General features: G+C 41.4%; 43 protein-coding genes and 5 pseudogenes (1 of these 48 running past the window's edge). 15 read left to right on the plus strand and 33 right to left on the minus strand.

What is annotated here, in order from left to right; genetic code table 11:
• The 3 genes from AC6ER9_RS01790 to AC6ER9_RS01800 form a co-directional block, all read left to right on the plus strand.
• Positions 1-491: the 3' portion of a M23 family metallopeptidase gene (locus AC6ER9_RS01790; RefSeq protein ID WP_497074737.1), read on the plus strand. The gene continues 1495 nt to the left of window position 1, outside the view; 491 of the gene's 1986 nt are visible here — the last part of the coding sequence; its start codon lies off the left edge, out of view; it ends in the stop codon at positions 489-491.
• 589 nt (positions 492-1080) lie between these two features.
• Positions 1081-2277: a metallophosphoesterase gene (locus AC6ER9_RS01795; protein ID WP_497074738.1), complete on the plus strand. Its 1197-nt coding sequence runs from the start codon at positions 1081-1083 to the stop codon at positions 2275-2277.
• Between the two features lie 797 nt (positions 2278-3074).
• Positions 3075-4592, plus strand: a complete 1518-nt coding sequence (locus AC6ER9_RS01800) for a metallophosphoesterase (RefSeq protein WP_497074739.1) — start codon at positions 3075-3077, stop codon at positions 4590-4592.
• A 253-nt stretch (positions 4593-4845) separates the two neighbouring features.
• Here AC6ER9_RS01800 and AC6ER9_RS01805 read toward each other — a convergent pair.
• The 4 genes and pseudogenes from AC6ER9_RS01805 to AC6ER9_RS01820 all read right to left on the minus strand — a co-directional run.
• A pseudogene (locus AC6ER9_RS01805) lies at positions 4846-5356 on the minus strand (sensor histidine kinase); the annotation flags it as partial.
• An 84-nt stretch (positions 5357-5440) separates the two neighbouring features.
• Entirely contained in the window at positions 5441-6865 is a 1425-nt protein-coding gene (locus AC6ER9_RS01810; RefSeq protein ID WP_497074740.1) for a sensor histidine kinase, read from the minus strand.
• A gap of 225 nt (positions 6866-7090) precedes the next feature.
• The gene (locus tag AC6ER9_RS01815) at positions 7091-7645 is read right to left on the minus strand and encodes an RNA polymerase sigma factor (protein WP_497074741.1); all 555 of its coding nucleotides are present in this window, start codon (positions 7643-7645) and stop codon (positions 7091-7093) included.
• Between the two features lie 7 nt (positions 7646-7652).
• Positions 7653-7856, minus strand: coding sequence for a NepR family anti-sigma factor (locus tag AC6ER9_RS01820; protein WP_497074742.1), 204 nt, complete (start codon positions 7854-7856; stop codon positions 7653-7655).
• A 169-nt stretch (positions 7857-8025) separates the two neighbouring features.
• Here AC6ER9_RS01820 and AC6ER9_RS01825 point away from each other — a divergent pair, with 169 nt between their 5' ends.
• From AC6ER9_RS01825 to AC6ER9_RS01845, 5 genes are all read left to right on the plus strand, one after another.
• Positions 8026-8820: a response regulator gene (locus AC6ER9_RS01825; protein WP_497074743.1), complete on the plus strand. Its 795-nt coding sequence runs from the start codon at positions 8026-8028 to the stop codon at positions 8818-8820.
• A 23-nt stretch (positions 8821-8843) separates the two neighbouring features.
• The gene (locus tag AC6ER9_RS01830; protein ID WP_497074744.1) at positions 8844-9857 is read left to right on the plus strand and encodes a sensor histidine kinase; all 1014 of its coding nucleotides are present in this window, start codon (positions 8844-8846) and stop codon (positions 9855-9857) included.
• A gap of 1321 nt (positions 9858-11178) precedes the next feature.
• Positions 11179-11934, plus strand: coding sequence for a hypothetical protein (locus AC6ER9_RS01835; RefSeq protein WP_497074745.1), 756 nt, complete (start codon positions 11179-11181; stop codon positions 11932-11934).
• 62 nt (positions 11935-11996) lie between these two features.
• Complete coding sequence (locus AC6ER9_RS01840) at positions 11997-12362, plus strand: hypothetical protein (RefSeq protein ID WP_497074746.1); 366 nt, start codon at positions 11997-11999, stop codon at positions 12360-12362.
• 44 nt (positions 12363-12406) lie between these two features.
• Entirely contained in the window at positions 12407-12853 is a 447-nt protein-coding gene (locus AC6ER9_RS01845; RefSeq protein ID WP_497074747.1) for a hypothetical protein, read from the plus strand.
• Between the two features lie 2419 nt (positions 12854-15272).
• Here AC6ER9_RS01845 and AC6ER9_RS01850 read toward each other — a convergent pair.
• From AC6ER9_RS01850 to AC6ER9_RS01860, 3 genes are all read right to left on the minus strand, one after another.
• Positions 15273-16028 carry a DUF4167 domain-containing protein gene (locus tag AC6ER9_RS01850; RefSeq protein ID WP_497074748.1) on the minus strand — a complete coding sequence of 252 codons (756 nt, stop codon included), beginning with the start codon at positions 16026-16028 and terminating at the stop codon, positions 15273-15275.
• Positions 16029-18849: 2821 nt separating this feature from the next.
• A complete protein-coding gene (locus AC6ER9_RS01855; protein ID WP_497074749.1) occupies positions 18850-19293 on the minus strand; it encodes a hypothetical protein in 444 nt (147 codons plus the stop codon).
• A 3107-nt stretch (positions 19294-22400) separates the two neighbouring features.
• Entirely contained in the window at positions 22401-22901 is a 501-nt protein-coding gene (locus AC6ER9_RS01860) for a hypothetical protein (protein WP_497074750.1), read from the minus strand.
• On the opposite strand from AC6ER9_RS01860, the gene AC6ER9_RS01865 reads away from it, so the two are divergent.
• A complete protein-coding gene (locus tag AC6ER9_RS01865) occupies positions 22815-23423 on the plus strand; it encodes a pentapeptide repeat-containing protein (protein ID WP_497075254.1) in 609 nt (202 codons plus the stop codon). The genes AC6ER9_RS01860 and AC6ER9_RS01865 overlap by 87 nt on opposite strands.
• A 1357-nt stretch (positions 23424-24780) precedes the next feature.
• Here the strand turns inward: AC6ER9_RS01865 and bgtC are convergent.
• The 11 genes from bgtC to AC6ER9_RS01920 all read right to left on the minus strand — a co-directional run bounded on the left by bgtC (position 24781) and on the right by AC6ER9_RS01920 (position 37825).
• Positions 24781-25785, minus strand: a complete 1005-nt coding sequence (bgtC, locus tag AC6ER9_RS01870) for a gene transfer agent tail collar protein BgtC (RefSeq protein WP_497074751.1) — start codon at positions 25783-25785, stop codon at positions 24781-24783.
• Positions 25782-26921 (minus strand): BaGTA-type gene transfer agent maturation protease BgtD, encoded by a 1140-nt coding sequence (gene bgtD / locus AC6ER9_RS01875; protein ID WP_497074752.1) that lies wholly within the window; start codon positions 26919-26921, stop codon positions 25782-25784. Before bgtD ends, bgtC begins: the two co-directional genes overlap by 4 nt.
• Positions 26918-27388 (minus strand): hypothetical protein, encoded by a 471-nt coding sequence (locus tag AC6ER9_RS01880; protein WP_497074753.1) that lies wholly within the window; start codon positions 27386-27388, stop codon positions 26918-26920. The genes bgtD and AC6ER9_RS01880 overlap by 4 nt, the downstream gene beginning before the upstream one ends.
• 330 nt (positions 27389-27718) lie before the next feature.
• Entirely contained in the window at positions 27719-29182 is a 1464-nt protein-coding gene (bgtE, locus tag AC6ER9_RS01885) for a gene transfer agent protein BgtE (protein WP_497074754.1), read from the minus strand.
• Positions 29183-29672: 490 nt separating this feature from the next.
• Complete coding sequence (locus tag AC6ER9_RS01890) at positions 29673-30368, minus strand: phage adaptor protein (protein WP_497074755.1); 696 nt, start codon at positions 30366-30368, stop codon at positions 29673-29675.
• A gap of 84 nt (positions 30369-30452) precedes the next feature.
• Entirely contained in the window at positions 30453-31571 is a 1119-nt protein-coding gene (gene bgtG, locus AC6ER9_RS01895; protein WP_497074756.1) for a BaGTA-type gene transfer agent major capsid protein, read from the minus strand.
• 493 nt (positions 31572-32064) lie between these two features.
• Positions 32065-32838: a hypothetical protein gene (locus tag AC6ER9_RS01900; RefSeq protein ID WP_497074757.1), complete on the minus strand. Its 774-nt coding sequence runs from the start codon at positions 32836-32838 to the stop codon at positions 32065-32067.
• Between the two features lie 1025 nt (positions 32839-33863).
• Positions 33864-35774 carry a BaGTA-type gene transfer agent portal protein BgtI gene (gene bgtI / locus AC6ER9_RS01905; RefSeq protein ID WP_497074758.1) on the minus strand — a complete coding sequence of 637 codons (1911 nt, stop codon included), beginning with the start codon at positions 35772-35774 and terminating at the stop codon, positions 33864-33866.
• Complete coding sequence (locus tag AC6ER9_RS01910) at positions 35759-37117, minus strand: PBSX family phage terminase large subunit (protein WP_497074759.1); 1359 nt, start codon at positions 37115-37117, stop codon at positions 35759-35761. The genes bgtI and AC6ER9_RS01910 overlap by 16 nt, the downstream gene beginning before the upstream one ends.
• A 106-nt stretch (positions 37118-37223) precedes the next feature.
• A complete protein-coding gene (locus AC6ER9_RS01915) occupies positions 37224-37415 on the minus strand; it encodes a hypothetical protein (protein WP_497074760.1) in 192 nt (63 codons plus the stop codon).
• Positions 37416-37681: 266 nt separating this feature from the next.
• Positions 37682-37825, minus strand: a complete 144-nt coding sequence (locus AC6ER9_RS01920) for a hypothetical protein (RefSeq protein WP_497074761.1) — start codon at positions 37823-37825, stop codon at positions 37682-37684.
• Positions 37826-38062: 237 nt separating this feature from the next.
• Here AC6ER9_RS01920 and AC6ER9_RS01925 point away from each other — a divergent pair, with 237 nt between their 5' ends.
• Entirely contained in the window at positions 38063-38293 is a 231-nt protein-coding gene (locus AC6ER9_RS01925) for a hypothetical protein (protein ID WP_497074762.1), read from the plus strand.
• A 1283-nt stretch (positions 38294-39576) separates the two neighbouring features.
• Here the strand turns inward: AC6ER9_RS01925 and AC6ER9_RS01930 are convergent.
• Complete coding sequence (locus AC6ER9_RS01930) at positions 39577-39891, minus strand: hypothetical protein (RefSeq protein ID WP_497074763.1); 315 nt, start codon at positions 39889-39891, stop codon at positions 39577-39579.
• A gap of 773 nt (positions 39892-40664) precedes the next feature.
• Between AC6ER9_RS01930 and AC6ER9_RS01935 the strand changes: the two genes are divergently transcribed.
• Positions 40665-41057 carry a helix-turn-helix domain-containing protein gene (locus AC6ER9_RS01935; RefSeq protein WP_497074764.1) on the plus strand — a complete coding sequence of 131 codons (393 nt, stop codon included), beginning with the start codon at positions 40665-40667 and terminating at the stop codon, positions 41055-41057.
• Positions 41058-41411: 354 nt separating this feature from the next.
• Here the strand turns inward: AC6ER9_RS01935 and AC6ER9_RS01940 are convergent, their stop codons facing one another.
• Together AC6ER9_RS01940 and AC6ER9_RS01945 are read right to left on the minus strand one after the other, a co-directional pair.
• Entirely contained in the window at positions 41412-41849 is a 438-nt protein-coding gene (locus AC6ER9_RS01940) for a hypothetical protein (protein ID WP_497074765.1), read from the minus strand.
• 91 nt (positions 41850-41940) lie between these two features.
• The gene (locus AC6ER9_RS01945; protein WP_497074766.1) at positions 41941-42246 is read right to left on the minus strand and encodes a hypothetical protein; all 306 of its coding nucleotides are present in this window, start codon (positions 42244-42246) and stop codon (positions 41941-41943) included.
• Between the two features lie 803 nt (positions 42247-43049).
• On the opposite strand from AC6ER9_RS01945, the gene AC6ER9_RS01950 reads away from it, so the two are divergent.
• Positions 43050-43439: a helix-turn-helix domain-containing protein gene (locus tag AC6ER9_RS01950; RefSeq protein ID WP_497074767.1), complete on the plus strand. Its 390-nt coding sequence runs from the start codon at positions 43050-43052 to the stop codon at positions 43437-43439.
• A gap of 1797 nt (positions 43440-45236) precedes the next feature.
• Here AC6ER9_RS01950 and AC6ER9_RS01955 read toward each other — a convergent pair.
• The 3 genes and pseudogenes from AC6ER9_RS01955 to AC6ER9_RS01965 all read right to left on the minus strand — a co-directional run.
• Positions 45237-45380, minus strand: coding sequence for a hypothetical protein (locus AC6ER9_RS01955; RefSeq protein WP_497074768.1), 144 nt, complete (start codon positions 45378-45380; stop codon positions 45237-45239).
• A gap of 608 nt (positions 45381-45988) precedes the next feature.
• Positions 45989-46153, minus strand: a complete 165-nt coding sequence (locus AC6ER9_RS01960; RefSeq protein WP_497074769.1) for a hypothetical protein — start codon at positions 46151-46153, stop codon at positions 45989-45991.
• 423 nt (positions 46154-46576) lie between these two features.
• Positions 46577-46729, minus strand: a pseudogene (locus tag AC6ER9_RS01965) (ClpB D2-like domain containing protein); the annotation flags it as partial.
• A gap of 474 nt (positions 46730-47203) precedes the next feature.
• On the opposite strand from AC6ER9_RS01965, the gene AC6ER9_RS01970 reads away from it, so the two are divergent.
• The gene (locus AC6ER9_RS01970; protein WP_497074770.1) at positions 47204-47572 is read left to right on the plus strand and encodes a helix-turn-helix domain-containing protein; all 369 of its coding nucleotides are present in this window, start codon (positions 47204-47206) and stop codon (positions 47570-47572) included.
• A gap of 93 nt (positions 47573-47665) precedes the next feature.
• On the opposite strand, the gene AC6ER9_RS01975 is transcribed toward AC6ER9_RS01970, so the two are convergent.
• The 8 genes and pseudogenes from AC6ER9_RS01975 to AC6ER9_RS02010 all read right to left on the minus strand — a co-directional run bounded on the left by AC6ER9_RS01975 (position 47666) and on the right by AC6ER9_RS02010 (position 53890).
• Positions 47666-47812, minus strand: a complete 147-nt coding sequence (locus tag AC6ER9_RS01975; RefSeq protein ID WP_497074771.1) for a hypothetical protein — start codon at positions 47810-47812, stop codon at positions 47666-47668.
• Between the two features lie 131 nt (positions 47813-47943).
• Positions 47944-48168: a hypothetical protein gene (locus AC6ER9_RS01980; protein WP_497074772.1), complete on the minus strand. Its 225-nt coding sequence runs from the start codon at positions 48166-48168 to the stop codon at positions 47944-47946.
• Positions 48169-48493: 325 nt separating this feature from the next.
• On the minus strand, positions 48494-48646 hold the full coding sequence (locus tag AC6ER9_RS01985; RefSeq protein ID WP_497074773.1) for a hypothetical protein: 153 nt from the start codon (positions 48644-48646) through the stop codon (positions 48494-48496).
• Positions 48647-48855: 209 nt separating this feature from the next.
• Positions 48856-49080 carry a hypothetical protein gene (locus AC6ER9_RS01990; protein ID WP_497074774.1) on the minus strand — a complete coding sequence of 75 codons (225 nt, stop codon included), beginning with the start codon at positions 49078-49080 and terminating at the stop codon, positions 48856-48858.
• 599 nt (positions 49081-49679) lie between these two features.
• Positions 49680-49906 (minus strand): annotated as a pseudogene (locus AC6ER9_RS01995) (ClpB D2-like domain containing protein); the annotation flags it as partial.
• A gap of 161 nt (positions 49907-50067) precedes the next feature.
• Positions 50068-50294: pseudogene (locus AC6ER9_RS02000) on the minus strand (ClpB D2-like domain containing protein); the annotation flags it as partial.
• A 161-nt stretch (positions 50295-50455) separates the two neighbouring features.
• Positions 50456-53035, minus strand: coding sequence for an ATP-dependent chaperone ClpB (gene clpB / locus AC6ER9_RS02005; protein WP_497074775.1), 2580 nt, complete (start codon positions 53033-53035; stop codon positions 50456-50458).
• A gap of 648 nt (positions 53036-53683) precedes the next feature.
• Positions 53684-53890 carry a hypothetical protein gene (locus AC6ER9_RS02010; RefSeq protein WP_497074776.1) on the minus strand — a complete coding sequence of 69 codons (207 nt, stop codon included), beginning with the start codon at positions 53888-53890 and terminating at the stop codon, positions 53684-53686.
• A 1021-nt stretch (positions 53891-54911) separates the two neighbouring features.
• Here AC6ER9_RS02010 and AC6ER9_RS02015 point away from each other — a divergent pair.
• Positions 54912-55156 (plus strand): annotated as a pseudogene (locus AC6ER9_RS02015) (helix-turn-helix domain-containing protein); the annotation flags it as partial.
• A gap of 321 nt (positions 55157-55477) precedes the next feature.
• Positions 55478-55885, plus strand: coding sequence for a helix-turn-helix domain-containing protein (locus tag AC6ER9_RS02020; protein ID WP_497074777.1), 408 nt, complete (start codon positions 55478-55480; stop codon positions 55883-55885).
• A 371-nt stretch (positions 55886-56256) separates the two neighbouring features.
• Here the strand turns inward: AC6ER9_RS02020 and AC6ER9_RS02025 are convergent, their stop codons facing one another.
• Positions 56257-56646 carry a conjugal transfer lipoprotein TrbH gene (locus AC6ER9_RS02025; protein WP_497074778.1) on the minus strand — a complete coding sequence of 130 codons (390 nt, stop codon included), beginning with the start codon at positions 56644-56646 and terminating at the stop codon, positions 56257-56259.
• Positions 56647-57671 lie beyond the last annotated feature (1025 nt).

Below are 57671 nucleotides of genomic sequence, written 5' to 3' on the forward strand. Positions count from 1 at the left end.
TGCGCAAACCCACGCCAAATGGCATTTTTGGTTCCCCATTTGGACCACGCAAACATCCTATTTTAGGCTATGTGCGTATGCATACAGGCGTTGATTGGGTTGCACCAAAAGGATCCCCTATTATTGCTGTAGGAGATGGTATTGTCACAAGAGTCGGTATAACAGGCGGTTATGGAAATCATACAGAAATTCAACATGCCAATGGATATGTGAGCAGTTATTCCCACCAAAGTCGTTATGCACCAGATATCAAACCAGGCGTGAAGGTACGACAAGGACAAATCATTGGGTATGTTGGAACAACAGGGATGGCAACCGGCCCCCATTGTCACTTTGAAATCATTGTCAATGGTGTCAAAGTTGATCCCATGCGCATTCGTATACCTGATAGCAAAGCCTTAACCAATCAAGATCTGCAAACATTCCTACAAGAAAAAAATAATATTGATTCCTTAATCAACAGCCCGATAACACCATCTGAAGAGACTTAAAAAGTCCTTTCCGCTACACCTTCTAAAGTCATGCCCCTCTTCAAGTGTCTAAAAATATACTGTAGAGCGTGCTTTTCTCGAAGGTTTCTAATATTTAAATATAAAAACGATGCGACAATATAAAGCAGCATAACAATGATGAGAATAGTCCCCTCCCCTTTTAAAGGCCGTGCACAATATACAACTTGATAACACTTGAAAAAGCCAAGAGCGTTAGACACGAAGAAAGAGTTTCTGTCACCTTGAGATGTATGATCAAACCTTATAAATCCTACCACAACTTACGCAATTTTACCTCTTAATTCATGACATTGCTTACTTTTTCCGCTTACTTTTTCCAATCTTATCAACAATGACAAATCGTAAACTTGTGTCTTAACTTCTCGACAAACCAACAGCAAAACTAAAACACTCAATAAAGAAAATTAAAAACATATTGGATTATAAAAATTATAATATAATTTTTATTTACTGGAGAAATGTTTTATAAAAATAACAAATTGTTTATAATGTTGTATTTTAAAATATTTTATAATATACTTATAAATGTTAAACAGTATAAATAAATTAAACTTATTGAGGGGTTAGCATGATAAAATACAAGTATAAAACAATAAGTATTATTTTTTTAGCAGCATCAATTTATACAAACTGTGTTACTGGAGGGGAAAAATCTCCAAATGTACCCCATGATAGAATAAAATCAAACAACCAATTTAGAAGTTTAAAACATCAATCAACAAAGGGCGTTGACTCTGGTCATAACACCAAAATATCTTCAAATAGCCCAAAGAAAATTTCTACTAAAAACTATACTGCTATCATTATGTCTGATCCACAAGCATGGAAATTGGATTATGGTGATCCTCATGGGGAAAAAAACAAGTTCCTGTGGCTCAAGAGAAATGAGAAAGTTGCACAAGCAATAAAATCACAAAAAGTAGATTTTTATATTGTCAATGGTGATTTAACAGAATACGGTCGTAGAGAAACCTACGAAGATTATACAAATATATACAAAAAACTTGGTGCGCCGGTGTATGAAGGACTTGGCAATCATGATTATGCGAATAATGTCGGGGATTGTACGATTCCTGAAGAAAATAATTCTTCAGGCGATGCATGTGCCATAGACGCTATCTCGAGAATGATCAAAGAAATCAAAAAATACAGTGAGGAACTGCCGCATTTCAATCAAGATATTAAGGAGTTTAGTGACGCTTCTAACAAGTCTGTTCACTTTATAGAAGGGAGTTTTGCTTACTCATGGGATTATGGCGATATTCACTACGTACAACTTCACAACTATCCAACTTATACGGTTAATCTAAAACAACGTGATAAGGTTATCCAAGTTAAGAGCTCTTTGGATTGGCTGAAAAAAGACTTAGCTGCAGCTGATGCAAGAGGGAAAATTACAATTATAAACTTCCACAATGCAATGGCATTTTTTCCTAACAGTTCTTCACATTTTATTAATCCGCAAAATGTTGAAAATCTGTCGGTCTTTAAATCAATCATTACCTCTCATAATGTCAAAGCAATCTTTGCCGGTCATACACATTATCAAAGCACTTGTCGCGCACAAGATGATAAAGTCTTTGGCAATATCCCAGTCTATACATCAGGGGCACTTTTTAGAGGAGACTATTACCTTATCGAAGTAGAGGGAAAAAATATTCATGTTAAAGCCTATAATGGCATAACAGGAAAGCCCACTTTGATCGAGGATTTGGGTGAGATAGGCACAAACACAGAATTCTTTGAGAATTGTAGTAATTTATAAAGGCTTTTTCTTTTCCAAGCTTAACAAACAAAAAGGGACATTACAGTCACTTTGGCAAGGTAAGCTCTGTTTCTTTTGCTCTCTTCATAGGAAGTTAGAGCAAAAGAAACAAAAATCTTTATGCCTCTTAAAACCACAGATTCAAAAAGAGTTTCAGCAAACTGTAGCCGTTTCATGATCAAACGTTCAAGAGTTGGACTTTTGTTCTAAAGTTTGGCTTTTCAAGAGCGATATCATCGTCTTTTACAATGAAGATTAATTGTCCATCTCATTTAAGAGTTGCCCTTTTGTGAGGAGCCACCCTTTTGTAAAGAATAGCCCCCTTGTTAAGAGTCAAATGACAAATTCTTCAGAAATATTTTATATTAAGAGAGCAAAACATTCTAAAAAGAGCTGATTATTTGCTCAAAGCGCAGAGTAAAACTGCTCCATATTACGCTCCATATTAAAGCTTATAAGTCTCTCCCAAACTGCACATAAATCGCATAATTGATCATGAGATCAACCATGGATTGAATGCTCTTTTAAAATACACCATAGAAAAGTCGTAAAACTTTGTTCTTTATCATAATTTGCATGAGAAGAGGAAAGGTATCGATTTGAAAAAAATGCGTAAATTGGTGCAACACTTCATCCATAAATTGATCTTATTGTTCTCAAGTTCAACTTATTTTTAGACAGACCACATTGTCTCAATAAAGGGAACGTGATTCATGAAAAATGGATTCAAGCGCTTTTTATGATATCGCCCTTGCCAAAAAAATTCTGAAGTCGTTTTGTTTTTTGGGTGAAATTTTATGAAATACAAACAGGGTATCATTACAGCACTTTCCTTGATCATTGTTGTTTGGTTGAAGCCTTATCCATCTCATGCGCAAGATCTTTCTGTGACTCACAAAACAAGGCAAAAATTTATCGAAAAATTACCTAAACCTGAGCGAATGGCCTTTGATGATCGTTCAACGGATGTATACATTGTTAATGATCTGACCGATCCACCAACTTCTATGATCTTAATTGACAAAGAGATAGAACGCGGAGAATGGAAAAGAGGTGGATCTTGGTGGAATATGGGGCCTTCGAATATAATTCCACCTGGCACAGCGGGAAAAGCGGCAACAACATCGAATGCTTGGCTTTTTGGCGCTGGGGGATGGGTTAAATATAAAGTAGCAGATGACGGAACGATATTAAAATTCCGATGGTATAACCCCTATAGTGGTGCCAATGAATATTCCGCTACCTCAAGCAACAAAGATTATTTTTTTGAACAGATGGAAGGAGTGGGTGATAATGCAAGAACAATTTGGTACGTAAAAAGAAAGACACCTAAAAATTATAACATTGTCATAGCCGCAGATCCACAACCATGGCGTTTGAATTCTGGGGACCCTAACGCATACAGCAACAGAGAACCGTGGCTCAAGACAAATAGAAAAGTTGCAGAAGCACTAAAATCGCACATTGTGGCGTTTTATATCGTAAACGGGGATTTAACGGAGTTTGGTCGCCCTCAAACCTATCAAGATTATGCAGATGTCTATAAAAACATGTTTTATCCAGTCTATGAAGGACTAGGCAATCACGATTATGCCAACAATGTTGGTGATTGTATGATCCCTATATCAAATCTTTCAAAGGATGCCTGTGCGGTGAGTGCGGTGAAAAGAATGCTCAAAGAAATGAATAAATATAGCAGTTCTTTGCCCAAATTCAATCAACATGTGCTTTCTCGTCCGCTCCTATCCATGGAAACGGCTCATTACTTCATCGCTGGGAGTTTAAGCTACTCATGGGATTATGGAGATATTCACTATGTACAGCTGCAAAATCATCCAATTTATACAGCGAATTTATCTGATGGTCACACGCAAGTAAGAATAACAAGTGCGCTAAATTGGCTAAAAAAAGATTTAGCGGCGGCTGACAAAAGAGGAAAAGTGACCATTCTCAACTTTCATGATGCCCGCTCCTATTTTTGGGATAATAATTCACATTTTCTTCAACCCAAAAATATGAGAAGTCTCATGGACTTTAAATCAATTATTACCTCTCACAATGTCAAAGCAATCTTTGTAGGGCACACACATCAGCAATATTATTGCCGTGTACACAATGATAAGGTCTTCGGAAATATTCCTATCTACACGGCAGGAGCACTCTTTAATGGGGACTACTATCTTGTTGATGTAGAGGGAAAAAACTTTCACGTCAAAGCATATAATGGCAAAACAGGCACACCAATTTTGACCAAAGATTTAGGAAAAAATGGAAACAAAATATTCTCTTCGAACACTTGCAGCCAATTATTATAAGAGCATTTTTGCTTTTAAGCTTAACAAACAAAAGAGAACGCCCCAATAGATGGACAAACAAGAAAGATTAGGGCGTTCTTTGTTGCTTATGTGACCTAAGAGGCAAAATGGTTCTGAACAAGAAATGGAGAGCAAGGGCACAACATCCAATGGCTATAAGAGTAGAAAATGATTGAAACAGATAAGACCTTAAAATATTTTTCATTCCCACACCATCATCTTCTACCACGAGTATCAATTGTCCATTGGCTTAAGGCCCAAAGGAAATATAAATATGGCCCGACCGTTGATCAGGAAAGACGTGTTTTAAGGAATTGGTCAGCAATTCACCCAGAATAATTCCAAGGGTTGTGGCATCTCTTGAAGAGAGACGACACTCTTTAAAGTCTGTGTGAATAGTAATATTTTCCCGCAATTCAAAAGGAACAGCCAATTCCACATCATGCACCACAGAACTAAGTAAACTCTGCCAAGAGCGTCGTTTCCATGTCATCACTCAAACGCAAACGACGATGGGCTGTAGAAATGGTCTGAATACAATCCCGTGCGGCCCCAAGCACAGAACGGACTTCTTCATTTTTGCTCCGATTTAACTGAAGTCTCAGCAAAGAAGACACCGTCCCAAGAGAATTGCCAATACGATGACTTGCATCCTACAACAATATTTCAACCCGTTGACGTTCTTTCTCAGCGTGATTGCGTGCACTTTCTAGTTCTTGTGTTCGTTCTTTCACACGGGCTTCCAAAGCGATATTTTCACTATGAAAACGCTCTCGTTTATTTTCTTTCTTTTAAAACACACACGTTTTTTTTCAAAAAGCCATAAGACAAAAAATGCTCTTTTAAAATCAGTCAGAGATTTTTTTGAACGCTTCATGGCTCAGTTTTGGTAGAGGAATAACAATTTTTGTCCCTCCTAAAGCAGAAGTCTCAAACAGAGGTTTTTCACCAAATTGCATACAAAGCTGTTCTACCACCACACGACCAAGTCCTGTCTTTTGTTCTAACGTTTGGTTTTTCATTCCCACACCATCATCTTCTACCACGAGTATCAATTGTCCATTGGGCTGAGGCCCAAAGGAAATATAAATATGGCCCGACCGTTGATCAGGAAAAGCATGTTTTAAGGAATTGGTCAGCAATTCACCCAGAATAATTCCAAGGGTTGTGGCATCTCTTGAAGAGAGACGACACTCTTTAAAGTCTGTGTGAATAGTAATGTTTTCCCGCAATTCAAAAGGCACTGCCAATTCGACATCATGCACCACAGAACTGAGAAACTCTGCCAAAAGCGTCGTTTCCATGTCATCACTCAAACGCAAACGACGATGGGCTGTAGAAATGGTCTGAATACGATCCCGTGCAGCCCCAAGCACAGAACGGACTTCTTCATTTTTACTCCGATTTAACTGGAGTCCCAGCAAAGAAGACACCGTCCCAAGAGAATTGCCAATACGATGACTTGCATCCTGCAATAATATTTCAACCCGTTGACGTTCTTTTTCAGCGTGATTGCGTGCTCTTTCTAATTCTTGTGTTCGTTCTTTCACACGGGCTTCCAAAGCAATATTTTCGCTATGAAGCAGCAATTGATACAATTTTAAAGAACGCACATCGCGATGAAAACGATTAATAACAAAATAGGCAGAAATAAAAGTACTCACAACAGAAACAATCGCCGCTAATGTTAAAGCAGCGCGCATTAATGCGATGCCCTCACGCTGTTTTTGCCGCACCACATCATCGCCATTAATAAAACTTGTCATCAATTGCGCTAAACGGGCCACAGGAATCCTCGAGACGTCCGGAGAAGCAGAAGGATGTAAAGATTGATCCGGCAGTTTATCAAGAGCCTGCATATGGGCATTCATAAATGCTTTTCGTGCTTCAACCTCGCCTTTAAAAGCTGTAAACCATTCATCCCATTGCGGATGCGCATAAACAATCAGTGCAATATAATTGAGAATATCTTCCAATTCCCGCTCTGCATTTTCAAAGCGGACCTTATCTTCCGCCTTGTGTGTTCTTGCATAGCTTCGATCAGCAACCGCCATATCAATCAAGCTGATCAGAACCAAATCAGCCTGTTCGCGCAATTCTGAACTTGTATTTAACTGAGCAACTTCTCGATCAACGGCATTGGAAAGCAATATAATAAAAATCGATGCTAAAAGAGCCATAACAAGAGAAACAACAATCGCCACCCACCGCCAGCGTGATATCGTTGCATCAGAAGAAGGCATTTGAGGCAGCAAATTTGTCTTTGTTGTCATAAAATTTCCATTGGCGAACTTGAAAGTCGTCATTTTTCAGTACAAAGGAAGGCAACCTTATGGAACATACACCAAAAGCCTATAAGAGCGTTTCATAAAGGCTTTTCTTATGTTTCTAAGGAGAAAACGCCACCCTTTCTGAATTTCCTCAGATACTGAATTTACTGTAATAGCTATGACGGGAATAAAAAAAACAAGGCTATCCATCATAATTATTATGCTTTTTTAGCCGTTAAATGAACACAATGTACTTCCAGCTGAATAAGAATCGGGACCATAATCGGATTCACCATCGACATGAAGAAGTTCCTGTAACCGTTGACGCGCCCTGCTCACACGGCTTTTAATGGTGCCAACAGCACAGCCACAAATAACCGCCGCATCTTCATAAGAAAATCCCGATGCCCCAATAAGAATAATGGCTTCTCTTTGATCTGCGGAAAGCTGATTTAAGGCTTTTTTAAAATCTTGCAAATCAAGTGATCCATATTGGGCAGGATGAACCGCAACATTTTGGGTAAATGCGCCGTCAGTATCTTGAACTTCCCTTCCCTTTTTGCGCATTTGACTATAAAATTCATTGCGCAAAATCGTAAAAAGCCACGCTTTAAGATTGGTTCCCATCTCAAAGGAGTCTTGCTTAGCCCATGCTTTCATCACCGTATCTTGAACCAAATCTTCAGCTTTATCTTGCTTCCCGCTTAAAGAAACAGCAAAAGCACGTAAAGCCGGCAACACCAAAAGAAGTTCTTGTTTAAAATTTTTCGCGCACTTTGACATAAAGGACTCAAATCTTTTCCACACTGTTTAAGCCCAATTGCTCTGCACGCTCTAACTTCTCTAAAAGATCGAGCAAACGCCGTGGCAGCGCTTCTTCTTGAATTTCCATGTAAAATTGGCGTAATTTCCGTGCTATCTCGCTGTTGGCCCCAAGAAGATCATCTCCTACTTTAAAAGGTGTAGTGAGATTTTTTTCATCACGGTCGTTCATTTTTCGTCCCCCTAATCCATATAATATCAGTAGCACCGCGAAGAATTTTTTCGCCTTATGGTTGTAAATATGGCTATCGATAAAAAGTTCCATACAAATCAAGGAACTTTTTTATTTGTTGCGAATTTCAACCAACAAAATGCTTGAAAGGTCAAAGGAGTTATAAATTATGTCATTATCAACGCGCATTGCCCCGCATCTTCCCTATCTTCGGCGTTTTGCCCGCTCTGTCACTGGAAGCCAATCCTCTGGTGATGCCTATGTATCAGCGATGTTGGAAGCCCTCATTGCCGACATTACCATTTTTCCCAAAGCATCCAGTGACCGAATTGGGACCTATTGGCTTTTTTGCCATCTTTTTGACCAAACCACCCCGAATATTCCGGAACCCTTGCCACAATTGGGACTTGAACAAAAAACCAGTGCCAAATTATCCTATCTCACCCCCCGTGCACGCCAAGCATTTTTGCTCATTGCCGTTGAAGGATTTAATGAACAAGAAGCCAGTGAGATTATGAATCTGGATACGAAGGCATTTCGCAAGCTTCTCAACCAAGCCTCTATTGATATTTCTCAACAAATTGCCACTGACGTGATGATTATTGAAGATGAGCCTCTCATTGCGCTTGATATTGAGCAAATGGTCGAAAGCCTAGGACATCATGTTGTCGGCATAGCGCGCACACGTGATGAAGCTGTTATTATGTATCATAAGCAAAAGCCACGGTTGATTTTAGCGGATATTCAATTAGCCGATAACAGTTCAGGCATTGATGCGGTTAATGAGATTTTGCAAAATGACCGTATACCGGTGATTTTCATCACAGCTTTTCCCGAAAGGCTTCTGACCGGCGAACGCCCCGAACCGACTTTTTTAGTCACCAAACCTTTTAACCCCGATATGGTGAAAGCCCTTATTTCACAGGCTTTATTTTTTCAAGAGAATGCTTCTAAAGCGGCTTAGAACTAGAGTAAACATCTTCCATTATGATCGTTACGCCTCTTTCAAAGCCTCCTATGGACAGATCTCATATGAACGCGCTCATGCAAGCGATTCGTGGCGCTGATATTTGTGTTCTCTATCAGGCAACAAATTTGGTTTATTTATGGGCTGAAAACTTACCCCACCATTTGCACCATAAATGGCGGGTTGGCTGTCGTGACAGCGACTTTTTCTCGCTTGATCTTGCCGACAATATGGAAACCATCAAACTGCAGGTTTTAGCCAGTGGTAAAATGCAAACCGTTGAAGCCCGTTTTGAAGATAAAAGCAAACAAGAGATTTGGTACAAATTTTCTATTGATTGCCACCGTAACGATAACGGAGACATTATCGGTATTATCACCACCGGTGTTAATATTTCCGGCTTACGCCGCCGTGAACAAGTGCTTAAAATTCTGCTTAGAGAAGTCAGCCACCGTTCTAAAAATCTTCTCGCAATCATTCAAAGTATTGCCAGCCAAACAGCCCGCTATACTGAATCCCTTCAGGTTTTCTTACGCAAATTTCAAGGTCGTCTTCATTCGCTTTCTCATTCTCAAGATCTAATCACCGATTCCGATTGGCGTGGTGCCCAATTTCGTGAATTGGTTCAAACGCAGGCTTTAGGCTATTTAATGAAAAAAACAGAACGTTTTTCACTTGAAGGCGTCGATCCTTATCTTTTTCCCAATGCCGCGTTACATATTGGTTTGGCTTTTCATGAACTGATTATCAATTCTCTTTCTTTTGGCGCCCTTTCCCAAGAAAAGGGCAGCGTCTGTATATGCTGTGAAATCGAAACAAACCTGAATGGCAAAACACAACTCCTCATTACTTGGAATGAACATTTTGAATCTAGTGCCCCTCTTACAAATAATAAAAAAGCCTGTTTTGGCAGTGCTGTTCTCGAAAAAATTGTTCCCATTTCTGTCAATGGCTCGGCTTCCTTCAAATGGACAAAAGAAGGGATTGTTTATCGCCTTTCTGTTCCGGATACTTACTTTGATATTTTTTCTTAAAAGAGCCTTTTCAAAAAAAGAACCTTTCAAACCATAAGTTTCTCTCTTCAGCAAAATCTCTAATTTATTCAGCACTCTTTTATTAAGCATAAAGATTATTTTCCAACTGCGCAAAAAACCTTAACCCTCTCAAGAAACCACACTTCTCAAAAAATCTTAACAATGAAAACTTTGCCACAGTCAAAGTCCCTTTCCCACTATCCACCAACCTTCCCCCTCCGATAACCACCTATTTTCAACAATATATTCATTTACTATGATAATTTAACATTTTTCAACTTAAACGAGAATCCCCAATATCATCAGATTCTCTCATTTAAAATTCCTCTCATGTTGCATCAACGAAAACCATTTTTTGCACGTCACAAGTGCAAAGAGCCTGTGTGGATAAAAAAACGATGAAGAAAGGACTAAAAATACTTTTTCACGAGAATCGTCGAGAAAAGCAAAGAGTTGATCCACAAACATTCTAGAATTGGAACAAGAGTGTGATAGTTTCTGCTTCACAAGCATAAAAATGAGAATGCCCAATAGCTTTTATATTATTAATGGCTTTTTTATATTATTACATAGAAGCTTTATCGTTATACCATTCACAAGCATCGCCGTGATGCGAGGGGAGAGGTGCTGTCTCCTTTAAGAGAGAAATTAAAACGATGAAGAACAAGCGGTTTTATTGTTAACATGCCCGATAAAAGCGAACCTATCCCCTCTCTCTCTTTTTGCGTTATTTTCGCAATACGCATACCGTTTTATTTAGCAAGAAGGTAAAATTTAAAGCATTAAGCCAATGTCTATCATTACTCTTGAGCTTGACGCACTTAAAGCATCCACGACAATGAACGCTCAGAAATTACTAACGCATAAAAATTACACGATTTTTTGCGTTTATTTTATTAATCCCGTGTCTAAGTCATCTTCTTCACGCAAAAAAGAATATCAGATACTTTTCTCTTCTCACATTTTTTTAATGATTTCTCATTGCCTGCAAACCATTCCCAAATGCCTGTAAATGCTTAAATGCCGGCACGTGCCTTTCAAAACAGCGCTTGTAAATAGGGTTTCCCCCGTAGAGTGGAACCATTATGTGCGCCCCTCTTTACCTTCAAAAAACTATCGCCTTTTTTACGCCACAAAAGCATTGAGCATCATTATGCCCCCACCCCCCCTTTATACTGCCCTGTACCCCCCCCGTTCACCCTCCTCATACAACACTCCTTCGTACAACAAAATTTTGACATTAGAGAGCATTCACAAGAGCATTTGTATTTTCTTCAAATATTTCACTCCCCCATAAGTTTTCCTCACCAGCTTAGCTTTTATGATGTGCGAAGCAATGATTTGGAACGACTTGGAACGACTTGGAACGACTTGGAACGACTTGGAACGACTTGGAACGACTTGGAACGACTTGGAACGACTTGGAACGACTTGGAACGACTTGGAACGACTTGGAACGACTTGGAACGACTTGGAACGACTTGGAACGACTTGGAACGACTTGGAACGACTTGGAACGACTTGGAACGACTTGGAACGACTTGGAACGACTTGGAACGACTTGGAACGACTTGGAACGACTTGGAACGACTTGGAACGACTTGGAACGACTTGGAACGACTTGGAACGACTTGGAACGACTTGGAACGACTTGGAACGACTTGGAACGACTTGGAACGACTTGGAACGACTTGGAACGACTTGGAACGACTTGGAACGACTTGGAACGACTTGGAACGACTTGGAACGACTTGGAACGACTTGGAACGACTTGGAACGACTTGGAACGACTTGGAACGACTTGGAACGACTTGGAACGACTTGGAACGACTTGGAACGACTTGGAACGACTTGGAACGACTTGGAACGACTTGGAACGACTTGGAACGACTTGGAACGACTTGGAACGACTTGGAACGACTTGGAACGACTTGGAACGACTTGGAACGACTTGGAACGACTTGGAACGACTTGGAACGACTTGGAACGACTTGGAACGACTTGGAACGACTTGGAACGACTTGGAACGACTTGGAACGACTTGGAACGAAAAAACTTTAAAAACGTTCAACAGTGAAGAAGCCTTAAGGCTGACAAATTGGAGACCATAATGTCAACGACTTATTTGGAAAATATTTTATGAATCCTCTTGTCTTTATTCTCTTATTGGTTTCATGTACCGATGATTTTAGCAGTTGCTATTCCAACAATACAATGGCTAAAATCTACCCAACGGCTCAAACATGTGAACAAGCCATGGTGCCATCTACAAAAAAATCTAAATTTTATGGACAACAAATTTTTGCGCAATGCATAAACGTGCATCCTTATTTACATCAAAAAAAAGTAAAGTTGATCTGGTCTGTAACAAATCATGGAAATTTTCTGCTTAAAAGCGAAAATGTTCATAACAAAACGTCTACAGTTTACAAAGAAGATATTTTACCAACATCATTGCCTCTGCTGCATTCTTCTTCCACAAATCTCTTGCACAAAAAACTTTAAAAGCATAAACCCATCAGATCTTAAAAAAATAATCAATAAAAAGCATGACGGATAGGAAACCAATGATCCCCTCACAAGCCCCTCATACAGAGCAAAACACTCTGCCCCAAGATCTCCCCTTAGATCCTGCCGTAGAACGGGTGAGAAAAAAACTAATGGGTTTAATGATGATCTCCGTTTTAATAACGCTCTTTCTCATTCTGATCGTGCTGTTTTTAATCGTTTATAAAGTGACAACGGGATCAACACTAAAACAAACAGAAGGCTTTTCCTCTCATAGCACAAATCCACCCATTATCCACCACACGCTCTCTCTACCAGAAGGAGCACAGATTTTGTCACAAAGCCTCTCAGAGGAAAATATTGTCCTGCAAGTTTTAATGCCTGATGGACACACAAAATTGATGATTTATAATTATCATACCGGTGCACTGATTGCCGTTCTTGCGATTAAAACAACTGAAAAAATATCAACGACAATACCGCATTAAACAAGCCAACAGCACCAGCAAACACAGGTATTCTTGAGATTTAAGCCTCTGCTTATCATGAAGATGATACTCTTTGGAGGAAGAGGCATTTTTTCTCCGTCTCCCCTCTCCAAATACACACAAAGAGTCAACCTTTCTATCATCCCCATTCCCATTTTTAAGAAAACGAAGGTTACCCCATGAAAACTCAAATGAAAGCACAAAAAATTTCTTGAATACGAAAATTCAGCATCTTGATCGATTATGATCATTTATTCTTGCTTTCCGTCAACAAACTGATTGGTCAATATCATTGAGCATTATTTAACCTAGAATGAGAGGTCCTGATAGGTTTTTAAGTACTACTTTCTGTTGTTCAATTGACTTATCTCGCCCTGCAATTGAATAAAAGACCCCGAAGATTGTAAGATTCTCTCGCTTTAAATTCTTTCTCATATTGAATCAAACAAAACCATTTTTTTTGCACGTCAAAAACGTCAGGAAGCCCTGTAGACTGAGACGGTACAAGAAAGAAGTAAAAATGCCTTTTCATGAATCATCGAGAAGAGCTAAAAGTTAATCTGCAATACTCGAAGGCGGGCCCAAGTGTATGAGGGCTGACACAAGTCATGTGAGAGTGCCTGCTTGCTCCTTCACAAGCGTAAAGCTAGTGGTGCTCAATAAATTTTATATTAGGGAGACTTTATATTATTATATTATTCTGTGGGGGGTTTTACGCGTTTATAGCCTTCATGAGGCGCCGTTGCGAAACGGATGTGACAAGTGCTCTGAAAGATGTGTCTTTAAAACAAGCTTGTGAATATGCCACATACCTATATTCTGTTTGAAGCGTTCTATTTTACATAAAGGTCGTGATCCCATTAAAAGACACGCAATAAACAAAAGGCAATATGTCATCTTTATTCTTTAAAAGGTATCGCCTTGGATCTTTTTGAAAGCATGTAACGCTGAAAGGTTGATGGTAAAGATAAGCACTAATTTATCCCTTCTTCATATTCTTCCCAAATGAGGAGGCTTTCCCATTTCAAAGGTCATACAAACGAAAGAAATACAATAGGCTTCTCCTAATTTGGCATACACCAATTAAAGAAGCGTGTTTTGCTCTAAACCGTCTTAATAAGTGTCTTCAACATGGCAGCTGCCTTGCTATTGAATATTGATTACTAAGCAATAGAAAAAACAAAGGCTTTCTTAAGAAAACAACGCCATAAAACCATTAATAGACCCGCAAGGGATTAGAAAGATGTGCGGGCTTAAGACCAGCAAACACCCATAACACATTGAGCTTTGCGTTCCCTTACTGTATTCGTACACACCCTTTGCGTCATATCCATAAAAATCAAATTGAAGAGGATCGCTATTCTTGGCTCGAGAATATGAAAAGCACGTGTGATGCTACAACAGAATTTCGCATGCCCTTATCATCAAAGGCATGAGAAATTTTAAAACACGCATTTGCTCTCTCGTAATGCTTTCTTTTTTCTGCAACCGATCACGATCCTATTCGTAAAAAATATAGATTATATATACAACAAACTATACTTACAGCCTGTCCGTATGACTTTCACTTTCATTTATATGGAATTGACTCGCTCAAAAAAAACAATGCCCCTTACGAGATGCTGTCCCCCTCCTAAGACATATAGAGACACGTAGAGCGTGCTTATCATCGTATTGATTATTTAGAACGACATCCCCCTATCTACAGCACCCGTATCTATAGGGATAGTATTCCCTTAAGAAAAATGGGCTGAGCTCCATTAAAAGATTTTTAACCTAGCTGCAAAGAAACAAAGCAAGCTGTTTTTTTATAAAAGAACGACCTCTTAAAAAACATGAATAAATATACGAACGCGATTTTTTCTCTATATCCTCACACCTATTCCAAGCCAAGAGATAATATTTTTTCTCACTCCCCTACATGCAAGAACCCATAAAAACACAAAAAATGAAAATTAAAAGAAAGCGCGAGCAGCTCCCCTTGAGCCCCTATAACGCATCACTCTCCCCCACGGACATGACAAGCGTTTAAACAACATTCTTGCGGCTTAAACATTTTCCTCTGTTTCAATATTGGCCACTTGGGCGACGACGTGTTTTCCTCTGTATCACCTCACTTAATTTAGGCAAAAAATGAAAATTAAAAGAAAGTGCAAGCAGCTCCCCTTGAGCCCCTATAACGCATCACTCTCCCCCACGGACATGACAAGCGTTTAAACAACATTCTTGCGGCTTAAACATTTTCCTCTGTTTCAATATTGACCACTTGGGCGACAACGTGTTTTCCTCTGTATCCCTTCAGTTAATTTAGGCAAAAAATGAAAATTAAAAGTAAAGCGCGAGCAGCTCCCCTTGAGCCCCTATAAATCATCACTCTCCCCCACGGACATGACAAGCGTTTAAACAACATTCTTGCGGCTTAAACATTTTCCTCTGTTTCAAGATTGGCCACACGACGACGACGTGTTTTCCTCTGTATCCCTTCAGTTAATTTAGGCAAAGAAGCAACCTCTTCTATGGATGCGGTTGCATCCCCATTTTTAGAGCTTTCTTCTACTGTAAGTGAAAGTTCAGGAGGTGCTTGATCTTGAGTCCGCACAGTCCGTCGACGGGGAGAACGGCGCGTTTTCTTGACCGGTTCAACAGTTTCCTCACCAAGAGCGTGCTCTTGATCTGTTTTTTCATTCGATAGAGCTTCTAAAGCATTTTCACGCGCATCACCATTTGGCACCTTGGCAGATTGGTCATGACCATTTTTTTGCGACGGAATCTGTAATGCCTCTGTATCATCCTCGATAATATCCTTTTTTTCACCTTCAAGATTTATATCACCGCATTCCTGCTCATTATTTTCATTACGATTATCATCACCGCGACTTTCATCACGTCGAGCAGATTGAGACATTTGCCCAGCTGTCGCTAAAATAATACGCAAATAATGCTCGGCATGTTGTAAATAATTCTCTGACATCACCCGATCACCAGCACCTTGTGCATCACGCGCAAGACTGATGTATTTATCGGCAATTTGCTGAGCATTCCCGCGAATTTTAACATCCGGACCGCTACTTTCATAATTACGAGACAACGGATTAGGACCGCGACGATTATTATTGTTGTTATTATTATTGTTATTATTGCGACCGCGTACTCGTCTATTTTGTTGTGGCCTCATCTTTATCCCTTTTTGGAGTGTGTGTATTAATTGACTCTTCATTGCATTAACTTTTTGATAATGCTGATCATGTTTAACATACGCTTATCAAGCTATCCGCGTTTTATTTCACTCAAACGAACCCTACTGATATTGATAAAAGCATATATTTTCTTGAAAATCACAAAAACGGCAGGGAAACCATAAATCACAAATTCCCTATTTCCCTGTCAACCAGCAGAAACCTAGTGATATTCATATTAAATGCCAAGTGTTTTTTTTAAAATAAACTGTTTTTTTTAAATAAACCATATTTCACTAAAAAATAACTACCTTGTGGAAAACAAAAAGGAAAACATACATAAAATATACCTGACACAAGGAAAAACCTCCGCCAGAGAACATTCAAAGCTTCTCTTTTTTGCTCTAAAACCACCGCTCCTAAAAACGCTGATATCCTCTACCCCTAGTGCCTTAAAAACATAAGCACTTTTATCCCAACGAGTCACTGCGCGAACCTCTATTCTACGAATATAGCCTCTCTTCACCGCTAAAGCAACCCCACTGCACGTAATTAGCTGTAATCACTTCACAAAGCCCCTTAGCTCTTATAGATAGATTAATATAAAGTATTATTCAAGCCCTATAATCACGAAAGAGGTCTCTCTTCTCATCCTAAATAGATTAACAACATAATCAGTTTCTAATAATCAGTTTCTATTTTACCTCCATGAATTTTTAAGTTAATCACATCTTTTAGTTTACAACAAAATAAACTTAAAATAAAAATATTTAAACACAGAAGAGTATTAAATGATGAATTATAAAAAAACAACCAATAGATTATGCTTGCTTAAAAAACAGCTTTTTCTCAAGAAAAAATGCCTTCTTCCAAAATCTATCCATAAGAACGGTATGGTGCATCTCTTTTCCTATTCTTTCAAATAAAGAAAATGAGGAGGGAAAAAACAAACCCATGCGCAAAACCAGAGCAACGCTTTATGCATGGGGCATGCCTTAATAAGTCTATGACCTTTCAAATAGAAAATATTTTTTTTACGCATTTGTGCTATGCCTATTGACTTATTTGTCATATCTATTGACTGATCGCTCTTACAAGAACGAGAATTTTTAAATCCATGCTATTCTATCAACAATCCCAATATTTATATCGTATAATAAATTGATTTATACAAAGAGTATTTATTTTTTGTGTTAAGTTAAAAAATTTCATACCGTAGGATTTTTTTCATTCTAAATTGATTCTCTGTTCAATTAAAATCATAATTGTCCCGTTACACGCAAGAAGAGCCGACCTGAAGTAAAAACAGAGAGAAAAACTAAAAATTGCCTCTTGTGGATCATTTAAAGAATCAAGAGCTTTTGTCATATGAGAGAGCAAAATATATAAAATACTAGCGTACCCTTTATATGAATCATGAAAGAGAAAGAGGCTCGATAAATTTTACCCCTTCATAGAGACATTCCCCATTCACGAAGCAGCAATGAACTTGAAGGCAATCTATCTCTTTAAAAAAAGGCTCGTGAATTTGTTCCCCTCAAAGGCCCCCGCAAGTGCTCCATAAAGCCCCCCAAATGAATTTAGCCCAAGTATAATATGATTTGTGTTATTCTGTTTTACGAGAGCAACGTGACCTTTAAAAGTCACGGGATCAATAAAGGCGGTCCGTAACCTAGGACGGTCTTCACGGGTCCAGCATTCCCTTTTATGAAACATTGAAAAAGAAAGAGGCTTGATAAATTTTACCCCATTCACGAAGCGCTGTCGCAAAATGAGCTTCCTACGCCTGTATTTTCTCTTAAATGAAAAACCGCAACAAATTCTTCAGAATCTTCATCACCCCCCCCTTAAATATTTCAAAAAAAACATCCATGCCCGTATATTACGACAGTTTAAATGATAGAGATTGAGGGAGTCGCTTGAGATAAAAATTGAAACAGATAAGAACTCTACGCGCTGTTTTCAGCTTTTGTATGCCAGATGGCAACGTGGGTATTGCATCTCTTGAGTAATCTAATCTCTAAAACCGGCAGACAGCCTAATTTTAGAAAAATATGACGTTTTAAAGGGGTAAATCAGTTCTCATCTTTATCGTCAATCTTTCAGCTTTACGTGCTTTCAAAAGCATTCAAGGCAATATCTTTTAAAGAATCAAGATTACCGATTGCCTTTTATTTATGACGTGTCTAAATGAAATCATGGCCTTCATGTAAAATAGAATGCCCAAAATGGGAATATAGGTATGTTGCATACTCACAAGCTTGTTTTAAAAAAGACGTCTCTCAAAGCGCACGTCCCCCCCATTTCATAGCGCCGCTCATGAAGGCTATAACGCGTAAAGCCCCATGAAATAATATAAAATCCCCCCACGGAAAAATATACAATTCCCCCCACAGCATAAGATACAATTCATGAGTCCCACCATATTTATGTTTATGAAGGAGCAAAACCGGATCCCCTCACACGACTTGTGCTAGCCTTTGAGTGTTGCGAACCATCCTTTGGCACTTTTCGACGATTCATAAAACGGCCTTTATTATTGTACCGTTTTTACCCACAAGCCTACCCCGCTTTTGACGTGCGAGAGATACGTTTTTGTTTGTTTTAACAAAAAAACAGATTTTTAAAATGAGAGAATCTTACGATATTCGGGATTTTTCTGACGCCGTATAAGGTAGTGAGTGATCATTATAAATCAATAACTTTTACAAGTTAAATAGCGTCTATTGGTATAGAGGCAGAAAACAATGAAGCGCTTTTTATCTTTTCACCAAACCTCATATCTTTTGACTTTTTACGTACATCCTTATATGTATATCCTTAAAAGTAATGACGCCTTTTACCTTTTTCGTTATCTTTTTCATTGAGAAAACAATCTCGTAAGAGAAAGTAATTCCCATCTCCGGGTCGTACCATTGTCAAACATTGTTTTCTTGCAGTCTCCGAAAGCTTATCCCACATTTCACGAATAGCAAAATAGGCCTCACTTTCCAAATTAAGGCAATGTTGATAAACTTCTCTTTTCATATCAGGCATCACGGAAGCAGCAATTTCCTTACAATACACGCGCATATCAAAGACAGGAATAGCTAATTCAACATGTTTTTGTTGTATTGTTTTTTTATGAAAAGAAAAATAACTCACCGCCTTTGCAACAACAAAACACAAAATCACGATACCAAAGAGTATTATGCAAACAAAAGCAATCTTGCGATATAACCTTTTGAAATAAGCCTTTTGTCTTGCACGGATTCTTTTTTCCATAAAAACTATACCCTTTAAACATCTCCAGAAAAGCTTTTTACAGCAAAAGTTAAGAGAAATATCTGTGTACACAATACAGGGGATAACAACAAACAATCAAGACTCTTAAAAACTCTTTTTTTTTCTGTACGATGATAATATTTACACTATTTTTCACCGTATAAAATTTTTGTAAAAAACCTCCCCCTTTATGAAAAAATAGCGATTATAATTTTCTCTCCCCCCACTTAAAAGATAAAGATTCTTCATTCATCCCAATCTGTAAATAATTCATCTTCGTTAAGATGCATCCCATTGATTAATAAAGATTGATTGATAAAGAATGGTCATTATTTTTGCCTGTTGAATGAGAAATCAAAATATCATAAGATTCTCTTAATTTTAAAAATCCGTTCTCTGTTGCATCGGTCAAAGCCACTTATTTATACGTTACAAGCTGGGCTGACCTATATATTAAAACTGTACAAGAAAAATATGCCTCTAAGCGTCTCAAGTTCTAAAAGGCTTATTACAACATTGAAAGCTGGAAAAATAGATGAAAGCGCCAGCATACCTTTTTATGAAACATGAAAGAGAAAAGATGCTCCATAAGTTTTATACACTTCATGAGGGAGCCTAATACCATTCACAAAACCCCTCGCGAAATGAGCTTGAAATAAGGATGGCTCTTTCAAGGCTTATTGCAACATTGCGGGCTGAACAAATTATTTAAGAGCGTTCGGGTTTACCATAAGGATATGATCTTTAAAAAAGACACGCAAGAAACAAAAATGCAAGACATGATTTAAAAGATATGGATAATTTTAAAAGTCGTAAAGCAAAAAAATGCAAACAAGACGCATAATTCTACGCCTTTATATTTTCAATGAAACTGTCTCCCCACTTTACCTTTCCCCCATGCCCTCTCTCATTCTCCCTTAAATGAAGGAATAAAGATTTTTTAACGCTTCAACAGCCCTCATAACCACCAATACCAAGAAACAAAAACACCTCTGCACTTTTACTTTACATTCCCCTATTGGGGATAAAAACACACAAGAATTTAAAGTTTTCATTGCAAAAGGACATCACCAAACGACAACAATGAGAATAATATCCCCACCCTTCTTAATGACAGAGATGGCATCCCCTTGACTGTGAGACAATAAAAAACCGCACCATTAAATAGCGCGGCTTATGAACAGAGATATAATTTAATAAAATACAAAAGAAATCGGTAATAAATACTTATACACAAAATGTATAGTTATTGCAATAGTTTTAATTATACTGATAAAAAGATTCCAAACGAGTATAAAACATGGGCTATGAAAGAACTTCTTATACATTCATTTGCATGAAAAAAGTCTACGGTTTTTCTTATGGCTTTAACCATAGAAAGAATAACGCTTCTATTGAAGATAAGTAATTTTCAGTAACGCATCCTTTAAAATAAACGTATATTTTATAAATTAAAACACTGTGTCGATTGTTTTTCAAAATACCCCATGCGTAAACACGTCATTTAAGAACAATACATTGATTTATAAAGAATGGTCATTATTTTTTATACTGAGTAAAAAACAAATATCGCAGGATTCTTTCATTTTTAACCCAGTTTCATCAAGCCAAATCATGTCTCTTACCAAATCATATTTCTTACAGGTCACAAACTGAGAAGACAGAGAGAAACTGTACAAGAAAAGCCATAGCTCTTATGAAAAAACGTCAAAGCTATCACAATATTTTTGGGAAAAAATATAAGGTTTAGATGCTGATTGATAAGCAGGAGAAGGAGAAGAAGCATACACGCCCTTAGAAAAGCTCTGAGAGCACCAGCATCCTCTTTTCTGAAGCCTAAAGAAGAGAAAACCCATAAGTTTTATACATTTCATGGCAGCTTTATCTTCATTTACGAAGCACCAACGTGCTTAAGCGCAAGATATTGCTTTAAAACAAGCCCATAAATTCACACCTCAAGTCGATGAGATTTGGAGCGTTCTCATTTTACATAAGTTCCCATTAGAGCGCAAAAAACAAAAGCGTGCGGCATCCTCTTCATGGAAAAGATATGGATAATTTAAAAGTCGTAAAACCAAATGATAATAGTAAAGATGAAAACTGGTTTTCTTCCCTTTACATTCTTCCTAAATAAAATTTTCTCTTCATTTTAGAAATTACGCAAAGAGAGGGGATTAGTGTTTAGCTTTCATAAAACTCGTTCTTTTATGCTTGTAAAGGCGGATTTTTCTTGACTTTCATTCACCACCTTAAAAGACGACGATTTTAAAAATCGGATTTAAAAATCCAAATCGGATTGATTTATTATTCTAGCGAATGACCTTTGGCCTTCCTGCATGAATTTCACTGAAAGTTTAAAACTAACCAATCTCGCCTTAAATATTCAGGACACCTTAGAAAAACACTTCTTGTATCAAGAGGGTTCTTACAAAATAAGAAAAGCTTATATCATCACAGTTCAAAGAACACTATTTTAGCGCATAATCAGAAGTAAGACAAATAAACAACCGGCTTTACACCCTTCCCGACTTGTACACCCTTGTCTTAGAGAAAAACAAATGCAACGCAAGCCTGCTCCCGTCCTAAAACTTTTCTCCCCTCGCTAAGAAAAGACACAATGACACGCCTTTTTTCTTACCGAGATTGTTTTCTGCTTTGATCTTTTTGGTCATTAACACGTTCTTTTATAGGACCTTTATCCCATTAAAATAACCACAAACAACTATTTATCTCTTTGAAAAGAACATAAAGACAGAAAATTTTTTATAAATTTAAAACCATCGAAGAGCTCTACAAAAGCTTTTTCAAATTATTGCCAATTCAAATTGTTGCAACATTTTTTTACTTTTTACAAACGCCCTGCGTTTCTGCTGAAATAAAGCTTCCTTTTCTCTAGACTCCCCAATCCCTATGGACTTTCCTCTACGCTCTTTTTATAGAGCCTTATTTTTTAAACGATATGATAAGAAACTTTCCCGACAACAACGTTTAAGATGCTCTTTTTATCAATTTTTGACATTTTTAAAAACATTTCAATTTCATAGAAATTTTAAATCTCACCGAAAATATTAATAATATATCACTTCAACGCAGGCAGATTGTTCTGATCACTCTCTTTTATTTTTCTGATTTAAAAAAGAAGAAATACCTCCAGAAGCCTCAATAGTCACGTTTTTACCAGTACTCATGGATATTTCTGACGCCTTTAATGATAAAGGTTCTGAAACAAAAGATCCATAATTTATTTTGGACGTTTCCTGTGCTACCCATTGAGAAACAAAGTTGCTCTTATCCACAGAGGCCTCTAGTTTAATTTCTGGTACCCCCATCTTAATATCTGGTATGGTTATTCCACCACTCACAAGACTATTCATACTGTTTTTCCCCTCTTTTTTTGCATTTTGTTTCTTTTTGACATTGGCAAGATCGTTTGTATTTAACTTTTTTTCTAAAGCATCCATACGCTTTGAAATTTTTGTCATCTCTTCATATACTTTTTTCAACAAAGCATTCAAAGGAGCATGCCCCATTCTTCCGCTGGCATAAAGAACCACACGAATACATTCCGGATCATCAATATCCGCAATAGAAAATGGAAAAAGTGCCATTATCCCCCCTTTTTTAAACAGCCCCATGGAGCATTTGAATATCTTTTTTCTTTACATGGACTTTTCATTGACCTGCAAAGAGCCTGCCTGCAAAGAGCCTGCCTGCAAAGAGCCTGCCTGCAAAGAGCCTGCCTGCAAAGAGCCTGCCTGCAAAGAGCCTGCCTGCAAAGAGCCTGCCTGCAAAGAGCCTGCCTGCAAAGAGCCTGCCTGCAAAGAGCCTGCCTGCAAAGAGCCTGCCTGCAAAGAGCCTGCCTGCAAAGAGCCTGCCTGCAAAGAGCCTGCCTGCAAAGAGCCTGCCTGCAAAGAGCCTGCCTGCAAAGAGCCTGCCTGCAAAGAGCCTGCCTGCAAAGAGCCTGCCTGCAAAGAGCCTGCCTGCAAAGAGCCTGCCTGCAAAGAGCCTGCCTGCAAAGAGCCTGCCTGCAAAGAGCCTGCCTGCAAAGAGCCTGCCTGCAAAGAGCCTGCCTGCAAAGAGCCTGCCTGCAAAGAGCCTGCCTGCAAAGAGCCTGCCTGCAAAGAGCCTAAGCTTTTGAAAAAATTTCCTTATTAAAAATTTTTACAAGATATTTTTTAAATTATAGTCTGTTTTCCACCTAAAAAGGTGTTTTCTCCCCTTAAAATCCAAAACCTGAAATCCCCAAAATGTATAACAACAGGGTATCCTTTATTGACGTTCCCAAAAAGACAAAGCCAACCTCACCGATCTTTAAACAGTGCCAAGCAACAAAAGTGCCAATCGACAAACAAGAGTCTATCAACAGTTCAACTTCTTGGGTCTCGTGGGATTCCACTTGGGATTTTTTCTTCAAAGGCTCTCTATCGCCACAACCTTAAAGGAGAATATTTCATGAAACTTCTGAGGAAAAATATAGCTGTTAAAAATACGCACACATAAAAAAACAACGCATGCATAAAATGGAGATCTGACAACGCTAAACAAGGGCATTTTATGACACAACCAGCTGATTGTTTGAAAGATTTTCCCCATATTACTCTCAGTCGATTTTTAAGAAATGACCTGACACAAAATGGACATAACCCAAAAGATAGTTTCACTTCTTATCACGCGTTAAACCCCATTGCCAATCTGCTTGAGTAAACCAATCACCCATTTTGCAAGCAAGAGAAAGAAAGCTTTATTTTCCACCCTTTCAATGCCCCATCCTCCCCCCTTTTAACGCTTTAAAAAATATTAAATATATTCATTGACCGCCTCCCCACATTTTAAAGGATAACGATTTTTCCCCTATCCGTTTATCAATAATCTAACTTTTCAGATCTCGTAAAATCCCACTTGGGACTTCCTCTTCAAAAGATTTCACCAACTGAGCATTGATGTATTTGGCTTGCATAAAGTTTTATGGGCTTTAAGCTCTATGAACAAACCCTGCCCTAAATCTTTTCTCTGCAATATTTCATGGATCAAGCTGTTTTACTGATATCACCGCCTTGATGGTGTTTTAAGGATGAGACTTTAAGAACATCATAAAATAAAATGATCCATGCACTTTTTCTCATCTTCTCATCATTCATCAAAGCGCTAAGCTCAAGAATTTCTAAACAATATAGCACAATACAACTAAGAGAAAGAGTGGATAAAAGCTTTGATTTCTCATCCCAAAAACGCTCTAAATATAAGGAAGATTTTTCATCTCTCTTTACCCCCACCCTTCAATGATCATTCTCTTGCTCCTCGCCAAGAAAAGTAAAGAGCTTCCCTGATACCTCTTCAAAATAGGCTCTATAATAAAACACAATAACAAAGAGAGAGAGATGTTTTTTCTAAAGCCCCGCAAAACTTTCTACACACTCTATGCGATAAGGCTTTTTTCTCATCCCAGATATTTTTCAATCATTTTTATCTCTCTTAAAGCTTGCATTCTTAGGTTTTGATGGCATAAACCACCGCCATATTGACGGGACGCGTTTCATCACCCCCTGTTTTTTGCAACGAAATCTTATGTTCATGCTCTCCCGCTTCTCCTGTCAACCAATTATCATCGATAACAATAGCTGTATATTCCTGAGTTTCACCCCAGCCGTGCTTTATAATATAGTTTTTAGACCTAGACACACCATGCTGGTGTTTACCTGCCGCATCTGTTTTTCCTTCATGGGTATGGGCTTTAAAAGACCCTTCTTGTTGACTGCCTAAGAGACGTCCTTTATCAATTTTTCTCCCACTATCGAGCCCCCGCAAAAACATTCCCCGCAAATCAGGAACATTAAATGTTGTTTGCCCATCTCCTTTTCCCCATGTTTCCCCCAAAACAGCAAAGAGATTAGCATAGTTCTTTCGCGAATATTCTTTACCATCACACAGCAGCCACCCAGAAGGTATTTTTTCACTCGCAAAAGTGCCAATAAATCCAGATGAAAAAGATTCCGGTAAAGGAGGAAAAGGCGGAATTTCAGGAAGCTTTATGGTCGGATTGGTTAAAAACCAGCCATCAGCATTTTTCCCAGCAATATCACACGTATAGACGAGTTCATAAAGCCCTCCCTTTTGGATTTCTCCCCCCTTTAAAGGCACAATACCTTCAGGCGTTGCCATATAGGTTGGTTTTGGCGGCAATTGATTTAAAGAAACATTGGTTATGCCTCTATTGACCTCTTGTGCTTTAAAGCGCACCACAATGCCTTCCATATAAGTCTCAAAAAAAGACTTTGTGGACAAACGAAGGGATGTGCTCTTATTCTCCTCATCAACCGTAAACTGTGTTTCAATCACGCCCCCATTATCCAACAAATATTCTTTAATCCGTTGCATCATAGCGCGCGCACTATCATTGACTGAACTGGGGGGTTGCCCTTCAGCCCAGTTTATATTCTCATCGGCATAAGCATTTTCTGATGCGATGATTGACCAATTATAAATAGAACTCATAAAAGACACTCTTTTTTTAAAAAAGGAAAACGAGAAAAAACGGAAGCAAAGAAAGCCGCAATTCTATTTTTAAATGCCGTCGTTTCCTCCATTTTTATTTTCTTCATTTTCAAGCCTATTTGGTCATAATCCACATGGAGTAATTTTGTTTTCGCATTGACAAAAACAGCTTCCGGCTTCACGCGCAACACATCTTGCGCCATAACGCCCTGATAACGTTGTGGATTTCCTTTATAGTTAAAGCTATAAAGAGGGTAGCCTTTTTTCTCTCCCAGAGGGATAATATTTTCTTTTGCTCTCACATCACAAAGCCCTAAAATTCCTCCGACCAATCCCAGCACTTTTTGGGCATCACTCAACGGATCTTTTGTTACAGAAGGGATTGTTGTGGATTTTCCGGAAGTTGTTCCATAATTTCCAGCCGCTTGTGTTCCCACCTGTAACAAGCGTTCCAAACGGTTCCAATCTTGATTATCTTGTTCTGACCATTTTTGACGCTCAGCATCTAAGATATTTTGACGATTCATATCTTGAATCATCCCCCCTTTTAAAGCATTGCTTTGCGCGTTACTCTGACCTTGATAATAAGCATTTGCAGCATTTGCTTGATCATGCTGCGCGCGATCAATCATCTGGTTTGCATTCATCATATTGCTAATATCTTGATTATATTGCTGCGCTACCGCATTTGTTGCCAAGGCGCCGAGCTCATCAGCGAGCACACCGGTATGGGCTCCAGAGCCATAACGTCCTGCCCCAGACATCGATTGATTAATGGCATCAGATGTTTTATTCAGAGCATTTTGCAGTGCAGCATTAAACTTACTATTGCTGCCAATCCAATTTCCCTTTGCCATACCGGAAAGATTGGCCGCACTATTGGTTGGTGCATTTAACCACTGCGTGACCATAGGATTGTTATAAAGCCCTGCGGCTTGTTGTAAACCCGACAGCGCATTTTTTGTCATATTGCTCAGACCGGCAACTCTGTCTCCCTGATAAACATTTCCCCCAATACCCTTATTATAAAGCTCCTGTGCATCCGCAGTAGCTTGTTTTAGAATACCCGCCGCCCAAGCAGGAGGGGCATTGGTTTGTGTTGTCGTCTGCACTTGCGGTGTTTTTTTTCTACTCATAAAACCAGAACCTTTCTATATTGAATAAGATGACGAGAATATCCGTGATGCGCGAGCCTTTTTGCCCATCCCGTTCTTCCAAACATGTGCAATTCTTCAGCCTTGATTTTTCGTGCCCATTTTTCGACCTCCTCGATCAATTTGACCAATTTCAGCCCTCCCTCTCCAGCCAGATCTGAGAGAACGACGCATTTTTTCCCCGTATGGGCCCTTTCAATTTTCGTTATTGCAAAAGCACTAAATTGGATTTTATTTTTTAAGACCAGCCACAATTGTGCTTGTCCGGTGGCGATTTCTTCAGCAATTTTTTCCAAACAAACATCATCTGGAAAGCGCCGAGCATATTTTTGAAACGCCGCATTAAGGGCCTCTTGATAGGGCGCTATTTTTTCCCAGGACCAATGCTCTGTTAGGTGAGCAGAATACACCTCTTGACAATCTTGACAATCTTGATGATCTTTCATCATGATCTTAGCTTTCTTAAACTTTTCACCCACATATCCTTAAAAAGCCCCCCCTGCAGACTTCACGCATTCCATGACCTCGCGCACAATTTTCAAAAAAGAAGAAAAAGCCCCCCATCCCTTATGTCAAAAGCCCACTATCCCTTAGTATCGCAAGATACAGAGAGCACCTTTTTTACAAAGAAACATCCACCCCACCCTATCGCTTGGATGATAAGGACTTAAGCCTACCACATCGATCCTTTGATCATCATGTCTTGGGCTCACCGCATCTATTCTTTTATTATTGTGGCTTGGGCTCACCGCATCTGTTCTTTTATTGTCATGGCTTGGCTATCGCATGCCGGCGGCCTTCAATTCCACATCAAATCCCGTGACATGAGTCCAATTCATTCCCTCCGGAATGCGCAATTTAAAGCGATAAAACCGTGCTCTTGCGCGACAATGAATTTGTCCGGTATTATAAGAAGGCTGTTTTTCTGGCAACCAAACGGTTTCCTCTTCAAGAGATTGTCGAAAGCGCATTCCCACAGACAAATAATACTTTCCACTATTGACTTGGGGCATAATATTTTTCACCCGTGTTATCATGCCATTTGTCTGCCCCATTTCTTGTGAAGTAACCACACAAGCCATAGGAGACCCCGAAAACGACCCCAGTCTGCCCTGTTGATCAAATGCCCCCAGAATAGGCGATTCATTTTTCCACGCTTTACTATCGAGAGAAAAGGCTAAATCATCAATATTCTGAGCGACAAAATCAAGAGCTTCTAGCGTTGTTCCCGTCAAGAAAATGGGGAGGATCATTTTGATATCCACGAGAGCTTTTGTCCATTTTTGCAACCCCCAATCATAAATGAGCAAGATGCGTTTATGAAGGCTTTCATCGGTATCCACCATCCAATAAACACGATTATACACCCCATCAATCGCCGCAGACATGGTATAAAGATTACTCTGTCTTGATTTAGCGGTCATGGTTCGATCAACTTTTTCAAAGCCAATGGGGATAATCTGTCCGTCATTGGTTATTTGATAAAAACCACCCTCATCGGCAAAGAATGCCAAATCTCCCCGACAAACAATTGATTCAGCATTTTTTGCACCTCGTTTATCGTGAATTTTTTGGAAACTAAAAATAATCTTAGAGCCAGGAATAAAAGACCCAGCATAGATTGCAGAACGCATAAAGATAATGGGATTTGTTGTCTCCGTTGCGCCTTGCACGAACCCGCCATCAGGAAAGTCTTGATAATCACAGCTTTTTTTCCCCACGGTCCAAAATTCTGCATCATTCAATCCCGACCAATGAACCCGTCTTGGATGCTCGGTTAATTTCATCAAACACACGAAATCACCCCAGACGCGAACGATGCCTGCTTGTGGTGGATTTCCCCCTAAATTTCTAAATGCTTTATCATGAATAATATCGATCACTTGTGGTTTATCATTGGCATTCACCGCAATGATAAAATCACCAAATAAAGCAAAAGACCACGGCGCATCGACATTCGCCATATAGGGTTTTCCTTTTTGGCTAATATCTTTCCAGTACATTGTTGTATTATCAAGCAAGAGGATTTTTTCTCTTGTCCCAACAATAATCGAAACGCCATTTTTTGTTTTAACCGCCAGAGCCCCTAAAATTTGTTCTGGACATGGCTCTGACAAAGGTTCAAAACTTGGCATAGGGATATAAGAGCCATCCGCCGGAAGCACATTGACAAGTTCATCGGTAAAAATTCCATTGATATCCGCCACATCGGGTCGATAATCAGCGATTGGGAAAAAAGCCATCAAGCCCCCCATAAAATGTTTGAAAACCCCAGTGCCAAAACACCAAGGCTTGCTCATTAAAACCACAAAAACCCTTAAAATAAAATTTTAAGAGCACAAAATTCAATCAATAACACAACTATAAGTTGATAAAAATGCCTCAAAAAAAGTGAGACCATAGATAATGATAAGCCCACTACCCTCCAGCAGCATCTCACCAAAAATCACCCACACGCTTTAATGCCCATACTTTCCCCATGACCAACACTTCTCCCATGGCCAACATTCCCAATACCAGCCCCCCAATATCAAGCTGAAATCTAGTGACCGACTCCAGTAATTGAGAAAAAGCCTTCAAGCACCCTTAACGCTCGCCCTTTCATGGCAATCTAAGCCTCAGCACTCTTAACACCAGCCTCTCAAACCCCATCCAAATCCTAAAATTCTTCTAGCTCCAGCGCTCATTTAAGTATCCATACCCCTCTTAAGCATAAATATGAACAAGCATTTTTTAAAAATGCATTGGCTGAATCTTTGAAGAATCTTTTCTGCGTGATGTTTCAATACGCAAAGCTTGCAGCTGTTCTTGAAAATCTCTAAAAGAAACGGCCGCATATTCGGGATCTTTAAGGATATTTTTATACAGTTCATATTTTGCGCGTGCTTTAATGAGATCAAAAGCATAAATGAGCCAAGGATTATTATCTTCTCTGAGTTGTTCATCCACCAAATGGATAGGAACGTAAGAAAGCTGTACGGTTTCAACACTTTCTGGTGTTGGAAAGAGCCCTATTTTTTGCTCACTGTACGTATAAAAGCACGGTGTTCCTAACTCAGGATGCCGACCATATTGCTGATGCAACACTTCCAAGGGCTTAAAGAACAACTTTGTTTGCGTTGCATTCTTTGTTGCTAAAAAGACGCTCTCCAGCGTTTTTTCTGATTTAATAACAACGCCCTCTTCTGGCCCATACCATGTTTTTCCACTTTGTGTTTTGAAGGTTCTTTCTTGTTTTTCATTAAAGAAAAAGGGTTCGCGTTCACACAGACGTAAAGCCGTAACAATTGAATCTTGAATTTGCGGAGAATATTCAGCGGTTGTATCGTCAATTTCATCTTGAATAAGCGCGACCATAGAGGCAAAAGTTTTAGAATGATCTGAATATGTAAACTCGCGCGTGTTAGCATCAACGGAGAAAGTGGTCATAAGCCTATCCTTTTTTTGGGAAGCATTTTTAAATCTTTCCCCCAACAAAAAGAATCTGTTGGGGGAAGCAAGTCATCATTTTCTTTAAGCAGGTGCACCATATGTTGGAATGACAATTGTTCCAAAATCTTGAGCCCCTTGCGCACTTCCAGGCAAGGTAAAGCAGGTTTTTTTCATGCCAATAATGGTTTTTGCTGCGACCCCGAATTCCCTTTCATAATCAAAGAGTTCTTCGACCAATTTATAGCGTGTTGCGCCACGATCTTTCCCAAAGGCGATCACAGCACTTTGCGCCCCAAGCAACACCGCACGACGCACATTGGGAACAGCTTTATTGGCGGCTCCAGACTCAACCCCTTCGGTAATATGTTCGGCTTCGCGTAAAACCACACCATTATACATGCCTAAAGATCCATCATAGAGCGGATTTTTGATCCGGCTTCCACTATAGATTGCCTTCGTAATGTCGAGCCATTGCCCCGCATCGGTATTGGTGCGCAATTGCGTTACTTGGGTTGGATGAAGATAAAGCACATAGACACTTTCCCCATCGATGCGTACAGGTCTAATTTTAGGATTGGCCAATTTAGCGCGTTCAACCGCTTTATCGATCAGTTTAAGATCAAAAACATCATTTTCTTTTAGATCTTCATCTTTTGTTTTATTGTTAGGACGCACCACACGTTTATTGGTAGGTGCGGTTGGGGCATTAAAGCCATAATGAACGGGTTTAAGGGTAATGGACCGTCCTTCAAAGTTAATGGATTTTGCGGTATATCCGCACACTTGAATGAAGAACATCATACTCAAACGATCCGCATACCAATCCACCAAACCATTTTTTGCTTCCGTGCGCAAATCGTGGAGAATGCGTTGCTGATCAATGGTGCCCTCATTTTTGACCCGCACGGCATGAACAAGTTCATTAATGGCCAAGCGATCATTGAGAAACTGTAAAGCTTCTTCATTTCCTTCCAAAGTTTGCCCTTCACTGACCCCATCACCGAGCAGTTGCACACGCAAACCAAAGCTAATGGCATCGCCACTTGCCTTATTGGTTTCATCTTTTAACTGTACGATACTGTTTGAATCATTTCCAATCAGTGGCGCAATCGGGATTGCTTTTGAGACTTCTTGATTTAAGAGTTTAGACCATGTGCGCACGGCCATTGGGTCATTAAGTCCGATATAAGTTACAGTCATTTTATCCTCTAAAAGTTTATTGACATAAAAAAACCGGCAAAGTGCCGGATACTCAAAACACCACATTTCATTTCAGATGGTGAATAAGTTGTGTTCTCGTGTGTTTTGTTTTTGTTAGCGTCTGCCTCCCCTTCTATTAAGAGCTCTCCTCACCGCCTCTTTAGCTTTGAGAAATCCCCACCACCACTCACGCAAGCCTCAGCCCACGCATATCCCCTCACGCATTCCCACACCCAAAAGCCTCTCAGGTATTCAGAAAAAATAGCCCCCGCATTCCCCGCGTATCAAAACCCCTTGCACGGTTCCCGTAAAAAGCCTTCCCACGCATTCCCGCACTAAAAGCTCCTCCACATGTTCCCACAAAAAACCTCCCTCGCGCATTCACGCATCAAAAGCCCTTGCAAATGTTCCCACAAAAAGCCTCTCACCACAGTTCCCCGCGCCCAAAGCCCCTCCACATATCCGGCAAAAAAACACCTACCGCATTCTTGTCTTAAAATTCTCTTCCCCCCATTAAACGATTAAAAGCGGCTTTATTTTTAGGCTCAGCAACCCAAGCGCTAAATTCTGCTTCTGACATTTTATCCAGCATATCTAAAGAAACCGCCCCACTGGGTGCCAAGCCATTATAAGCGGCAAGCGTGCGTGCAGAATTGTGTCTTTCCTGTAAGTCTTCCCCCATGGTATTGGAAACATTTGTATAGCCAAAATTTTGTGCAATCGCGTAGATCACTTCAGCCGGATTTTGATTTTTTTGCGCACAATCACGCAAAATCTGTTTCAACTCATCACCAATCCTTGCATCAATATTTTGCGGATCAGCCAACTCCGGATAGAGTGAAGCAAAAGCGGCCAACTGTTTTGCACGCGTTTCATAAATAAAATCGGCTGCTTGATCAAAATCATCATGCTTTTGTTTAACACTGGCAACAGATTGCTGATAAAACGCCTGTAATTGTTCTGCTTCGCGAACTGGAGAAGGTTGTTGTTGTTCACGCAACAGCCCTTGTTTTTGGAGTGTTTTTCCCAACCATTGCATATAGCCCATAAAATCCTTTTGCGGATCTGGTGGACCATCCTGCCCCCCCAGCCCCTCTTTTCCACTGTCTTGTGAAAAGGACTGTTGTTGCAGGTTTTGCTCTTGGAAATTTTCTTGCAAAGCCTTTTCTTCTCTTCCACTTTCACCGGCTTCTCCCTCTTGTATTGAGTCCTGAAAATCCTGTTTCAAATGGTTTTGTTCTGCCGGCGTTAAGTGTTCTTGATCCATGACATTAGCCTTTTCTTTTGTAAAAACAATAAAATGAAATTTTTCCGATAAAACGATCTGTAAGCATTAATCCCCTCAATGCTCTTTGATCCGTTGAGCACCAACAGCTCCAGCCGCTCCACCATACCACCATTCCCCCCACCATACCTCTCCCCCCATGAATGACCATGATGGCAAAATACCTCCCACCACCAATCAATCTCACACCAAAACACCCCCGCCCTTCATCCCCAAAGGGGTAAACAACGCTGCTGAAATAAAGGAGAAACGACAGTGCACGCCATGAGCAACACTGTGCTATAGAAATTTATAAGCCCCCGCTTAATAAGCCCCAACGCTCAATATCCCCTCACCACCAATCCTCTTGTCGCTCAGTAAAATAAAATGCATCCGAAACATCAGCTGAACTCACGCATACCCCTAGCATCCCCCTCCACCATGATGACAAAATACCTCCCACCACTGATCAATCTCACACCAAAACACCCCTGCCATACCCAAGGGGTAAACAACGCTGCTGAAATAAAGGAGAAACGACAGTGCACGCCATGAGCAACACTGTGCTATAGAAATTTATAAGCCCCCGCTTAATAAGCCCCAACGCTCAATATCCCCTCACCACCAATCCTCTTGTCGCTCAATAAAATAAAATGCCTCCGAAACATCAGCTGAACTCACGCATACCCCTAGCATCCCCCTCCACCATGATGACCATAATGACAAAATACCTCCCACCACCGATCAATCTCATACCAAAACACCCCCGCCCTTCAACACCCAAGGGGTAAACAACGCCGCTGAAATAAAGGAGAAACGACAGTGCACGCCATGAGCAACACTGTGCTATAGAAATTTATAAGCCCCCGCTTAATAAGCCCCACCGCTCAATACCCCCTCACCACCAATCCTCTTGTCGCTCAATAAAACAAAATGCCTCCAAGATCACCCATCAGTTAAGCGCCAACATCCCCCACCATGCCCTCCATCATAGTGACCATAATGACAAGATTCCTCATAAAACGTTGTTATTGTTGATCATTTGCACTTTGTAACATCTGCATGATCTGCTCTACGCCCTCGTGATCCCCCATCTGTTTTGCAGTATTTTGCACTACAGCATTTTGTGTTGCGGCATTTTGTTCTTCTTGGAGCGCATTTTGCGCTTTGATCGCAATTTTATGAATAAGGGAGGCTGGTAAAGGTGAATAGCGCAAGAGATCGAGCATAATCTCTGGTGTTGCAAAATTTTGCATCAAAGGAAGCAATTGCATAATCAATGCAAAAGTACGCTCTTTTTCATTGAGACTTGTTGGGGCATCATCCACAACAATATCATATTCCAAACTGGTCACCATTTCGCGTGTGAGAGGAACATATTGGGCATTTTCATCGCCTGCAATACGCACCAACCGCCCATCGGAGAGGTAATTTTGAATCAGATAGAGAATAATTTTTCCCTGCCGTTGTCGATAGCGACGCAAAGCATCAAAAAAGGAAGCCAAAAGATTAAGAGATGACTGACGGCGTTGTTGTTCAAGAATACCCGGCTGGTTAACCGCTCGTGTTCCAATGAATTCAGAAGACAAGCCCGTCACTTGTTCAAGAGCGCTTTTTGCTTCATTAAACAATTGGAAAAAACCTTGCGGAAATTGTGCCACCGGTTTAGGCTGAATTCTGCCCCCAGCAACAGCCCCACTTTTCAACCAAGTAATACTATCAGCGCGAGCCCAACTCTCAAGGGCTTGTCGATCATCATCAAAAGCATCGCGTTCTGCCATAATCCCGCCTTTTGATTGGCTATTAAGCAAATGCATGACTTGACTAAAATATTTATTTGCCCAACGTTGCGGATCTTTTGTAGGGCGCACCAGTCCGTAAAAGTGTCGGCTTAATTTATCAAAAGTACCGGTAATACACTCCCACCCCAATTGACCTGCTGGGACCAAAGGCTTATCGGGTTCTTCAAGCAGCTTTCTGCCCAAAAATGCGCGTTTGACAATTTTTCTGGTCAATCTTGTTGCTTGAATATCGGGAAATTCTTTTCTTAAACTTTGAAAATCACGCTCCAAATACTCAATAAACTGTCCACTTTGCGGCTCGAGTACTTTATAGACCACCTCACGTTCAAACCAGCGACATTCCACCAATGTCACCATTTTAGGTCGTTGAGAACCACCAACCTCTTCTTCCAGATAGGCTCCCTCTCCTTGATACCCCCCTGCCTCATAGCTTTTCGTCATACCATTGCTGGTAGGGTATAAGAACCCCTGATGTTTTACCCAATCGGCATGAAGATCGCTCCAATGAACATGGGGAAACATTTCGGCCGCCACATCCAGAGGCTTTTCATCAATATACCATAAACGTTGTGCATCAATAAGATTAGGCTTAACAGCACTCGCATCCCAGACCATTTTCATAGGATCGAGCCTTGCAATAACGGGGTTTCCTTGCGGATTTTCTTCATAATCAAGGCGCGTATCGGTCCATCCCATTCCGCAAATGATCGCATCTTGAAAAGCATCGGAATCTTCATATTCGCCGTCAGCTTCATCACGAAACCATTCGGCCGCTCCTGTCAAGATCTGGTTGGCAAAGGCTGCGCCTTCTTGTCGTGGAATAAACTGCACTTGTCGTTTATTATTGCGTTCTGTTCCAATGACAGCATTAATCAAAGGTGCAATACGATTAAAAGTCATCACGGGTCTATTTTGTTCGTTCAAGACAGCCAAGTCTTGCTCATTCCATTGTCGCCCATTATAAAAATCATAGTCTTCTTGGGCATTTTTTCGCCATTTTTCGACATGCGCAATATCATCCTGATACCACCCGACAAGTTTTTTAAAGAGCGCTTGCTGTTCAAGCGTTTCGATTTGCTCAAAAGAAGAAGAAGAAAAAGAAGAATCTGTAGACATATTCATTAAAAAGCCATCCATGAAGTTTGAGAACGGTGAGAAGAGCGATAGGTACTTTTTCGTGCGCGCGCATGGGGCTGTTCATAAGCCACACACATCAATCCAAAGGCATCCGCGCCATGGCTTGCCCAATCATGTTCAGCCCCAAGACCAATATTGCGCTGTTCATCACGCTTTTCATGATACCAAGCGAGTGCTTTTCTCCCCGCACCTGTTGTCTCTTCGTTAAACCATAGAGCAGGAAACAAACGCCTTACGGCTTCGATACGCATTTTCACAGCGCCTGTTCCCTGATTAGGAATGATTTTGGTTTGAAAACCGGCTTGTTGCAGCGCACTTTCAAAACTAACATTATAAACACGATCTTTTGTCGCGCCATCATGGGGTAAGACCATCAGTGCCTTTTCATATCCCCTTTGAAAAATCCACCCCACATGCTCTGAAAGCGGTTGTCCTTGTGCTTCATAATAATCGAGCACGCGAATTTCACGTCCGACAAATTGCGCCACCCACAAAGCGGTTGCATCGGCTTTAGCGCCTGTTCCCCCGATATCCCAAAAGATTTTCACCTGTATCAAAGGATCCCGTGGAACGGTGGTAATCCGCCCTTCCATTTGCGCTTCCAAAAGACATTTTTGATAATAAGCACCTTGCACAGCTTGGAGATAGTCCCCTTCCCAAATATGGTTATACTGCTCTGGTCTTTGCTGCAAATCGTCCATTCTATCTCGATTAAGTTTTTCAGGAAATTGCGGATTATCGCGCCAATTAATTTCCACGCCTTTGATATTGGGATTATCGACATTTCGAAAACGTTTTTCCACGGGAGCATTTTCATGGCATGGGTTCCAAGTAACCCATAATTCTGCATTCCAATCGTCTCCCTCTTCACGCAAAGTTGGAATAAGCGTTTGCCAAGCAGTCTCGGTGACCGGCTCCGCCTCATCAACCCAACACAAGAAAACGCGCCCCATTGATTTAATACTAGCAATATTTCGATCAAGACCCGCAAACACATAGACGATGCGTCCATCTTTTGATTTAATATATTTATCGCCGATTTCATAATAGTCTTGAAGAAACGAATAAGCTTCTATGGCGCGTTTAATTTCTTCCAAAGAGCTCTCATTGAGAGAATTTTGAAACTGGCGCGCACAAAGAATAATTCCGCGTTCTCCTGCCATGCCATGGCGATATCCCACCACCGCCGACATCAAAGCAAAAGACCGTGTTTTTCCAGAACCCCGTCCGCCCCAAGCGGCTCGTACATCAGCTTTTCCGGAAAAGATAGGAATAAGCTTTGGAATAAGAGCCACTTGAGCTGTCTGCCCTATTTTTTGAGAAATTTTCTGAACCGTTGTCATGTATAAATTTTCATCACTGAGAATGATTTTTACTCTTTTAAAGAATACCAAGTTTCATCATTTCAGAACCTTTTAAAGAAAAACACTCTTCCCAACAGCGCTCTCTTCATCCTGATACGCAATCCATTGCCTTTCTTTGGGCATTGTCCTTTTTTGCGCATTTCCCTTTGTTTGCATGAAATTCCCCCACCATAAGCCCCCACCATATGCCCCCAAGCCCTTCTCCTCCAAGCACACGAAGCCCCCCCCTCAGACACCGTGCCCCTGTCCCCCACAAAAGCACGGTATCCGCCCCCATTTCAACATTCCCTTACGAAAAGCAAAGCAGACCATCTGGCAAAATCACACCCCTTAGGACAAAGCGCCCTAAAAGGGTTTCCCCCAAAAGGGGTTTCCTAAAAGGATTGCTCAAGCCTTACACTTGTCGCCCCCCAAGGTCCCTCAAAGATAAGATCTCAACACGGCATCTAACTCATAAAAGCCATGCTCTCACGCCCCAACACGCAAAAACCTTTCCACACACACGGAAGCCCTCACGGCCCCTTCACCAAAACTCTTGAAACATCACGCGCTCATCACAAAAGCACGGATAACCTTAGCTTCATACATGCTCCACCAAACCATGCACCAAAGTTCCTCCAAGCACACGAAGAGCCCTCTCAGACACCGTGCCCCTGTCCCCCACAAAAGCACGGTATCCGCCCCCATTTCACCATTCCCTTACGAAAAGAAAAGCAGACCATCTGGCAACATCACACCCCTTAGGACAAAGCGCCCCAAAAGGACTTCCCCCAAGGGGGTTTCCTAAAAGGATTGCTCAAGCCTCACACTTTTCGCCCCCCCAAGGTCCCTCAAAGATAAGATCTCAACACGGCATCTAACTCATAAAAGCCGTGCTCTCACGCCCCAACACGCAAAAACCTTTCCACACACACGGAAACTCTCATGGCACCCTTCACCAAAACTCTTGAAACATCACGCACCCATCACAAAAGCACAGATAACCTTAGCTTCATACATGCTCCACCAAACCATGCACCAAAGCTCCTCCAAGCACACGAAGAGCCCTCTCAGACACCGCGCCCCTGTCCCCCACAAAAGCATGGTATCCGCCCCCATTTCACCATTCCCTTACGAAAAGCAAAGCAAACCACCTTGCAACATCACACCCCTTAGGACAAAGCGCCCTAAAAGGGTTTCCCCCAAAAGGGTTTCCCCCAAAAGGGGTTTCCTAAAAGGATTGCTCAAGCCTCACACTTTTCGCCCCCCCAAGGTTCCTCAAAGGTAAGATCTCAACACGGCATCTAACTCATAAAAGCCGTGTTCTCACGCCCCAACACGCAAAAACCTCTCCACACACACGGAAACCCTCACGGCCCCTTCACCAAAACTCTTGAAACATCACGCGCCCATCACAAAAGCACGGATAACCTTAGCTTCATACATGCTCCACCAAACCATGCACCAAAGCTCCTCCAAGCACACGAAGCCCCCCTCAGACACCGCGCCCCTGTCCCCCACAAAAGCATGGTATCCGCCCCCATTTCAACATTCCCTTACGAAAAGCAAAGCAGACCACCTTGCAACATCACACCCCTTAGGACAAAGCGCCCTAAAAGGGTTTCCCCAAAATGACGCCCCCAAAAGGACTTCCCCCAAGGGGGTTTCCTAAAAGGATTGCTCAAACCTCACACTTTTCGCCCCCCAAGGTTCCTCAAAGATAAGATCTCAACACGGCATCTAATTCATAAAAGCCGTGCTCTCACGCCCCAACACGCAAAAACCCCTCCAACACACGAAAACTCTCACGGCCCCCTTCACCAAAACTCTTGAAACATCACGCGCCCATCACAAAAGCACAGATAACCTTAGCTTCATACATGCTCCACCAAACCATGCACCAAAGCTCCTCCAAGCACACGAAGCCCCCCTCAGACACCGCGCCCCTGTCCCCCACAAAAGCATGGTATCCGCCCCCATTTCACCATTCCCTTACGAAAAGAAAAGCAAACCATCTGGCAACATCACACCCCTTAGGACAAAGCGCCCCCAAAAGGACTTCCCCCAAAAGGGGTTTCCCCAAAAGGACTTCCCCCAAGGGGGTTTCCTAAAAGGATTGCTCAAACCTCACACTTTTCGCCCCCCAAGGTTCCTCAAAGATAAGATCTCAACACGGCATCTAACTCATAAAAGCCGTGTTCTCACGCCCCAACACGCAAAAACCTTTCCACACACACGGAAACCCTCACGGCCCCCTTCACCAAAACTCTTGAAACATCACGCGCCCATCACAAAAGCACGGATAACCTTAGCTTCATACATGCTCCACCAAACCATGCACCAAAGTTCCTCCAAGCCACGCTTTAGGTATCATCCATCAAAGCCCCTGAGACGACATTCCACATCCCTGTCCTCATCTAACTCATTTTCCACGATCACCCGCTTGCATTTCCGCATGATCACGCTTCAGGATTATGTTTCTTCGATTGAGTCTTTTTTGACTTCACCGGTACGATCTCGATCCGCGAGATTGTTTTGATATCGCTTTCTCCCGTTACTTGAAGAGGCAAAACTTTTGCCAGCAGCGAAAAAAAAGGCACGGGATTATTCAGGGCATGATATTGCAGATAAGAGACCAATCCATCCTCACCATACTGAGATCCAGCCTGTTCTGCCGCTGTCAGTAAGGCTTCATTAAACCGCTTTGTTGTTTTATTCATCGTTCCTTTTTTCCGCCCTCTTCGAGTTAAGGGAAGACAAGGTTTCTCAGCCATTCTTATGCTTCCTTTTCAATCAAAAAAATCAATCCCATGACATAGAAAAATGATCGCCACCCCTCGTCTCAAGGGCTATCACCTCAAAGGACGAGGATTCCACCCAACGCCGGTCTGTCAAAAAGTCCAGCTTTTTCTCTAGAAATTCCCCCCTTATGGTTAATTTCTGATTAAGCCCCCATAAAGCCGAAATTCCGCACCTGATTTTTACAAATCCACACTTTTACGCTTTACCATTTTCACAGAAATAAGCCCCGCGCGCTGCTCAGTAAACAATCCCCCAAAAAACCACCCCGCAGCACTCTATAAACAACCACCCAACTTCTTGCCCCAACCAATCCCCCCTCAAAGTTCAGTACTTCAAAAAACACGCCAAGCAAGCCCACCTCTAAACTATTCACCAGTCACTCTTACAACAGGCACCTTTAATTTACACCCCCGCTTATCCTCCGTCTCTCAAACAACACTCTTACAGTATAACAACACTCTTACAGTATAAGAGCAAAGTTTTAATTTTTCTTGCCAACCTTTTGAAAGTACTTTATTGATAAACACGTGTTTTTGATCGTCCACGCAACGGTCAAATAGGGAGTTGAAAACCCGAAAACTCGTACATGAATTTGCCCCGCTTTGCGGGTATCCCGGAGTTCCGGAGTTTTTGCTATGTCCAAGTGCATTTTATGCACTAAAAGCAAAAAAGCTGATTCGAGTTCAGTATTTTCAACCTCCCGGAATACCAATGCGAGGGCGCTCGCGACCGGAGGGGGCACAAAGTGCAAACCAAAAATCCACATTTTCAAACTAAAAATTCACACTTTAATGACATTTCGATTGGTAAAAGAATTCGTCACAGAAGAGTTACAATGGGGCTTTCTCAAAAAGCATTAGGAAGCTCTTTAGGTGTCAGCTTCCAACAAATTCAAAAATATGAAAAAGGTTTCAACCGTGTAAGCGCAGGGCGTTTACAAGAAATTGCCAACCTGCTGAAGGTCCCTGTTACCTTTTTTTACACAGACATTGCCCCAAAAGAAGATATTTCCACAAAAGACAACCACCCCTACGTTGATCAAGAAATCTACAGTGAAAAGGAACAAACCCTTGTAAAAAATTTTAGAGAGCTTCAGCCGAAAAAACAAAAGGCAATTTTATGGTTAATTTCTGATTAAGCAAAATCCCCTACAAAGCCGAAGTTCCGCACCTGATTTTTACAGATCCACGCCTTTACGCTTTACCATCTTGACTACACAGCAGCCCCACGCACTGCTCAGTAAACAATTCCCCAAAAGACCACCCCGCAGCACTCTATAAACAACCACCCAACTTCTTGCCCCAACCAATCCCCCCTCAAAGTTCAGTACTTCAAAAAACACACCAAGCAAGCCTATCCCTAAAATATTTAATATGACGCGCGCACAAAAAATACCTAGATGTATCAATCTATAACGCAACATCAACCTCAAAGAACGATGTTTTACGGCATGATAGGATAAAAATATAATATCTCTTAAAGAGGATGTCCTTTATCGCGCGATAAGATCTATAGCTTTAGCTTGCATTTTTTCGTAGATCTTGCGCATAACCTTCATATTATTCATTCGCATATCAAGGATAGACTTTTCCATGTCTTCTAAACGCCCTTTGTCGAGATTTCTCAGCCGTGTATAGTGCGATGCCATTGCTCGTCGCGCTCCATCATAAGGCAATCCTCCTTTACGAAGCTTTGGTAGATTATGTCCCCTATTGATGATGTTATATTGCTTAGGATCAGAAACAATCATTACATGATCTTTAATAACATCTATTTCCGCTAAAGCTGTTTTGAGGCTCCCTGCCATAGACTTACTATTGGCATATCTAAACAAGTCATTTGCTACAATTTTACGTTCTGTACTAATCAGTAATGATAAGTTACTACTACACCCAACATGACAAACATGATCATACAATTCATTCCACACACCATGTAGCTTCTTAGTTACTAATGTTTGAGCACGACTTTCTATATAGTTATTTTCACGGAAAAAAATCTTTTCTATCTTGTCATCCTCTTCAGAAATAATCGCCTCCTATCATAACACCTTTGTCTAACCAATCTGGACCATATTTTTCATCAGCTTTTTTTGTAGAAAATCCCATATCACGAATAAATTGTGCTCCATGTTCAGATCTAAGAAACAAAAGCGTATGTGCTGGAGGCTCAGTCATTGCCAACCATTCCCATGCAGCTTTATCATCACCAGCACGATCTGCAGCTTCTGACTCGGCAGTATAAATACCATCTTGATCTAAACCACCTGCTCGTAATTCCCCACGTTCCGCATCCGTCATATAACTTTTGGGTAATTTCTTTTCCATAGAAAATTCCTTTTGACACCATTTATTCAAATTTAATTTAATCGTTAAATCTGGTCAATTGAAGTTTTTCTAATTCTTTATAGCAAGCTGTCTTTTAAGCCTAAATTGACCTCCACCCCTCACCTCAAAGGACGAGGATTCCACCCAGCGCCGGTCTGTCAAAAAGTCCAGCTTCTTCTCTAGAAACTCCCCCCTTATGGTTAATTTCTGATTAAGCCCCCATAAAGCCGAAATTCCGCACCTGATTTTTACAAATCCACACTTTTACGCTTTACCATTTTCACAGAAATAAGCCCCGCGCGCTGTTCAGTAAACAATCCCCAAAAAACCACCCCGCAGCACTCTATAAACAACCACCTAACTTCTTGCCCCAACCAATCCCCCCTCAAAGTTCAGTACTGCAAAAAACACGCCAAGCAAGCCCACCTCTAAACTATTCACCAGTCACTCTCACAACAGGCACCTTTAATTTACACACCCGCTTATCCTCCGCCCCTCAAACAACACTCTTTTACAATATAACCACATAAGCAAAGATTTTAATTTTTCTTGCCAACCTTTTGAAATTACTTTATTGATAAACGCGTGTTTTTGATCGTCCACGCAACGGTCAAATAGGGAGTTGAAAACCCGAACGCTCAGTACATAAATTTGTCCCACTGTTGTGGGTATCCCGGAGTTCCGGGAGTTTTTGCTATGTCCAGGTGCTTACCAGCACTAAAAGCAAAAAGCTGACTGAGCTCAGTATTTTCAACCTCCCGGAATACTCATGCGAGGGCGCTCGCAACCGGAGGGGGCACAAAGTGCAAACCAAAAATCCACATTTTCAAACTAAAAATTCACACTTTAATGACATTTCGATTGGTAAAAAAATTCGTCAGAGGCGCATTGCCATGGGGCTTTCTCAAAAAGCATTAGGAAGCTCTTTAGGTGTCAGTTTCCAACAAATTCAAAAATATGAAAAAGGTTTCAACCGTGTAAGCGCAGGGCGTTTACAAGAAATTGCCAACCTGCTGAAGGTCCCTATTACCTTCTTTTATGCTCATCTTGTCACAGCGGATATTTCCACAAAAGACAACCACCCCTACGCTGATCAAGAAATCTACAGTGAAAAGGAACAAACCCTTGTAAAAAATTTTAGAGAGCTTCAGCCGAAAAAACAAAAGGCAATTTTATGGTTAATTTCTGATTAAGCAAAATCCCCTAAAAAGCCGAAGTTCCGCACCTGATTTTTACAGATCCACGCCTTTACACTTTTCCATCTTGACTAGAAAGCAGCTAACAAAAGGCTTACCACCCTGCGCTGCTCAGTAAACACGAGTCTGAAACAATCCAGCTTCTCTTAAAGCAAGTTTTCTCTGTTGACTTCAGATCACCACACCTTCAAAAGCATGGTGTTTTTTCAAACTTGCCAATCTTGCCCTTTAAATATTCACCTGCCACTCTCACAACAAGGACCTTTAAATTTACATTGCTCAACGAGCATCATCCTTCAGAGAGCAGTATTTTACCGTAAAATTTTAAAGCAGAAAAACGCTCATCATCTAAAAAATGATGAAGAAGTAGGTCTTACACATCCTATATCTTTGCTTAAACAGCAAAGAAATTCGCAATCGGTCGTAAAAAATACCCCCGCCCTCAAACTTTTCCATGCCTGATATCATCGCCTTAGACGACGGTGTTTTACGGCATGATAAGATAAACACTGGTCCCTCAACACTCCAATTTCTTGCCTAGGCCAATTCCCCTGCTAAATTTAAATCACCACACCCCAAACAATATGCTTTACAGCACAACAGGATATCACGCCATTTCAAACGACAAAATCTTGACGCACACATAGAGCAACAAATAGCAAAATTTAGGAAGCAACAAACAGCAAAACCTCGGAAAGCTTAATCCCCCTCAACGTCACCCTGAATGATCCCCACCACATCATTTTCCCAACCATTATCTTTCACTCTCTCTTCAATGAACTTTTATGTTTCAATGGACTTTACAGGAGACTTCACGGCTACATCTCAACAGATTTTATGATTTTTCTACCTATTTTATGGAGTTTTATTTACGGAACTCCCACCTATGGGACCTTTACGGCTTTTACCAAGAGCTCTATCTGATTGAGAGCTACAATTCCGATTATGTCATAATGATATCTTTTTACATTGACCTTGTCAAGTTTTTATCTTTTATTTTGATCTTTTCATATCATTCTTTTTTGTGATCATCTCTCTCATACAACCACAACGCCCAAAATATAAAGCACAAAATAAAACGTCATTGTGTTGCATATTCACGCGCTTGTAAGAATATGTCTTACAGCCTTCCCCATTTCACAACATCCCCCTTCATGTGTCATATGACACAACAGGGCGCGACAAATATAATGCTCAACTCCTCATGATTATAAAAACCAAACTTTCCCCCTCACATTGTTTTCCCTTTGGGTTTTCCCTCTAGATTTCCCCTCTCGTAGCAACACCCCTTTATTTCCAACCATTTCAACACCCTCTCCTTCATTCGCCATAACACACTTACAACGCATCCTCCCTCTTCATGCCAACTTATCCCTTCATTCACAGACACTCTGCTCCAGACATACCCCATCACCGCTCTTTATCAAAACATTTACCTCTCCATACCCCCACACGCCCTCTTCTATTCACCCTATCCTCTCCCATCAACAAGCCCCACAAACTTCCCCCTCTCCCTCTCAATGTATCCCTTCATTCCTCCCGTCATACCCTTCCATCACACCCCAACAGCGCTCTTTACCCCAACCATATCTCTCCAGTCACAAGCCTCTTCCCAATCGCTCTCACCTCATTTCACGCCATAGAAAAAACCAACACGACGCACAGCAATTTTATGGTTAATTTCCAATCAGACAACAGCCCTCAAACATTATGTATTCATATATCCAGCATTCCCCTACTCAAGATTCCCCATGCCTGACAGCACCGCCCCGTAAAGAGCAGTGTTTTAGGACATCAGAAGACAACAAAATCCCAAACCACACCCCAGTCTTCTCCCCCATTCCACGCCATACCACAAACCCAACACACACCTCCAACCACGCCCCAAAGCGCGCACAACGCCACCACAACACATAAATCCTCCGTATAAATCCCCATATCTTAAAATTTCCCCTTGCTTTTTACGATTACACGTTTTTACGTCTTGCCTAAAAAAGCAACCAATAAAACTTGCCACCCACCGCCTCCTCATCTAAAAAAACACTCCTAAAGGACACAGTTTCCACCCCGCACGCTATAAACAACAAACATGCTTCTTATCCAACCAATCATTCCACCTTCAGATCACTTTCCATCAAAAAACGCTGCTTCATCAAACACAAACAAACTAGCCTCATTCTCTTAAGCTATTTTTCACACATCCCCTCACATCAACTCTCACCCATACCACCATCTTTTATACACATCCTCCACGCCACACTCTCTCCTCCATTCTCCACTCTTCTCTCCTTTCCACACCCTCTAATCAACATCCCCTACGGCACTCGTCATCCCAACATATCTCTCCACGCATAAGACTCTTCACGTCCCGATCTCCCCCCATTCCACGCCATAGAAAAACACAACACGTTGCAAAGAAATTTTATGGTTCATTTCCAATCAGACAAAAGTCCTCAAACATTATGTGTTCATATATCCAGCATTCCCCTACTCAAAATTCCCCATGCCTGACATCACCGCCTCGTAAAGAGCAGTGTTTTAGGACATCAGAAGATGCCAAAAACACCAACCACGCCCCAATCTTCTCCCCCATTCCACGCCATACCACAAACCCAACCCCCCCCAACACGCCCCATAAAGCGCGCACAACGCCACCACAACACATACCCCCCACGCCCTAAAACTGCCCCTTGACTTTCACGATTCCACATTTTTACGTCTTGCCTAAAAAAAGCAACCAATAAAACTTGCCACCCACCACCACCTCCTTTCTTAAAAAAATGTCCCCAAAGGAGAAAAATTCTCCTTTCTTTTTTACAGATAAACGTTTTTACGCTTTTACAGCTTTACAGAATTTAGCTAAATGAAACTTTCACCCAGCCCGTGCAGCTCTGTTAAGAATCCAGCATCTTATAGCAGATTTTTATCATCGACCACGCATACAGAACAGCACACCTAAGAACCCCTCAAACAACAGTGTGTTATGGCATAAGAAGCTTATCACCACCCTTTATACCATGGAATTTTTCCTCGAACCTATGTTGAAGGCAAAAGCACCAACACGCCTCTTGCTTTGCAAGGATCACAGACATCTCTTCTGTGATCACCACCTCACCCACGCACTATCTCAAAGCCTACTTTTCAGGCAAAAACACCAAGCGATCACCTTGTTTTGTCACTGTCACAGCCATCTCGTCGTGAATTTCTCCAAACAAGATTTTTTCTGCCAAAGGATCTTGAATTTCCTTTTGGATAATCCGTCTAAGCGGACGGGCCCCATAAAGAGGCCTTTAAAAGCAGCCCCACGCACTGCTCAGTAAACAATAACCAAAACTCTTGACCAATTCCCTTGGCTTCCCACTTTGTGGGCCTCAGATTTCCATCCTTTAAACGGATAGTGCTTCATAAAGCACACATTGGCTTATCCCGAATATTCCTGCTCTCTTCACCACACCTGCAAACAATACTCTTTTACAATATAACCGCATAGGCAAATATTTTAATTTTTCTTGCCAATCTTTTGAAATTACTTTATCACTCAAAAGGTGCTTTGATCGTCTACGCAGCGATCAATAGGGAGTTGAAGCCTGAAAAGCCTAATACATGAATTTGTCCCGCTTTGCGGGTATCCCGGAATTCCGGGAGCTTTTGCTATGTCCAAGTGTGTCTTACGCACTAAAAGCAAAAGGCTGATTAGGCTCAGTACTTTCAACCTCCCGGAATACTCATGCGAGGGCGCTCGCAACCGGAGGGGACACAAAGTGCAAACCAAAAATTCACACTTTAATGACATTTCAATTGGTAAAAGAATTCGTCAGAGACGCATTGCCATGGGGCTTTCTCAAAAAGCATTAGGAAGCTCTTTAGGTGTCAGCTTCCAACAAATTCAAAAGTACGAAAAAGGTTTAAACCGTGTAAGCGCAGAGCGTTTACAAGAAATTGCCAACCGACTGAAGGTTCCCATTACCTTTTTTTATGCTCATCTTGTCACAGCGGATATTTCCACAAAAGACAATCCCTCATACGATGATCAAGAAACCTATAGTGAAAAGGAACATGCTCTTGTGAGAAATTTTAGAGAGCTTAAGCCGAAAAAACAGAAGGCAATTTTATGGTTGATTTCCGATTAGATAAAAGCGCTCGTAAACATTCTTGGCTCATCCCCTTCAAGTAAAATTTATGCCATCCCAAGGGAGTATTTCATCAAGTGCCATAAGCATGCCCTATCCTCTCTCACCATCCTTCATGCATTTCGTCACACCAACTCTTGTATACACCACCTCTGTCCATTCCCCACTCTTCTCTCCTTTCCATCTCCTCCCATCAACCCCTCCTACGGCACTCGTCATCACAACGTATCCTCCATTCACAAGCCTCTTCCCAAGCCTCTTCCCCATTCCACGCCATAGAAAAAACCAACACGACGCACAGCAATTTTATGGTTAATATCCAATTAGACAAAAGCTCTCAAACATTATGTATTCATATATCCAGCATTCCCCTACTCAAAGTCCCCATGCCTGACAGCACCGACCCGTAAAGAGCAGTGTTTTAGAACATCAAAAGATAACAAAATCCCAAACCACACCCCAACCTTCTCTCCCCATTCCACGCCATGCCACAAACCCACCCCCCCAAACACGCCCCATAAAGCGCGCACAACGCTACCACACAACGCATACCCCCCACGCCCTAAAACTGCCCCTTGACTTTCACGATTCCACATTTTTACGTCTTGCCTAAAAAAAGCAACCAATAAAACTTGCCACCCACCACCGCCCCCTTTCTTTAAAAAATGCCCCCACAGGAGAAAAATTCTCCTTTCTTTTTTACAGATAAACGTTTTTACGCTTTTACAGATTTAAAGACTTTAGCTAAATAAAACTTTCACCCAGCCCGTGCAGCTCTGTTAAGAATCCAGCATCTTATAGCAGATTTTTACCATCGACCACGCATACAGAACAGCACACCTAAGAACCCCTCAAACAACAGTGTGTTATGGCATAAGAAGCTTATCACCACCCTTTATACCATGGAACTTTTCCTCGAACCTATGTTGAAGGCAAAAACACCAACCACACCTCTTGCTTTGCAATGATCGCAGACTTATCCCCTCCATCCCAATTTATCTCTCCATCCTTCCCTTCATACCCTTGCATCACACCCCAACAGCACTCTTCATCACACCATATTGCCCCATTCATAAGACTCCTCATCCCCAACTTGTCCCTCCATTCCCTCGCATCACGCCTCAACAGTGCTCTCTGTTTACAAGACTCCTCATCCCCAACCTTCTCTCCCCATTCCACGTCATGCCACAAACCCAACACGACGCAAAGCAATTTGGTGGTTAATATCCAATTAGACAAAAGCTCTCAAACATTATGTATTCATATATCCAGCATTCCCCTACTCAAAATTCCCCATGCCTGACATCACCGCCTCGTAAAAAGCAGTGTTTTAGGACATCAGAAGATGCCAAAAACACCAACCACGCCCCAATCTTCTCCCCCATTCCACGCCATACCACAAACCCAACACCCCCCCCAAACACACCCCACAAAGCGCGCACAACGCTACCACACAACACATACCCCCCACGTCCTAAAACTTCCCCTTGATTTTCACGATTCCACATTTTTACGCTTTTACGGCTTTACTGAAAGTTACAAAGAAAATGTACAAACCACCACCGAACAATCCCTCATCTTTTTAAAATCCTCCAAAGGACGACCCTGCACTCCGTAAACAATGATCTCACCTCCTTCCCCATATCCTAAAACTTCCCCTTGCCTTTTACGATTTCACGTTTTTACGTCTTGCCTAAAAAAAGCAACCAATAAAACTTACTACCCACCACCGCCTCCTCATCTTTAAAAAACGCCCCCACAGGAGAAAAATTCTCCTTTCTTTTTTACAGATAAACGTTTTTACGCTTTTACAGCTTTGCAGACTTTAGCTCAATAAAACTTTCACCCAGCCCGCACACTTCTCTGTCAAGAATCCAGCATCTTATAGCAGATTTTTACCATCGACCACGCATACAGATCAGCAGACCTGAGCGCCCGTCAAACAACAGTGTTTTATGGCATAAGAAGCTTATCACCCCCTTTTCGATACCATGAAATTTTCCTCGAACCTATGTTGAAGGCAAAAGCACCAACACGCCTCTTGCTTTGCAAGGATCACAGACATCTCTTCTGTGATCACCACCTCACCCACGCACTATCTCAAAGCCTACTTTTCAGGCAAAAACGCTAAGCGATCACCTTGTTTTGTCACTGTCACAGCCATCTCGTCGTGAATTTCTCCAAACAAGATTTTTTCTGCCAAAGGATCTTGAATTTCCTTTTGGATAATCCGTCTAAGCGGACGGGCCCCATAAAGGGGCCTTTATCAGCAAAGAATTCTCGAACCTCGGGTTCGATATGCAAGGTTATGTTGCGTTCATTGAGCAAATTTTCAAAGGGTGTATCTGAACAATTGCCTCTATTATCTTTTGATCGTTGTAGCCACAAAAGAATAATCCGATACGGCCTTAAAACACCAACCACGCCTCTTGCTTTGCAAGGATCACAGACATCTCTTCTGTGACCACCCCCTCACCCGCGCACTATCTCAAAGCCTACTGTTCAGGCAAAAACGCTAAGCGATCACCTTGTTTTGTCACTGTCACAGCCATCTCGTCGTGAATTTCTCCAAACAAGATTTTTTCTGCCAAAGGATCTTGAATTTCCTTTTGGATAATCCGTCTAAGCGGACGGGCCCCATAAAGGGGCCTTTATCAGCAAAGAATTCTCGAACCTCGGGTTCGATATGCAAGGTTATGTTGCGTTCATTGAGCAAATTTTCAAAGGGTGTATCTGAACAATTGCCTCTATTATCTTTTGATCGTTGTAGCCACAAAAGAATAATCCGATACGGCCTTAAAACACCAACCACGCCTCTTGCTTTGCAAGGATCACAGACGGCTCTTCTGTGATCACCACCTCACCCGCGCACTATCTCAAAGCCTACTTTTCAGGCAAAAACACCAAGCGATCACCTTGTTTTGTCACTGTCACAGCCATCTCGTCGTGAATTTCTCCAAACAAGATTTTTTCTGCCAAAGGATCTTGGATTTCCTTTTGGATAATCCGTTTCAGCGGACGTGCTCCATAAAGAGGATCATAGCCTTTATCAGCAAGGAATTCTCGAACTTCGGGTTCGATATGCAAGGTTATGTTGCGTTCATTGAGCAAATTTTGCAAATGTTGTATCTGAATATCGACAATGGCCTCCATGTCTTTTCGTTGTAACCGTTGAAAAAGAATAATCTCATCAATACGGTTTAAAAACTCCGGACGGAAAGCCGCTTTTACAACATTCATGACATCGTCTTTGGCTTGATCAACCATTTGTCCTTCCGGCAAAGCAGTTAAAAACTCAGCTCCAAGATTGGAAGTCATAATCAACAAAGTATTACGAAAATCAACGGTTCTTCCCTGACTATCGGTCAAACGCCCTTCATCCAACACTTGCAGCAACAAATTAAAGATATCCGGATGCGCCTTTTCAATTTCATCAAAGAGAATAACTTGATAAGGTCTTCTGCGAACAGCCTCTGTGAGCACGCCCCCTTCTTCATATCCGACATATCCAGGTGGTGCTCCAATGAGGCGTGCACCGGCATGTTTTTCCATATATTCCGACATATCAATCCGCAACATGGCATTGGGATCTTGAAAAAGAAAAGCCGCCAAAGCTTTGGTGAGTTCGGTTTTCCCCACACCGGTAGGTCCCAAGAACATGAAAGAACCCAGTGGACGATTGGGGTCTTGCAATCCAGCCCGCGCGCGCCGGACAGCCCGTGCCACCGCTTGAACCGCTTCGCCTTGTCCTACAACACGGGTTGCAATTTCATCTTCCATACGCAAGAGCGCCTCGCGTTCTGCTTCCAACATCCGATCAACAGGGATGCCCGTCCAGCGTGAAACAATCCGCGCAACATGTTCAGCAGTGACCGTTTCTTCCACGAGCTGATTTTGTTGGTCATCATTTTCTGCAAGAGTCAATTGTTTTTCGAGTTCCGGAATAACACTATAAGCCAGCTCTCCCGCTTTTTGGAATTGTCCATTCCGTTGTGCAATCGCCAAGGCATTGCGTGCTTCTTCGAGTTGTTTTTTCAAATCAGCAGCATGGCCTAATTTTTGTTTTTCAGCCTGCCAAGCCGTTGTCATTTCAGCAGACTGCTGTTCCAATGTTTTGAGCTCTTCCTGCACATTTTTCAAACGTTCTTTTGCTGTAGGCTCGATATCAGTTTTCAAGGCTTCTCGCTCGATTTTCAACTGTAAAATACGCCGATCCAGCGCATCGAGTTCTTCTGGTTTTGAATCCACCTGCATACGCAAGCGTGCAGCAGCTTCATCGATCAGATCAATAGCTTTATCCGGCAAAAAACGATCGGTAATATAACGATCAGACAACCTTGCTGCGGCAATCAAAGCACTGTCTGCCAAACGCACTTTGTGATGTTGTTCGTATTTTTCTTTAATTCCACGCAAAATAGAAATGGTATCTTCCAAAGAGGGCTCGGGCACAAAGACCGGTTGAAAACGACGCGCAAGAGCGGCATCTTTTTCGACATATTTGCGATATTCATCCAAAGTTGTTGCGCCCACACAATGGAGTTCTCCACGCGCCAAAGCGGGTTTGAGGAGGTTTGAAGCATCCATGGGACCATCAGATTTTCCAGCCCCCACAAGGTTATGCAATTCATCAATAAAAAGAATAATCTGTCCATTTTCGGCTTGCACTTCCGCCAGCACAGCTTTGAGACGTTCTTCAAATTCTCCGCGATATTTTGCACCCGCAATAAGTGCCCCCATATCCAAGGCATAGAGTTTTTTATCGCGCAAAGTTTCTGGAACATCGCCATTGATAATGCGCAGTGCCAATCCTTCCACGATGGCGGTTTTTCCCACGCCCGGCTCACCGATTAGGACGGGATTATTTTTCGTCCGCCGTGAAAGCACCTGAATGGTGCGTCGAATTTCTTCTTCTCGCCCAATAACAGGGTCGAGTTTTCCCTCGCGTGCATCTTTTGTGAGATCACGAGCATATTTTTGCAAGGCATCATATTGACCTTCAGCATGAGGGCTTGAGGCTGTTTTTCCTTTGCGCAAATCATTAATAGCTTGATTAAGGGCTTGCGGAGTCAAGCCCGCTTTTGTGAGAATATCGGCTGTTTTTGCGGACTTTTCCATCAACAACGCTTGCAAAACGCGCTCCACAGTGACAAATTGGTCACCGGCTTTTTGTGCAAGCTCTTCTGCCAGCGCAAAAACTTTTGCCACCGGCTGCGAGAGATAGAGCTGTCCATTTCCGCCCTGCACTTTTGGCAAAGCCTCAAGCGCTTCTTTAAGCAATGTTTGAATAAGCTTAAGATCTCCCCCTGCTTTTTGAATAAGCGACGCGGCCAATCCTTGAGCATCGTCTAACAAGACTTTCAAGACATGTTCCGGCATAAATTGCTGATGATCAGAAGCCAGAGCATTATTTTGTGCTGATTGTAAAAAACCTTGCACGCGTTCGCTATATTTTTCCAAGTTCATTTTTTTCCTTTCTTGCGAGCTCCCTTTAGGCACCCGTTTTTGGTCACAGCCACAGTCCTTTTACACTCTCAAAACACTAAACCAAAAGAGCTCTCCCCACCATATTTATAAAAACCACCTCACCACACAAATACCAGAAACGTTAAAGCATGAAGAACTGTTGTGTTAAAATGAATATGGGTTGCGATCTAAACGAGTGCAAGAGCAAAACCATGAAAGAAAAAATAAAGCCAAGCAACGCGTGCGAAAATCCCCCCACAAATGATCTCACCCCTTGCAACAAATCACACGTCCCTATCCCCTAAAAACATTCAGGAGAGTACATTAAAGAAGAAGATACAAGCAAATCCCTAGAAAATTAACCTTTATCCCCCTTTAAAAAACCTCCTCTTCACCTCAACACGCCCCTAACATCCAATCGCCCTCAAGAATCTTCCTCCGGTACAAAATTTATCCCTAAAACGGTACCTTTTTTATGCGCCCCCACTAATCCCTCCCCACCAATGACCCAATATTATCAACCAACATGTTTTTGCCAAAACAACTTTTTATAAAAATTGCCAACATTCCCCTTAGCTTATCAAGAATTTTCTAATCTTCCCTCGCTTTAAAAAGCGAAAGTTTCCAAGTAATACCGATCAATCCCCTTCACAAAGCAGTTTTTTCAACTTCCCCACCCCACTCAATAAATACGCCCTTTCCTTTTCTCCATCCCAGCTTATCCCTCCACACATAAGTGGCTCTTCTCCCCTCATCCTCTTCCATTCCACCCCATGCCACAAGCCCAAACCACGCCCCAAACATTCCCCCTAAAAGACACACACGATGCATAAACAAAGCATAAAGCTTCCACACCCTAAACTTCCCCCTTAACCTTCACGACTCCACATTTTTACGCTTTACCATTTTTAAAGAAAACAGCCAATGAAACTTGCAAAACACCACCACCTTTTCTTAAAAAAACTCAAAGGACCACGCCACCCCACGCTCTATAAACAACAATCTAACTTCCCCCCACTTCATCGAACCTTACCCCGCACCGACCTATCTTCAAATCCCCCTTCAAACGAATGAGCTTCATCAGAAGCAAAAAACACACCCAATTCTTCACGCATCTTTTCACAGCAACTCTCATCAATGCAGCAGCGCAGTTAACAGCGCTTTTTTATCCTCCACTCCGCACGCCCTCCTCTATTCTATCATCAAAACACCCACACACTTCCCCCTCTTCATCCCAGCTTATTCCTTCATTCCTCGTATCATGCCCTAACAGTACTCTCCCATCCCAGCACCCCCTCCGCACATAAGTGACTATTCACCTACCAGCTTTCTCACCACATACCATGCGCAAACCACGCCCCCAACATTCCCCTCCAAAGCACGCACGACACATAAACAAAGCCCCCATGCCTTAAAACTTCCTATTTTACAGATCTACATTTTTACACTTTTATATTTTTAAAGAAAACAGCCAATGAAACTTGCAAAACACCACCACCTTTTCTTAAAAAAACTCAAAGGACCACGCCACCCCACGCTCTATAAATAACAATCTAACTTTTCTCCACGCTCTCACTTCATCGAAGCTTACCCCGCACCGACCTATCTTCAAATCCCTCTTCAAACGAATGAGCTTCATCAGAAGCAAAAAACACACCCAATTCTTCACGCATCTTTTCACAGCAACTCTCATCAATGCAGCAATGCAGTTAACAGCGCTTTTTTCTTGCCAACCTTTTGAAATTCCTTTATCATTTAAAGAATATTTTTATCGTCTACGCACCGATCAAGAGGGACAACAAGCCCTAAATCCGAGCGTACAATTGAACCCGCTTTGTGGGTGTCTCGGAATTCCGGGAGTTTTTGCACTGTCCAGGTGCTTAACAGCACTAAAAGCAAAAAAACTGACTCGGATTCAGTACTTTTAGACTCCCGGAATACCAACGCGAGGGCGCTCGCACGAGGCGGGGGCCTTAAAGTGCAAACCAAACACCCACAGTTTCAAACCAAACATCCGCACTTTAATGACATTGCTAATCAAGCAAAAGAATTCGCCACAGACGCATTGCCATGGGGCTTTCTCAAAAAACCTTAGGAAATTTTTTAGGTGTCAGTTTCCAATAAACCCCAAAACACGCATCTTTTCACAGCAACTCTCATCAATGCAGCAACGCAGTTAACAGCGCTTTTTTCTTGCCAACCTTTTGAAATTCCTTTATCACTTAAAAGATATTTTGATCGTCTACGCACCGATCAAGAGGGATTAAAGGTCCTAAATCCGAGCGTACAATTGAACCTGCTTTGTGGGTGTCCCAGAATCCGGGAGATTTTGCTATGTCCAGGTGCTTAACAGCACTAAAAGCAAAAAGCTGACTCGGATTCAGTACCTTTAACTCCCGGAATACCAACGCGAGGGCGCTCGCAACCGGAGGGGGGCTTAAAGTGCAAACCAAAAATCCACAGTTTCAAACTAACAACTCACATTTTATTGATATTGCGATTGGCCAAAGAATTCGTCACAGAAGAGTTGCAATGGGGTTTTCTCAAAAAGCCTTAGGAAGCTTTTTAGGAGTGAGTTTCCAACAAATCCAAAAATATGAAAAAGGTTTGAACCGTGTAAGCGTAGGGCGTTTACTGGAAATTGCTCAAAAGCTACAAGTGCCTATGAACTTTTTCTATGCGGACCTTTTAACAAAAGATATTGCCAAAAAAGAAGATCTTTTAACACAAGAAAGTCCTTCACCCCATGATCAATACATGTTCAGCGAAAAAGAATTTTCCCTTGTAAAAAACTTTAGAGAACTTACCGTTAAAAAACAAAAGGCAATTTTGTGTTTGATTTCAGATTAAGCAAAAGCACCCTCAAACATCATGGGCTCATATATGCAGCCTCCCCCTGCACAACATGCCCCCTGCATAACATGCCCCCTGCACAACATTTCTCATGATCCATATCACAGCCCCGTAAAGCGCCGTGTTTACGGCAGATAGGGGATATCACAAGCCCCCAAAAGACGACGTTTTACAGCCCTCTAGAGTAACAAACGTCCCCTCATAAAGGAACACAAGCTAAAGGGAAGATACTTCACCATTCTCACCAGCGTTTTATCTGATTTAACGGGTCCACGGTTTCACTTCTTCCACAGTTTCACTTTTTAAGGCGATTTTTTTCCAACATTTCCTTATTATCTATTCCTTTGAGACAAAGCACCAAAGGAATTTCATCGATTATAAGTCCGTACATAATAACGTGTTACGTCACCCTCTTCATAATAGACAGTAGACAGAATACCGATATCGATTGGCATTATTTGATAAGTTAAAATGACACCATTTTGCTGTTTTTTTGGTTGATCTGTATAGATCACGCGATATCCACTGCGCTGCAACAGATTGATAAATAAAGGTGCAAAATTGTCTTCTATTTTACCTTTTTTCACAATAAGTGTTGTATGAGCTGGCGGTAAAGATTGTTTAAGATTATGAACAAAATCATGAGCAATTAACTTTATATCAGCTTGCGTAATATTTTGAGCAACATAATTTGAATGATTCACAGATGCGCAACCAGCCACCAACACAAGCGGTAATGGTAATAAATATCTTGGCATCTCGAAGCCCCCCTATCAATTGTATCCTCTCCTGCAAGGCTCCTACACAAAAAAGTAAGAGCGACCTTGCTAGAAGGCAAGTATTAACAATGTATCGGCCCATAATCAAGTGCTCGTAAATTAATTTTTTACGCATTAAAAAAAGTGCCCCAAAAGGGACACAGAGCTTCCATCCCGTGCTCTCGTAAACAATAATTAAACCTTTCTCCCCGTGCCCCCACTATCTAATCACCACCTCGTAAAAAGCAGTGTTTACAGCATGATAGGATATAACAAGCCCTCAAACGACACTGTTGCATCAAGCTTCAAAAACAGCCCCATCCCCTCTCGCCATTCTTCACACCTCCCTTCGCTCGCACCACTTCTTGTACACGACCACCCCTATCCATACGCATTTCCTCACACCTCTATCTCCATCAACACGCCTACACACTTCCCCCTCTTCATCCCAGCTTATCTCTTCATTTTTCGCTTCATATCCTCAATCACGCACCAACAGTACTCTTTATCCCAACAGATCTCTCCATTCACAAGCCTCTTCACCCCTCGATACTCTCATCCCATTCCACACCTCCCTTCGCTCGCACCACTTTTTGTACACGACCACCCCTATCCATACGCATTTCCTCACACCTCTATCTCCATCAACACGCCTACACACTTCCCCCTCTTCATCCCAGCTTATCTCTTCATTTTTCGCTTCATATCCTCAATCACGCACCAACAGTACTCTTTATCCCAACAGATCTCTCCATTCACAAGCCTCTTCACCCCTCGATACTCTCATCCCATTCCACACCATGCCAAAAGCTCAAACCACACTCCCAACATACCCTCAAAGCACACACGATACATAAACAAAGCATAAATTCCCCATGCCTTAAAATTTCCCCTTAGCCTTCACCATTCCACGTTTTTATGCTTTACCATTTTTACTGAAAAGTAGCCAATGACACTTGCCAACCACTACCCTTTCTTCAAAAAATCTTAAAGGACCAATCCACCCCACGCTCTATAAACAATAA

The sequence above is a fragment of the Bartonella sp. SL317 genome (assembly GCF_059687655.1).

Excerpts from the sequence above, each read along its gene's own strand:
- AC6ER9_RS01795 (WP_497074738.1), top strand. The coding sequence starts at position 1,081 with ATGATAAAATACAAGTATAAAACAATAAGTATTATTTTTTTAGCAGCA.
- AC6ER9_RS01800 (WP_497074739.1), top strand. The coding sequence starts at position 3,075 with ATGAAATACAAACAGGGTATCATTACAGCACTTTCCTTGATCATTGTT.
- AC6ER9_RS01810 (WP_497074740.1), bottom strand. The coding sequence starts at position 6,865 with ATGACAACAAAGACAAATTTGCTGCCTCAAATGCCTTCTTCTGATGCA.
- AC6ER9_RS01815 (WP_497074741.1), bottom strand. The coding sequence starts at position 7,645 with ATGTCAAAGTGCGCGAAAAATTTTAAACAAGAACTTCTTTTGGTGTTG.
- AC6ER9_RS01820 (WP_497074742.1), bottom strand. The coding sequence starts at position 7,856 with ATGAACGACCGTGATGAAAAAAATCTCACTACACCTTTTAAAGTAGGA.
- AC6ER9_RS01825 (WP_497074743.1), top strand. The coding sequence starts at position 8,026 with ATGTCATTATCAACGCGCATTGCCCCGCATCTTCCCTATCTTCGGCGT.
- AC6ER9_RS01830 (WP_497074744.1), top strand. The coding sequence starts at position 8,844 with ATGATCGTTACGCCTCTTTCAAAGCCTCCTATGGACAGATCTCATATG.
- AC6ER9_RS01835 (WP_497074745.1), top strand. The coding sequence starts at position 11,179 with ATGATGTGCGAAGCAATGATTTGGAACGACTTGGAACGACTTGGAACG.
- AC6ER9_RS01840 (WP_497074746.1), top strand. The coding sequence starts at position 11,997 with ATGAATCCTCTTGTCTTTATTCTCTTATTGGTTTCATGTACCGATGAT.
- AC6ER9_RS01845 (WP_497074747.1), top strand. The coding sequence starts at position 12,407 with ATGACGGATAGGAAACCAATGATCCCCTCACAAGCCCCTCATACAGAG.
- AC6ER9_RS01850 (WP_497074748.1), bottom strand. The coding sequence starts at position 16,028 with ATGAGGCCACAACAAAATAGACGAGTACGCGGTCGCAATAATAACAAT.
- AC6ER9_RS01855 (WP_497074749.1), bottom strand. The coding sequence starts at position 19,293 with ATGGAAAAAAGAATCCGTGCAAGACAAAAGGCTTATTTCAAAAGGTTA.
- AC6ER9_RS01865 (WP_497075254.1), top strand. The coding sequence starts at position 22,815 with ATGCCCCATTCTTCCGCTGGCATAAAGAACCACACGAATACATTCCGG.
- AC6ER9_RS01860 (WP_497074750.1), bottom strand. The coding sequence starts at position 22,901 with ATGGCACTTTTTCCATTTTCTATTGCGGATATTGATGATCCGGAATGT.
- bgtC (WP_497074751.1), bottom strand. The coding sequence starts at position 25,785 with ATGAGTTCTATTTATAATTGGTCAATCATCGCATCAGAAAATGCTTAT.
- bgtD (WP_497074752.1), bottom strand. The coding sequence starts at position 26,921 with ATGAGTAGAAAAAAAACACCGCAAGTGCAGACGACAACACAAACCAAT.
- AC6ER9_RS01880 (WP_497074753.1), bottom strand. The coding sequence starts at position 27,388 with ATGATGAAAGATCATCAAGATTGTCAAGATTGTCAAGAGGTGTATTCT.
- bgtE (WP_497074754.1), bottom strand. The coding sequence starts at position 29,182 with ATGGCTTTTTTCCCAATCGCTGATTATCGACCCGATGTGGCGGATATC.
- AC6ER9_RS01890 (WP_497074755.1), bottom strand. The coding sequence starts at position 30,368 with ATGACCACTTTCTCCGTTGATGCTAACACGCGCGAGTTTACATATTCA.
- bgtG (WP_497074756.1), bottom strand. The coding sequence starts at position 31,571 with ATGACTGTAACTTATATCGGACTTAATGACCCAATGGCCGTGCGCACA.
- AC6ER9_RS01900 (WP_497074757.1), bottom strand. The coding sequence starts at position 32,838 with ATGGATCAAGAACACTTAACGCCGGCAGAACAAAACCATTTGAAACAG.
- bgtI (WP_497074758.1), bottom strand. The coding sequence starts at position 35,774 with ATGGATGGCTTTTTAATGAATATGTCTACAGATTCTTCTTTTTCTTCT.
- AC6ER9_RS01910 (WP_497074759.1), bottom strand. The coding sequence starts at position 37,117 with ATGACAACGGTTCAGAAAATTTCTCAAAAAATAGGGCAGACAGCTCAA.
- AC6ER9_RS01915 (WP_497074760.1), bottom strand. The coding sequence starts at position 37,415 with ATGGGGGCGGATACCGTGCTTTTGTGGGGGACAGGGGCACGGTGTCTG.
- AC6ER9_RS01920 (WP_497074761.1), bottom strand. The coding sequence starts at position 37,825 with ATGGGGGCGGATACCGTGCTTTTGTGGGGGACAGGGGCACGGTGTCTG.
- AC6ER9_RS01925 (WP_497074762.1), top strand. The coding sequence starts at position 38,063 with ATGGCACCCTTCACCAAAACTCTTGAAACATCACGCACCCATCACAAA.
- AC6ER9_RS01930 (WP_497074763.1), bottom strand. The coding sequence starts at position 39,891 with ATGGCTGAGAAACCTTGTCTTCCCTTAACTCGAAGAGGGCGGAAAAAA.
- AC6ER9_RS01945 (WP_497074766.1), bottom strand. The coding sequence starts at position 42,246 with ATGGAAAAGAAATTACCCAAAAGTTATATGACGGATGCGGAACGTGGG.
- AC6ER9_RS01955 (WP_497074768.1), bottom strand. The coding sequence starts at position 45,380 with ATGGGGATTTATACGGAGGATTTATGTGTTGTGGTGGCGTTGTGCGCG.
- AC6ER9_RS01960 (WP_497074769.1), bottom strand. The coding sequence starts at position 46,153 with ATGTGGAATCGTGAAAGTCAAGGGGCAGTTTTAGGGCGTGGGGGGTAT.
- AC6ER9_RS01980 (WP_497074772.1), bottom strand. The coding sequence starts at position 48,168 with ATGTGGAATCGTGAAAGTCAAGGGGCAGTTTTAGGGCGTGGGGGGTAT.
- AC6ER9_RS01985 (WP_497074773.1), bottom strand. The coding sequence starts at position 48,646 with ATGAATGGGGCAATATGGTGTGATGAAGAGTGCTGTTGGGGTGTGATG.
- AC6ER9_RS01990 (WP_497074774.1), bottom strand. The coding sequence starts at position 49,080 with ATGTGGAATCGTGAAAATCAAGGGGAAGTTTTAGGACGTGGGGGGTAT.
- clpB (WP_497074775.1), bottom strand. The coding sequence starts at position 53,035 with ATGAACTTGGAAAAATATAGCGAACGCGTGCAAGGTTTTTTACAATCA.
- AC6ER9_RS02025 (WP_497074778.1), bottom strand. The coding sequence starts at position 56,646 with ATGCCAAGATATTTATTACCATTACCGCTTGTGTTGGTGGCTGGTTGC.